Below are 55,698 nucleotides of genomic sequence, written 5' to 3'. Positions count from 1 at the left end.
TCGAACATCACACGGTATTCGTCTACGGCACCCTGCGTTATGCCCCAATTCGCTGGCTGGTCATGGGACGTGCCGGCACCGCGACACCCGCTACGCTTCCAGGTTATGTCCGTGATGAACTGGATATTTCTCCGGCGCCGAACAAGCAGGTCGACGGGTATACGCTTTCCATCACGAGCGATGAACTCAAACAACTGGACCGATACGAACACTTGGGAAAACGCTATCGACGCGTAAACGTCAAACTCGCCAGCAACCAAAGTGCTTGGGTCTACCAACGGCTATGAAAACTTTTGTATTTTATGTTTGGAGCTCATGGTAGATAACGGTATAAAAGCATGCATAGGCTTCAGCATTCCCGAGGCGGTTGCAGTAAGGAGGCCATGGGCTGCGTCAACACCTGCTGGCGGTGATCCTCGGCTTCCTGGAGTGCAGCATGCACGAGCGTCATTTCACTCATCGGCGCTTCATCACCAAGTGGCACCGGCCATGGCATGGCGCGCTGAAACTCCCAGAGTGTCAGGACGCCCAGGTCGCGCCCTAGCATCCAACGATCGTTATCGAGTTGAGTCGCTATCCCAATCTTCTGTAGGGGCGCCATCACGTCTGCGTACCGCAGCCCAAGACACATCGACAACTCTCGATCCGCAAGCGATCGCCCCTGCTGATGCGCTTCATAAAGACGCGACACTACGCCCAGGGCTTGCCAGAATGGTGGCCAGTAGCGCCATTCGACACGTCGCCGCTCACTCAGCCAGGCCGCGAGCTCTGCCCCCACCAATACGATCGCCCAGGACAGGAACACCCATATCAAAAACAAGGGCACGGCGGCGAAGGTGCCGTAGATCACTTGGTAGGAAGGAAAATAGGTGACATACAGCGAAAAAGCGCCCTTGGCAAGTTCCAGTGCCAGCGCCGCCACCCCGGCCCCGGCCATGGCATGCCGAAACCGCACGCGGCAGTTGGGAACTGCCATATAGATGAAGACGAAAGCAGTAAAACTCAGTGTCAGTGGCAACAGGCGCAGGAAGGCCGCTGGCCCGCCCAGTACGTCCGCAGCACCGCGCACCAATGTCAATGACGCCAGGTAGGAAGACAACAGAAACCCCGAGCCCACCAGCAGCGGGCCGAGTGTCAACACCGCCCAATACAGCAGAAAGCTGGACACCCCCCGCCGACTGCGCGAAACATGCCAGATCGTGTTGAACGCCCTTTCGACGGTGACCATCATCATAACCGCTGTCACCAGAAGGAAAATCAGCCCGATCAACGTCAGGCTACGCGCCTGGCGAGAGAAATCACGCAGGTGCTCGACCAGCGACGATCCCGTGGCAGGCACGAACTGGCTAAAGATCAGGCCCTGAAGCTGTTCGCTGATTCCCTGAAAGCTGGGAATGGCCGACAGCATCGCATAAACGACGGTCATGAAAGGAACCACGGCGAACAAGGTGGTATAAGTCAACGCCGAGGCGGTCTTGAGCCCATCGTGAGAATCGAAACGCTGTATCAGTTCACGCAGGCTGCGCAGGATGATAATGGGCCAGCGGCGGTCGAGGAGTTGTGGGCGTCGCATGTGGCGCTCTACAATGCATGGCTAATTATTTGATTCGTCACCCCAGTTGCCGGAGTTAAGGCATGACGACTTTGACACTTTACCACAACCCGCGCTGTTCCAAGTCACGAGAGGCCTTGGCCCTGCTCGAAGCCCATCACATTGATGTCAATGTGCATCGCTACCTCGACGACCCACTCGACATCACGCACCTTCGTGGACTCGCACAGCGGCTCGAGGATGGCGTACCGGCTCTGGTTCGCACCAATGAAGCCCAATGGAAAGCCTTGGCGCTCCAGGATCCCAGCGACGAAGAACGCTTGCAGGCCATTGCCGTCTATCCTCGACTCATGCAACGCCCGATACTCGACGATGGCACGTACGCCCGCATCGGTCGTCCCCCGGAAGCCCTTCTCGACATGATCGAATGACCGATGCTCCCCCGACATGAGGCCCCCATGACACGTTCCGCTTCTGAAACACCCTATGTACTCGTACTGTTCTATTCGAGGCACGGCGCCACGCGAGAAATGGCGGAGCAACTCGCCGCCGGCGTGGAAAGCATTTCCGGCATCGCAGCGCGGCTACGCACCGTGCCTCCCGTGTCCACAACATGCGAAGCGGTCGACCCAGAAATCCCCGCCGAAGGTGCCGTCTACGCGACTCTCGACGACCTCCGCCACTGCCATGGTCTGGCACTGGGTAGCCCTACACGGTTCGGCAACATGGCCTCGCCCCTCAAATATTTCCTGGATAACACCAGCGAGCTCTGGTTGAACGGCGTCCTCGCCGATAAACCCGCCACCGCGTTCACCTCTACGGCCAGCCTGCACGGCGGACAGGAAGCTACACTATTGACCATGCTAATCCCCCTGCTGCATCACGGCATGGTCTACGCAGGCGTGCCCTATCGCGAGACACGACTGCTGACGACGCAATCCGGCGGCACCCCCTATGGCACGAGCCATCTTGCCGGGGCACAAGCCGATCGCCCACTGGATGGCGACGAAACGGCACTGGCACGTGCACAGGGCGAGCGGCTGGGACGCCTTGCCTTGGCCATGCGTTCGCTGCATGAGGCGACATGATGCGTCAACAGCTCGATCAATTGGCGACACGCCACGGGTTAGCATATGTCACGACGCAGGCACGTCGAGGCGTCTGGGGCAGCTTGGCGGCGCTGGCTATCTTGCAACTTCTCGGCGGCTGGCAGCTATATGCCAGCGGTCAGATCGGCCTGATGCCGATCGCCGTCCGCCTCTTGCCGCTGGTGCTCTTTTTGCCCCCTATTATCACCCGGCGCCCGCGTGGACATGTCATGCTAGCGTTCGTCAGCCTGCTGTATATCTTGCAAGGGCTGATGATCGCCCAGCTACCGGGGCGGCTGGCCTGGGGGACGTTGGAAACACTCGCCGCCCTCGCCTTGTTCGTCAGCGCCGCAGCATATGCGCGCTGGCGCCGACAACAACTGACAGGCTGAGCAATGCCGTTACGTCCGTCGAGCTGCCTCATTCTCGCGATGCTCGTCGTCAGTATCGTCTGCTCATTGCTGCACCTGCCCCTATGGCCGGCCGCGATTCTTGGATGGGTAGCCACTCTACGCCTGAGTTTGCAACTGCCGCGAGCTTCCCGGCGACAAGCGATGTGGCTGGGTCTTGCCGGGATGATCATTTGGGCAATCGCTTTATGGCGCGAGACTCCGGCCTCGCTAATTGCCGGATTCAGTGTCAACCAGCCCTTGCTGATGATGTTCGCCGGTGTCAGTTTCCTCTCCATGGCCCGCCCCATTGACGGCAGCGATACATCCGGCGAACGGCGCGGCAGCTTCTGGGGCACGTTGCTGGGCGCTCACCTCTTCGGGGCGGTCATCAATATTTCCGTGCTGTTTCTGTTCGGAGACCGCATGCAGCGCCAGGGACGCCTGACACGCCAACAGGCCATTGTTCTCGGGCGCGCCTTTCCGGCAGCCGCAGCCTGGTCGCCGTTCTTCGTCGCCATGGGGGTCGCCTTGACCTATGCGCCCGGGATCGACTTCCTTGCATTGCTCCCATGGGGGCTTCTAGCGTCGTTGCTCCTGCTGGCCTTGGTGACAGTCGACGCATTGCGTCTGCCCGGTGAATTCATCGGCTACCCCCTTGGCAAGAGAAGCCTTATGTTACCCGGCGTACTGGCGCTGAGCGTGATAGTGACGCACTTCATCTGGCCGAACTTGTCCATTCCCTTGATCATCAGCATCGTATCGCCACTGTTCGCCACCCTGCTGATTCCCTCGCGTGAAAGGCGTGACCGTTTACGCAAACAACTCAATGAAGGGTTGCCGCGTCTCGGCCCGCAGTTTTCGCTATTTCTCGCCGCCGGGCTCATCTCGAGCGGTCTCGCCGCACTACTGGCCAGTGCACCGGAACGGCAACTCCTGCCACTTGATCATTTCGGGAGTTTCGCTGCCTGGATCACGCAAGGTATTCTCGTGGTATTGGCGTTCGTGGGTATCCATCCGCTTGTCGGCATCGCCACGATCGCGCCGCTGGTGCAACCTCTGGGACCGGACCCGACCTTACTGGGCATGCTATTTCTCATGAGCTGGGCGCTGGGAACCGGGTGCAGCCCCTTGTCGGGCAGCAATCTCGCGTTATGCGTTCGTTACGGTATCAAGTCGCGGGACATGCTGCGCTGGAACTTGCCCTATGCCGTCCTCGGCTGGCTGGCATGCGGGACGGTCTTTGCCTTGTACGCCTGGTGGCAGACACCTTGACCCCTCCGCGACGACATAAGGATGACGTTCATGTTTCGCGCGCTCATCATGGATGAAGTCTATGTCATCGACGCGATGACTTTCCGCGATCTCGACCGTCTGAAACGCTATCCTGATTGGCATGACCGCATCCGCTTTGATACGCCGTGGGGAGAGGCCTGGTGTTATGTCATGCGCATGCTACCCGATACGGGACCCCTTCCGCATGGCGACTGGCACCTACGCGAATGAGACGGAATGCCGCCGCCCAATGAAGATGAATGCACACTTAGGAGAGGAAGACCATGAATTACGATATCGCTGATCTGCGACGCGATTATGCCGGCGAAACACTCTCCGACGAGCACACGCCGGCATCACCCATAGACTTGTTTCAAGCCTGGTTTTCGGCAGCACGCGAGCATGAGCCTCAAGATCCCAACGCCATGACATTGGCCACCGTCGATAGTCAGGGGCTGCCCCATGCCCGCGTGGTGTTGCTCAAGCATTTCGACGAGGCAGGCTTCGTGTTTTTCACCAACTATCAGAGCCACAAGGGCAGCGAGTTGGCGAATGTTCCTCATGCCGCTCTAGTGTTCTGGTGGCCCACACTGCACCGGCAGGTACGTATCGAGGGGCGCGTGGAAAAAGCCGAGGCCAATATTTCGGATGAGTATTTCGCCAGTCGTCCTCGGGACAGCCAGCTAGGCGCATGGATTTCCCAGCAGAGCGTAGAAATTCCCGATCGCGAGTGGCTAGAGGAACGCAAGCAGCGTTTCGAACAGGTCTATGCCGATCAAAGCGTCGAGCGCCCACCTCATTGGGGAGGGTATCGCGTTCGGCCGCTTATTCTGGAGTTCTGGCAAGGTCAGTCCAACCGTCTCCACGACCGTATTCGCTACCGCCACCACGAACAGGACGCAGCCTGGAGCAAAACGCGCCTGGCGCCCTAATCTCACGACTACCTCATCCAGCGCGTTGGCCAGCCCACCATGAAAAACGCCCGATCCACGCAGGACCGGGCGTTCAACTTGAAAGGCTAGCGCCAAAAGGCGCCTACCTATCAGTATCAGCTATCGCCGTTTACCCACTCAGCGACGACATCGGGATGGTTTTCCACCCACTTCTTGGCATTTTCATACGGATCGGAGTCTTCTTTCTGATTCATGAGCATGACTTGGCCCATTTGCTCCGGTGTCCACTCGAAGTTATCGAGGATCGCATAGGCACCCGGCATATCTTCCTTGAGACCCTTGCGTGCGATCGTACTAATGTGCTCTGCGTCACCAAAGACGTTCTTGGGATCGTCCAGGTACTTGAGGTCCCAGCGCGAGAACATCCAGTGCGGCGTCCAACCGGTCACCACGATATCTCGATCATTCTGGATAGCATTGGACAATGCAGCTGTCATCGTAGCGCCACTGCCCGACTGGAGGTTGATCTCATCACCAAGATCATACTCTTTGATAACCTCTTCGGTGAGTCCCATCAACCCCGCACCAGGATCTATACCGATGATCTCACCATTGATCATATCCGCCTTGTCATCCAAGTTAGCGACGGATGAGATATCGGTATAATCAGGTACAACAAGGCCCAGTTTCGTACCCTGGAGGTTTGGACCAAGATTGACGACCTTGTCTTCCACCTTGTTGAGATACTGCTTATGCGTTGTAGGCAACCAAGCCGCCACCATGCCATCGGCATCACCATAGGCCACGGCTTGCCACATGGCAGCAGCGGAAAGTGACGACATCTCGACGTTGTACCCTTGTTGTTCGAGTACCGCGCGAACCACATTGGTGGAAGCGACTTCGGAAGCCCACTCGACATAAGCGAGCGTGATATCACCCTTGCTATCCTGCGCTTGCGCGATGCCCGCATTGAGCCCTGCACCGGCGGCCATCATGATGGCGCCATAGCGTACGGCTTTCGTCAATGAAGTGCGTGTCATCGTCTTTCTCCTTCTCTTATTGATGGGAGATCTTGCCGGAACGACCAATTGGCCGTTCCTTTTCGAGCCCATGCTCGATACATGGCGTTTTATTACGCCTTGCTTCTTAGCTAGCTTTCTTTTTCGGCTTGCGAAGGGCTTGCGTGATGCGATCCAGCAACATGGCAAGAATCACCACAGCAATACCGGCTTCGAAGCCATCGCCGGGCCGCAGGCGCTGAATGGCGCGCCACACCTCGCTACCCAGGCCATCGGCCCCGATCATCGCGGCGATTACCACCATCGACAGCGCTAGCATGATCGTTTGATTGATACCGGCCATGATCGTCGGCAAGGAAAGCGGAAACTGTATCTTGATCAGCTTCTGAGTACGCGTGGCACCGAACGCATCCGCCGCCTCTATCAAGTCATTGGGGACCTGTCGAATGCCCAGCGTCGTAAAGCGTATCGCCGGCGGCATCGAAAAGATCACCGTGGCGAAAATGGCCGACACCGAACCAATACCGAAAAACGGAATGGCCGGAATCAGATAAACGAACGCCGGCATGGTCTGCATGAAATCCAGAACCGGCATGATGACACTATAGAAGCGATCCGAAATGGCCGCGAACACCCCGAATGGCATGGCAATCACCACCGCGACCACGGTGGCGATCACCACCAGCGTCAAGGTCTCGATCATCGGATTCCAAAGGCCGAGATTCCAAATCAAGGACAGACCCAATACCGCCCCGATGCCTAGTCGCAGGCTGGCAACCCGCCAGCAGATCACCGCGATGATTGCCATCAGCGCCCACTCGGGCAACCACATGAGAGCATCGTTAAGCGCTGAGATACCCGTTTGGGTAACACTGGAAATTCCTCGTGTCACATTGGAATAATGCGACGTCAAAAAATCGAGACTACCCTCGATGGCATCGCCGAGGGGAATGCGTGGAATATCGATCGCCATCAGTGCTCTCCCGCTTCAGCCAGTTTTTCAAGTACCGCACCCTTCACGACCACACCCAATAGACGCTGGTTGTCGTCGACGATGGCAATCGGATAGCTTTTATCATTGAACATGGCAAAGAGGTTGTTCATCGGCTCATCCGGACCGGCCTTCGGGAAGTCGTTCTGGATCAACTCGCTGATCGTCTCCTTGCCCGCCTTGGCGGCGGCATCGACCTCGTCGACATTCACGATCCCCATCAGGGTACGATCACGACCGATGACGTAGATGGAATCCAGCCCATTGTCGCTCATCTTGCGTAACACGGTGCGCGGCCCATCGCTATCACGTGCCGTAGCACGCACGGGACGCATGGCACTGTTGGCCGTGAAGATGCGCGACATATCCACGCCTTCGACGAAGCGTGCCACGTAATCGTCAGCGGGCCGCGTCAGAATCTCTTCAGGTGTGCCACTCTGCACGATTTCGCCATCCTTGAGCAGGATGATGCGATCGCCGATGCTGATTGCCTCGTCGAGGTCATGGGTGATGAAGATGGTGGTCTTCTTCATGCGATGCTGCAGCTCGATCAACTCTTGCTGCATATCCTTGCGGATTAGCGGGTCAAGCGCCGAAAACGCCTCATCCATCAACATCACGGTTGAGTCGTTGGCCAGTGCACGGGCCAAACCGACACGTTGCTGCATGCCCCCCGACAGCTGACTCGGATAGGCATCTTCCCATCCATCGAGGCCCACCTGCTTGAGCGAGTTACGCGCGCTTTCCACGCGTGAGTTTTTCTCGACGCCGCGCACCTCAAGACCGTACTCAGCGTTTTCCTGCACGGTTTTATGCGGAAATAGTGCGAAATTCTGGAAAACCATCGAGAAATGACGCCGGCGACATTCCAGGAGCTCTTTCTCGCTGAGCTTGGGAATGTTCTGACCGTCGATCACGATATCACCCTCGGTGGGCTCGATGAGGCGATTGAGACAACGAATCAGCGTCGATTTCCCGGAACCCGACAGCCCCATGATGACGAGGAGCTCGCCCTCACGTACGTCGAAGTCAATATTTGAAAGACCCAAGGTCTGGCCGGTTTTTTCAAGAATCTCGGGGCGCTTTTTCCCCTGGTTACGCAGCTCGAGCGCTTTTTTAGGCTGGGAGCCAAACACCTTGCTCAGGCCGCGCACCTGAATCTTGATATTCGTTTCGTCCGTTTCAGTCATAGGCTTGCCTGCTTTGGTCAAGTCGTCGCCATGCTCTTGCTAAGCAAGAGCGCTCGGCAATGTCACGTTGTCACGTTGCGAGTACCTGGCGGGTCAGTCTCCTGGCTCTTGTTATGGTCATGGAGATGATGAGAGATGATCATGAAGATAAAATTTCGTTATGCTTCGTGTCGAATCATACCTACTTATTGATATCGCTTCAAATAAAAACAACTGATGATTGATCCATGGTTCAATAACCCAGGCCGCGTCATCACGCGTCTCGATCATACCCAATCGCTCGTCACGTCAAGCGACGAAGCCGACCTTCAGCAGCTTCGCCGCGACATCGGCAGACAGACAAGCCCGTCAGTCAGGCTGGCTTTCCAGACGGTGACGTTGCCAATCGTTGCTGGGCTCGTTGAGTCGCAAGGAAGCCTCGACCACCTGATCCTCCATGTTATAGCGGAAACTAAAGCCCAGGTGTTTCAATAACGCTCGCATGGGCTGATTGTCGAGCATCACGGTGCCGACCATCTCGAGGATGCCGAGGCCCTTGCAGTAGCGGATCATCTTTTCCATCAGCAGGCTGCCGAGGCCATGCCCGTGGAGATCATCGCGGATGATCACGGAAAATTCAGTGCGTATATTGTCAGGATCGTTCCACACTCGCACCACGCCCAACATTTCCTTACTGCCATCGGGTCGCGCATGCTCGGCGATAAATGCCATCTGGCGGTCGTAGTTGATCTGCGCCAGCACCGCCAGATCGCGCTGCGTCAGATCCGCCTTATGGTGGAAATAACGAAAGCGAATGCTTTCCTCGGAGAGCCGCTCGTGGAATAGCGTGATCAGCGGCGCGTCCTCTCCCCGAATCGGGCGCACTTCAACATCCATGCCATTGCCCAATACCCGCCATTCACGCAGCTCCTCGGGATACGGCATGATCGCATGACGCGCGGGCTGCCCTAGGTCCATGGCAAAGTCCACCGCCACGACACCATCACGGTTGAGCAATAATGGATTAAGCTCCAACCCTTGGAGTTCGGGCAAATCCGACGCCATCTGCGAGAGCTTGACCAGCAATTCGCAGAGGCGCTCGACGTCCTGTTCGGGATCGGAGGCGTGCTCACGTATCAGGCGGTACGCATGCGTACGCGATACCAGCTCGTTGGCCAGCGTCATGTTCAGAGGCGGCAAGGCCACCTGACGATCCGCCAGCACATTGATCTTGTAACCGCCGATACCGAAGACAATGACCGGCCCAAACACCGGGTCACGCGTGATGCCCGCGCAAAGCTGCATGGATGCCTTGCCGCGCTGCATGCGTTGCAGGCAATAGCTAAAAATCGGGCTTTCGGGGAATTTTTCGCGGACTTTGTCGCCCAGACGCCGTACGCCATCGGCCACCTGCTCCGGCGTTTCGAGGTCTTGCAGCAGGCCCGAGGAGAGCTTATGCGGATGCCTGCGGTAGCGAAACGGCACGCAGTTATGCGCATGCACGATTTTCAGTGCCATGGGGCCATTGATGTCCCGTGCCGCTTGAAGCGCTTCCTCGGGACCGAAGACATACTGGCTCGGCGCCGACGGTATGCCATAGGCGGCCAGGACCTCGGCGGTTTCCTGATGCGTCAGGCGATCACGCTCACGCTGCTTGGCCGAGGCGATCAAACGATGGCAGCGGGCGCGGATGTCAGGTTTTGTTGTGAAGGGCAGGCTTGGCGGCGTTTCCTGCAGGAGCGTCTGCACACGCTGATAATCGACCATGTGCATGAAAGCCTTGACCGCTTTTTCCGGGGAGATATAGGTCGGGATGCCCGCCAGATTGCACTCATGGCGTGCCTTGAGCGCTTCCTCGAGTCCCATCCAACTGGTCAGCAGGTTGCGCTTGAAGCGTTTGCGATTGGCGATCAGTGCTTCGGCCGTGATTTTGGAAGGCGCCATACGCGTAGGTGCGTGCACCACCAGTACGGCGTCCACGTTGGCATCGGCCGCCACGATCTCCAGCGCATCGACGAATCGCTCGGGCGAGGCGTTACCGCCCAAATCGACGGGATTACGTCCGGGCAAGCTGACATCGAATTCACCCTGCACCAGCGCATCGCGAGTAACATCGGTCAATTCCGCCAGCTTGCCGCCAGCGATCACCAGCTTGTCGATCGCCAAGAGCGCCGGCCCTAGCCCATTCGCCACGATGGCCAAGCGATCACCGCGCAGCGGCCGCATGCGCGTCAGTGTTTCCAATGCATCGAACAACTCATCGGAATCATCCACGCGCACGACCCCGGCGCGCGCCAGCGCTGCGTCGAATATCACGTCGCGATTATCGATCCCCGGCGTCTGCGGTTCATGCGTCAGTGTCGACTGCACCGAGCGTCCGCTTTTGATCGCCAGCACCAACCGGTGTCGCGAGGCATCGCGCAGCGCGGTCATGAAATGCTGCGCGTCGTGCACCCGCTCCAAGTGCAGAAGCAAGGCGCGTGTCGGCGAGTACTGGTTGATGTAATCCATGAGGTCGGACAACATCACATCGACGCTGTCACCCAGTGTCACCAGATGCGAAAAGCCGATGCCGCGCCCCGCAGCCCAGTCGATCATGGCATTGCCGAGCATACCCGATTGCCCCAGGTAGGCGACGCGCCCTGCCTTGATCGGCTGGCTGGCATAAGTGGCGTTGAGCTTGCTGCCCGGCACCACGATCCCCAGGCACTCCGGCCCCAACACGCGGATCCCCGAGCGCAGCGCCGCCTTGAGCATACGCTCTCGCAGCGAGCCGCCATCCTGGGTGCGATCATCGAGATAGGAGCCTCCGGAAAGCACCAAGGCCGCGCGTGCCCCCAGCTTGCCCAGCGCTTCGATGGTCGAAGGCACACCTTCCACTGGATTGCAGAGGATCGCCAGGTCCGGCACGGCAGGCAAATCCGCAATACGCTTCACACAGGCCGCCCCATACACCGTGTCATAACCGCGCGGGTTCACCGCCCACAGCGTGCCGGAAAACCCCGCTTCGAGCAGGTTACCCAGCACCATGCCGCCCATCGAATGCGGCTTTTCCGAAGCGCCGATCACCACCACGCTATGTGGCTCGAAGAAGTGACGCAGAAAACGCGTTCCCACAGCAATCTCTCCCGCTTGATCAGACCTTGCCGCTCACCATCGCGCGCGGACGGCCTAAACTCAACATGGGCCTCTCGTCACAGCCGCGATGACATGGCATCGTTCGACCTATGGGCACTGTTCTTACATCCTATCAGGCCTTAAAGTCCCACGCGGACAGCATGCGCCCATCGTCTCAGCCGATAGACGTCCTCTGGATGGAGCTCCCATGATCACTGCGTATATTACCCACCCCGATTGCATGCGGCATTTCATGGGGCCGAGCCATCCCGAGAGCCCCAAGCGACTGGAGGCCATATGCGCCCGCCTGGCCTTGAGTGGCGTGTTGACGCATACCATGCAATCCGAGGCGCAGCCAGTAAAAGCGCAGACGCTCGCCCTCGCGCATTGTCCGCAATATCTGGAGATGCTCGAGTCTCATGCCCCGCAGGAAGGCTTGAGCGAACTCGACGGCGAGACCCACATGAACCCGGACACGCTGGCCGCCGCAGGCGTCGCCGCGGGTGCGGTCGTGCGTGGCGTCGATCAGGTCTTTCGCCACCAGGCGGACAACGTCTTCTGTGCCGTACGCCCCCCAGGCCATCACGCCGAGCGCTGCTCGGCGATGGGCTTTTGCTTCTATAACAATGTCGCCATCGGGGTGGCCCACGCCCGCCAACGGTACGGCGTCGAGCGCATCGCCGTTCTGGATTTCGACGTCCACCAAGGCAACGGTACGGTCGATATCTTCAAGGACGACCCCGGCGTCCTGGTCTGCTCTAGCTTCCAATCGCCCTTCTACCCTTGGCGCTATCAGGAAGGCACATGGGCCAACATCATCAACACCCCTTTGTCAGCAGGGGCCGGTGGCAATGAATTTCGTCGCCGTGTGGAAACCCAGTGGTTCCCAGCGCTGCAAGCCTTCAAGCCACAGTTGATCATGCTCTCGGCAGGGTTCGATGCCCACCGCGACGACCCCATGGCCGAGCTCAACCTCGACGAGTCCGATTATTTCTGGATAACGCAACTCGCTCTGGATATCGCCCGTGTATACGCCGAAGGACGCCTGGTCTCGGTACTCGAGGGCGGTTACCACCTGGACGCTTTGGGTGCCAGTGTCGAGGCACATCTCAAGGCGCTGCTGGGCTTTCCTCTCGGCGACCCATGAGCGCCCCCGAACGACGCTCTGCTCCCCCCACGCCTATCGGGCTGTGGTATCCTAATGGAAACTTTATTTCCTATTGTGGAACCTCATGGCTACCCAAACCGATAGCGACGCCGCCCTGCGCATCGCCTCCGGACGCAAAGCGTTCGTCGAGCCGCTACGTCTGGGTGATCGCCTCAAGGAAATTCGCCTGTCCAACCACTGGACCTTGGAAGATGTCAGCCAACGTACCGGCTTGGCGCGTTCGACGCTGTCCAAGATCGAGAACGACCAGATATCTCCTACCTTTAGTGCCGTCCAGAAACTCATCGGCGGCCTCGGGATCGACCTGCCGCAACTGTTGACGCCGCCCAAACCGCAGTCGCACACACTCGGTCGCCGCGATCTAACGCGCGTCGGCGAAGGCCAACAGCACCCCACGCCGACCTATGAGCACGAGCTATTATCGTGGCAACTGGCACAGAAGCGGATGATCCCCTTCAAAACCATCGTTCGTGCCCGCAGCTTCGACGAATTCCAGGAGTGGGTACGTCATGACGGCGAGGAATTCCTGATGGTCCTCGACGGCGACATTCTGCTGTATACCGAATTCTACGAACCGCTACGCCTGGCCCATGGCGACAGCATCTACTTCGACAGCGACATGGGCCACGCCCTGGTGTCCGTCAGCGAATCAGACGCCGTGGTGCTCTCCGTATGCACACGCGGCGAGAACGCATGATACCTCTTGAATGACAGCGCCCGGCTCGAGGCCGGGCGCTTCTACTACTTCTTCATTCACGCTGGACATGTCGGGAGACATGCACCCATACCGATACCTTCAGTCGATATCCTTGACGGCACTGTCGCCGGAAAGCTCACGGGCCATCATGCGGTCACTATACGCCACGCCATAGCGCTTGCGCGCCCACAGGTACATCACCAGGCCGAGCAGCATCCACGCCCCGAAGACGACCCACTCGATCGGCAACAGTGCAGACGGACTGCCTGGCAGATAAAGACTCACCATGCCCAGCGACAACGCGACTGCAACGATGCCGACTAATTTGCCATAAGGCACCTTGAAGGGACGTGGCATATTGGCGTTCTTATAACGCATTACCACAAACGACAGCGCCACGAACAAATATGCGATGACGATGCCCAGCCCACCAGCATCGACCAACCAGACCAGCATCGGACGCCCGAAAAACGGCGCCAGGCAAGATACCGCACCGATCATGATGATCGCGTTGCTGGGGGTCTTGTAACGTGGATGAAGCTTGCCCAGAAACGCCGGCAGCATGCCCGCATGGGCCAGCGCATAGATGGCACGCGACCCCCCGATATAAAAGGCATTCCAGCTAGTGATGATGCCCGCAATGCCCGCCAGCACCATTAGCTTACCTGCCCAAGGCGCCGCGAATACGGCCTGCATGGCATCCGGTACCGCCAGATGTGAGGCACTCAGGGCTTGGGGATCGAGCATCAGCGACGTGCCGAGGATGATCAAGGCATACCAGAACACTGCCAGGATGACCGATATCATCAATACCTTGCCGATATCACGAAATGGCAGATTGATCTCCTCGGCCGCCTGCGGGATGACATCGAAGCCCACGAACATGAAAGGCACCATGATCATGACCATCATGATGCCGCCCACGAGGCCGTTATCGACATTGAATAGAGGCTCCATGTGGGCGGTCTCGCCGGTGAAGAGTGCCCCCGTGATGAACATCACGCCCACCACCAGAATCAGTACGGTGACCAGCTTCTGCACCAGTGCCGCCGTGCGAATGCCGATGTAGTTGATCGCCATCATGACTAGCGAACCGATGACGCCGACCGCTACCCAAGTGGCCTTGACGTCCCAGCCGGCAATCGTCCAGAGATCGCCGACGGCATAACCAGGAAACAAGTTCTCGAATACCGTAGGCAGTGCCACGGCCTCGAAGGACACCACGCTCATGTAACCCAGCACGATGGTCCAGGTGCAGAGAAACGAGGCGAAATGCCCCAAGGCGTGATAGCTGTATACGTGCTCGCCACCGACTTGAGGCATCGCCGAGGCCAGCTCGGCATACGTCAATCCCACCAATACGATGGCAATACCACCGATGACAAAGGCCAGGATGGCCCCTAGACTCCCTGCCGACTGGATCCAGTTGCCGGTCATGACGATCCAGCCCCAGCCGACCATGGCGCCGAACGCCAACGCGAGTACATCCTTGCGCGCCAGGACCCGCGTCAGTTCGCTTGCTTTATTGGAAGCGGTTGTTCGATTCATCGCGATACTCGTTTATGGAAAGCGGTATTGTTGAATGCACTTATCTTGCGTCCAGAAAGCGGCATTTGTTTCATATAATGCACGCCAGCCGAGGAAGATAATTGACCACGTGAATCGAGACAACCCGGGGTACGAGGCAATATCCGCTTTTTCCACGCCATGACGATAAGAATAATAGAGAGGCTAGGTATGCTGAACGTCGTCGCCCCGCCACAACAGTTTGCCGCATTCATCGAGTGTGTAACCGCCCAGTGACTGGACCAGGGTCAAGCCGGCGGCGCTGTGTAGATAATCGAACATCTGCTGCAGCAGCGACCGAAAATACACGTTGCGCGGCGTCACCAGGTCAAATGCCTCCTCGGTGATGGGGATGAAGCCCAGGCCGAATTCATTGGCCGCCGATAGCGTGCCCGGGCCGATATCGGCTTCGTGACGCGCGATGAGCGAGGCGACCTCACGCTCGCTATACGCGACGACCTGGGTATTGAGTTGATCGAGTCGCAACTGATGGCTCGCCAGCCACTCTTTGAGGAAGCGCTGCGACCCGGCTCCCTCCTGTCGGACGACCCAGCGCCGATTGGCACCAAAGAGACCCGAGGGGTCGTGCGGTTGGTGCCGATCCTCCGCACGGATGATCAACCCCTGACTGCGCCGGAACAGGCGCACCAGTACCCAATGACGATAACCGCTATGGCTTCTCACCAGGGCGGGATGGCGCAACTCGCTTTCTTCGGCGCGCCCCCAATGAATGGCGCATACATCGGCGCGCCCTTGCGAGAGCAGCGACAAGCCCAGTTGTGTTCCGGTCACGCTATAACCATAGAAAGCATGCCCCTGCTGCTGTTGATTGAGTCGCATGATCAGCGCCGAGAGCAACGGATCGTCGCTGCCGGTCACCATCAGCCGATCGGCCAACACGCCGTGGTGACAGGACTCCAGAATCCACTGCTCGACCAGGCGCCGAGGAAATAGCCATTTGCCGGTCACCTTGGTGGAGGGAATAGCGCCATCGCTGGCCAACTGATAGATCTTCTTCTCGTTGAGATGCAGCAGCTCGGCGACCTGATGCACGTTGAGAAACGGCGACGCGGAGGATGAATCGCTCATGAGGTGCCCTTGTGTCGAGACGCCGCCTTGTCCCCGGGGCGGGGCGCCGGCATGGCGTCCAGCACCAGGCGCGCGTGTTCGTCGACGACCTGGAAATGACGTCCCTTGGCACGCGCCACCAGCAGCACGCCGAAACGCTTCGCCAATTCCACGCCCTTCTGTGTCATGCCCGAGCGCGAGACCAGCACACTGATCCCCATCTGTGCGACCTTGAGCACCATTTCGGACGTCAACCGCCCCGTGGTGTAGAAAATATCCGCCGTGGCCAGCTCGGCGTCTTCCGACGTCCCTTCGCCTATGGCCGCCAGCCATTGGCGACCGGCAAGCGTATCCACCGCGTTATGACGTCCCACGTCTTCCACGAAGCCCAACACGCGATCCTGACGGCACAGCCCGCAACCGTGCACGGCACCGGCATTGCGATAGGTCTCGTTGAACTGCCCCAGATTGTCGAGCAGACGGTACAGCACCGCCTGGGATAGCGGCTCGCAGGGCAAGGGACGCAGGTCGGTGGCATCGAGCAAGCGCCCGAAGACCGTCCCCTGCCCACAGCCGGTGGTCACGGTTCGCTGAGCAAGGCGCGCATCGAGATCTTCTGGCAAGGCGCGCGTCACCACCGCAGCGGCCTCCACGTCCCAATCCACCTGCAGCGCCTCGACGTCCTCGGCGCGCACCAGAAGCCCCTGATTGCGCAGGTAGCCCAGCACCAGGGCTTCCGGCTCGGCCCCCAGCGTCATCAAGGTGACGATCTCCTGACGATTCAAGTACACCGTCAAGGCACGCTCGGCGGCGATCGCCTGTTGACGGCGCTGACCGTATTCGTCGGTCACCGCGATCTCGAGTGTTGTCGGCATCCGCGCCCGACTCAGCACTACATTGGACATGCTCACCTCCTTCTTGTGGCGACAGGATACCCAAAGCACGACATGCATGCCCAAGAGAAATGTACAGCGATGACGCATTTTCCAGGCCATCAGGCACGCGGCTTGCTATATGCTGCAGACACAGCGTGTCATATTTCATCTTACAGGGAGGCAACCACCATGGCGGCCGACGACAACCTGAAATATTTAAGCCTCGAGCTGGCGTTCCAGCGCCAGGAGGTCAAAGGCTTCACATCCCTGGCCTGGTACATTGCAGACACGGGATGCCATGAGCGCGGCCCCCACGTCCTGCCGCTGACGCTCTTTCTCACCGAACGTACCGCCTACCGTTTCAACTTGAACTCCCAACACCCTCGCTTATTCGTACGCTGCGAGGCGACCGACGACGGCCCTGCACCGCGCGAGCTGACCGCGAGCCAAGAAGTCGCGGCCAACTGGATGGATGGTGACACCCAGGTACTCGACACCCCCATGCCCTTGGCGATACAGGCTTGGATCGAGGCCTATCTCGCACGTCACGGCGAACGTGTCGAAGGTGGCCGCAAGAAGAAACGCGCAGGCGCCGGGCGCGCCAGTCAGGAGTGATGTCATGAGCTTCATGCAACGCTGGTCACAGCGCAAACGCGATCATGGCGATGAAGAAACGCCGTCGACGGCACCTGAACAAGCACAGGCGCCACCCTGGAGCGAAGGCGACGAAGCACCATCGCGCGCCGCCGCCTTGATCCCCGGTTACGACCCTCAGCGCCCACTGGATGAGCAACTCCCCGAACCGGAAAAGCTCGGCGCCGAGGACGATTTCCGAGCCTTCATGCTGCCCGGGGTCGGCGAACTCCTCAAACGCCGCGCCCTGCGCCGCATGTTCAAGGTTGGCAACTACAACGTGCGCGACGGGCTAGACGATTACGACGAGGATTATTCGCAATTGATGCGCATGATGCCCGAGGTCAGCGCCCGAATGCGCCAATGGCTACGCGAGGAACAAGAGCCCCAAGATTCGGAGCAGCATGATGATACGCAGACGCTGCAACCCGACATGGTCGCTGAAGAAGATAAAGACGCCACGTCTGAACCAGTGCAGACACACCAATCGACAGAGATAGATCAGTCGGAAGAAGAGGCGCCAAATGACCCATCTGGGCGCTCGGGTGCGTCAAGTTGACCCATAGGAAATACCAAGGCCGCCTGAATACTCCCGTATCTTGCCCGGCAAACCCTTCGTTTGCGACGAGAACGGGTATCTAACCTGCAGTCATAACATTATATAAAGCTCGGCAAAGACCGAGACGAGATGCCACACGATTGGCACGACAAAACTCAAAGCCCCGTGGCAAGACCGACAAGTTGATGAGGTGACATGCCCCAATTCATCGATACGCGCGCGCTAAATGGCGACGCTCGTAATGTAGCCGCCCGTGAGGCCGCCCTGCAGCAGGTGTCATGGCCGCAGAACCTAGCCCCACCCACCGTGAGCTACGTAAGCCACGGCCATGTCGCCATCGTAGGGCCGGCGGAAGACCTGCAACGTGCCGTTCAGGCACTCACGGACAGCGAACTCGCCAGCATCACACTGGTCACGACGCAATCCGCATTGCCCCACGACGCCGCACCGAATCTCACCAATGTGCGCAATATCGCCTGCGCCCATCCGCATCTAGAAGGCTATCTGGGCACGTTTCATCTGACCGCCCGTGACGGAGGCGAGTCTCTTTCACAGGCCAGCCTCGGGCGCGATCACTTCGATGCCGTTCTCGACCTCGGTACACCGGCGCTGTTGCAGTACGAATTGCCGCCGCCTGGGTACCACCGCGTCACACAAGCGACGCCCCTCGAGCAGGCCGTTCGGGATCTTCAAGCGTGCATCGGCGAGTTCGAAAAGCCGCGCTATTTTCAGATCGAAAGTGATTTATGCGCCCATGCCGGGCGTGGCCAAAGCGGCTGTACGCGCTGCCTCGATATTTGCCCCGCCGACGCCATCTCGAGCGTCAAGCAGGAAATCGTCATCGACCCGTTTCGTTGTCACGGCGCGGGCAGTTGCACCAGCGCGTGTCCCACCGGGGCCATTCGCTATGCCTTGCCCGCGCCGGAACGCCTCGACGATTACATCGCGCGCCTTATTGCCACCTATCACAGCGAAGGCGGCGATACCGCCGTGGTGCGTTTTCTCGATCAAGAGACACAAGCCAGCGAAACCACTGCGGCGGCGGGCCATGTACTCGATGTTCCGCTGGAGGAGCTCGGCGCTGCGGGGCTCGATCACTGGCTTGGCGCCCTTGCCCGCGGCGCTGCCGAAGTACGCATCGTCATGCATGGTGCTCTGCCGCCTTCCTTGGCGCAGCTGGTACACGATCAATATGCACAGGCCATTACCATGCTCGAATCGCTGGGCCACGATCCCCGGCGCCTGAGCCTGATCGATGCAGGCGATATCGCCATACGCGACGCACTGCCGATCGTGCCGCCCCTCGACGAACGGTTGGAGACGACGCGCCCACACGGTAAGCGCGAGGCCCTCAACACCATCCTCGACTTCCTCGCGGCACGTGGCACGCCCAGCGAAAAACGCGTGGCCATGCCCACAGGCGCACCATTCGGCACGCTGGATATCGATACCGACCACTGCACGTTGTGCATGGCCTGCGTCGCGGTATGCCCCACTCAGGCGCTAAGCAGTCCCGGCCAATCACCAGCACTGCAGTTTCAGGAAAGCGCCTGTGTCCAGTGCGGGCTGTGCGAAACCGCATGCCCCGAACAGGTCATTGCACTGCACCCCGGATTCATGGCCGCCCCGGAGACCCGCAACCACGTCGCGACGGTCAAGGAAGAAGCGCCGTTCGAATGCATCAGCTGCGGCAAGCCTTTTGCCACCGCCAGCACCATTGCCTCGATCAAGCAGAAACTCGCCGATCACCCCTATTTCGCCGGCGACGCCATCAAACGCCTAGAAATGTGCGAAGACTGCCGCGTCAAGGATATCTGGCACGACATGGCGCGTGACCCCAACGCTCAGCTCAAGGTATGACGATGACGACGCCCGAGCATAGCGATACCCATCACTCACCAGCGTCCCTGACGGCGGCGCTCGAGGAACGTAACGCCCTGCGCGCCGATGTCTATCTATTGCTGGCTCGCCTGGTGCGCGAGTCGCCCAACGCGGAGTTGCTCGACTTTCTCGCCACGCTCGAACCCGACGACGAGAACTCGGCACTCAAGCGACATTGGGCCTCGCTGTCACTGGCCGCACGCCACGGACACCCCGGAACGCTGCATGACGTGCATTTTGGCTTGCTCGTGGGCGTAATCCAGGGCCAGCTCGTGCCATATGCTTCCTGGTATTTGACCGGCTCACTGATGGAAATGCCGTTAGTGGCACTGCGCCATGACCTCAAGCATCTGGGCTTCGAGCGCGCCGCGCACGTCAAGGAGCCCGAAGATCATTTCTCGGCGATGTGCGAAGTCATGGCCATGCTCATCGAGTCGCAGGCCGAGGCACAGGCGGCTTTCTTCAAGCGCCATCTGAGCCCTTGGGCGCTACGTTTCATGCGTGACCTGGCCGAGGTCGACGACCCGTTCTATGCCAGCGTCGGCGCTCTGGGTGATGCTTTCCTCTCCCGCGAGGATAACCAGCTGCAAAGCGATCCCGACGCGCAAGTCGTCACGTTTTCGCCAACCCCCACTACGCTTAGCGAAGGGGACACCCACTCATGACCTGCACCAATGACGCTGCCTGACGGCGATATCACGGTGCTCAGTGACCACAGGAGTCGCCTCATGAAAGAGTCGAACAATAAAACGTCGAACAACCCCGCCCGGCGTCACTTCTTGCGCAACATCGGCCTGGGCACGATCGCTGCGGGTGCGGCCGTGACCGTCGGCCATGTCACTCTGGCGCAGGCACAGTCGGATGAAGGAACAGATGCTACCGATGCGGGCGAAACGACGTATCGCGAAACCGATCACGTCAAGGCGTTCTACGCCACCTTGCGCGACTAAACGGTCGAGAGAACCGGAACTGAGGACATAACCATGCGATTGACTCGAAAATCCTCCCAACCCACCCGTCAGGGTGGGCTGGGCATCAGCCGCCGGCAATTTCTGCAGCGCAGTGGCGTGGCGACGGGCGGCCTCGCCGCTGCCGGCTTCATGGGCCAGGGCATGATGCAGGCCGCCAACGCCAAGGAAAAAACGGCGTATTCCGATGCTCCCGTCGAAACCAAACGCACCATTTGCTCCCACTGCTCGGTGGGCTGCGGCGTCTACGCTGAGGTGCAAGAAGGGGTCTGGACCAAGCAGGAGCCCGCGTTCGACCACCCGATCAATCGGGGTGCGCATTGCGCCAAGGGCGCCTCGCTGCGCGAGCACGGCCATTCCACGCGCCGTTTGAAGTACCCGATGAAGCTGGTCAACGGCAAGTGGCAGCGTCTCGAGTGGGATCAGGCCATCGAGGAAATCGGAGACAAGGTACTGGCACTGCGTGAAAAGCACGGCCCGGACAGCGTCTACTGGCTCGGCTCGGCCAAGTTCAATAACGAACAAGCCTACCTGATGCGTAAGCTGGCCGCCTTGTGGGGGACCAACAACACCGATCACCAGGCACGTATCTGCCACTCCACCACCGTCGCCGGCGTCGCCAATACCTGGGGCTATGGCGCGATGACCAATTCGCTCAACGATATACAAAACAGCAAGTCGATTCTGTTCATCGGCTCAAACCCCAGTGAAGCGCACCCCGTTGCCATGCAGCACATTCTGCTGGCCAAAGAGCGCAACAACGCTCAGATCATCGTGGTCGATCCGCGCTTTACACGCACCGCCGCCAAGTCCGACAAGTATGTGCGTCTGCGCCCGGGCTCCGACGTCGCTTACATCTGGGGCCTGCTGTGGCATATCTTCGAAAACGGCTGGGAAGACACGCAGTTCATCGAACAGCGTGTCTATGGCATGGACAAGGTGCGTAGCGAAGTCGCCAACTTCCCGCCCGACGTGGTCGAATCGATCACCGGTGTCGGCGAGGCCGACATGTACGATGTCGCCAAGCGCCTCAGTGAAAATCGTCCGGGGTGCGTGGTGTGGTGCATGGGGGGTACCCAACACACTACCGGTAATAATAACACCCGCGCGTATTGCATCCTGGAGCTGGCATTGGGCAACCTCGGCGTCTCTGGTGGCGGCGCCAACATCTTCCGTGGCCATGACAACGTGCAAGGCGCCACCGATCTTGGCCTGATGTCACATTCCCTGCCCGGCTATTACGGTCTCAGTGAAGGGGCATGGAAGCACTGGAGCAAGATCTGGAACGTCGATTACGACTGGATCAAGAATCGCTTCGATCAGAGCGAGTACAACGGCTCCCTGCCCATGAACTCCAATGGGATTACCGTCTCGCGCTGGATCGATGGCGTACTCGAAGAAGACGCAGACATTGCCCAACGCTCAAGCCTGAAAGGCATGTTCTACTGGGGGCACGCGGTCAACTCGCAAACCCGTGGTCCGGAAATGAAAAAGGCCATGAGTCAGCTCGAGCTGATGGTCGTGGTCGACCCCTACCCCACCGTGGCCGCCGTAATGAACGACCGTACGGACGGGGTTTATCTACTGCCTGCTGCCACACAGTTCGAGACCACGGGGAGCGTAACCGCCACCAATCGCGCGCTGCAGTGGCGCGATCAGGTCATCGAACCGATGTTCGACTCCAAGCCCGACCATGAAATCATGTATCTCATGGCGCAGAAGCTTGGATTCGGCGATGAATTCACGCGTAACTTCGCCATCGAGAACGGCCGCCCCGTCATTGAGGACGTGCTGCGTGAAATCAATGCCGGTATGTGGACGGTCGGCTATACCGGTCAAAGTCCCGAGCGCCTCAAAGCCCACCAGAAGAACTGGCATACCTTCGATTTCCATTCCATGCAGGCGTTGGGTGGCCCCATCGACGGCGACTATTACGGCCTCCCCTGGCCTTGCTGGGGCACCGCCGAATTCGGTCACCCCGGTACGCCGCTACTTTACGACATGAGCAAGCCCGTCAAGGAGGGTGGTCTCACTTTCCGGGCGCGTTTCGGCGTCGAGCACGATGGCGTCAACCTGCTGGCCGACGGTGTGGCAAGCGTCGGCTCCGAGATTCAGGACGGTTACCCGGAATTCACCGCCGACATGCTCAAGCAACTGGGCTGGTGGGACGATCTCACCGCCGCAGAGAAACAAGCCGCCGACGGCAAGAACTGGAAAACCGACCTTTCGGGCGGCATTCAGCGTGTGGCCATCGAGCACGGTTGTGCGCCCTTCGGCAACGCCAAGGCGCGCTGTGAAGTATGGACCTTCCCGGATCCGATTCCCAAGCATCGTGAACCGCTTTACACCAGCCGGCGCGACCTGGTGGAAAAGTACCCGACCTGGGACGACGTGGCATCGCTGTATCGCTTGCCGACCCTGTATCGCTCGATTCAGGAAAACGACTTCAGCCAGGAGTTCCCGATCATCCTGACCTCGGGACGCCTGGTCGAGTACGAAGGCGGCGGCGAAGAAACCCGGTCCATGTCATGGCTCGCCGAACTGCAGCAGGAAATGTTCGTCGAGATCAATCCGGCACAGGCCAACGACCTGGGCATCAAGAACGACGACATGGTCTGGGTTCACGGACCCGAGGGCGGCAAGGTCAAGGTCAAGGCCATGGTGACGCCGCGCGTGGCACGCGACGTGGCGTTCATGCCCTTCCATTTCGGCGGCATCTTCCAAGGCGAAAGCCTGGCGGACAAGTACCCCGAAGGTGCACGGCCCTATGTGCTCGGCGAGGCCGCCAACACAGCGACTACTTACGGCTACGACATAGTGACACAGATGCAAGAAACCAAATGCACGCTATGCCGGATCGAGAAAGCCTCCGCCTGACCGACGACGCTTTAAACGCCGGTGAGGTCGCGTACCTCGCCGGCCAGAGGAGAACACCATGGCTCAAATGAAATTTCTCTGCGACGCCGAACGCTGCATCGAATGCAACGGCTGCGTTACGGCCTGCAAGAACGCTAACGAAACCGACTGGGGTATCCAGCGCCGCCGCGTCGTCACCCTGGACGACGGCATGCCCTCGGAAGTCTCGATTTCCGTGGCCTGCATGCACTGCGACGACGCCCCCTGCATGGCGGTGTGCCCGACCGACTGTTTCTACAAGACCGATGACGGCATCGTTTTGCACGACAAGGACATCTGCATCGGCTGTGGTTACTGCCTCTACGCTTGCCCATTCGGCGCACCGCAGTTCCCCACGCAGGAGGCCTTCGGCGAGCGCGGCAAGATGGACAAGTGTACTTTCTGCGCCGGCGGCCCTGCCGAGACCAAGGAAGAAGAATACGAAAAGTACGGCGCCAACCGTATCGCCGAAGGCAAGCTGCCGTTATGTGCCGAGATGTGCTCCACCAAGGCATTGCTCGCCGGTGATGCGCAGACCATTTCCGATATCTTCCGTCAGCGTGTGGTCTATCGCGGCCATAAAGACGGCGGTTGGTCGTCCGTCGAAAAGGCCCAGCTGTCGGGCCCGGACGTCTCGGCCAATCTCGACGAGATGGCCTACGACGCCACTCGCGCCACACGTGAAGGGTGAGGAGAACGCTCATGCACACACTCATGCAATGCCTGTGGCGGCTGCGTATGATCGGTGCGGTGCTGTTGCTGGCGGTATTGGCCGCCAGCCTGACCCCACCCACGCAAGCCGCCGAACCCAACGAGGAGCTCGGTCAGGCCGTCGGCACGGTAGACGCTGACACTTGGCGAGAGGTCAAGAGCGGCGAGAACTTCATTGATTCGCGCTACGAATCCACTTATAGCTTGATCAATACCAGTGGCGAGACTTGGCGCCAGATCCGTAACGAGTGGATTTCGCCTGCCGGCCTGATTGCCATCGGCGGCATGCTGGCAATCTTGATCATCTTCTACCTTATCGTCGGACGCAACGACCTCGATCACGAGCGCACGGGTCGCAAAATCCTGCGCTGGACCGCTGTCGAGCGTTCATTGCACTGGACCGTGGCGACGCTGTTCATCGCACTGGCGCTGACCGGTTTGAATCTGCTGTATGGCAAGTTCGTGTTCCGGCACATCTTCGGCGATGTCTTCTGGGCCAACATGATCATGGGCTCCAAGTTGATCCACAACTACGCGGGGCCGGTGTTCGGCATTTTGCTGATCGTCATCCTCGCCAAGTGGCTCAAGGTCAACCTGCCCAAGAAGCACGACTGGGAGTGGTTCAAGCAAGGCGGCGGCATGGTCGGCGACAAACACCCCGATGCCGGGTTCGCCAATGCCGGCGAAAAGGTCTGGTTCTGGCTGCTCGCCAGCGTCGGCCTGCTGGTGGTGATCAGTGGCCTGGTGCTCGACTTCCCTATCTTCGGGCAGACCCGCGATAACATGCAGTGGGCCAACATGTTCCACGGCGTGACGTCGTTGATCCTGATGACCGTGGCGCTGGGCCACATCTACATCGGCACCTTGGGTACCGAGGGCGCGTTCGAAGGCATGGCGACCGGCTATGTCGACGAAACCTGGGCCAAGCAGCACCACAACCTGTGGTACGAGGAGGTCAAGGACAGCGCCGGCCAGCCCCAACAAAGCGACCCGCCCGTTGATGACGACACGGCGACGGCACAACGCCCTAACTAGTCCACGCATTCGAGACGACACCGCCCCCGGGCGGTGTCGCTCTTTGATATGCTGGCCCCTTCCCATGATGACATGCCAAGCGAAGAGGCTTTCCCATGCAACACATCGATGTTGATACGCGCACCGAACTCGAGGCAGCCGCTTTCCGCCAGTTGCTCGACCACCTTGACGCCAACAAGGACGTACAGAATATCGACCTGATGATCCTGGCCGATTTTTGTCGCAACTGCCTGTCCAAATGGCTGGTGAACGCTGCCAGCGAACGGGGTATCGAACTCGACTACGAGACGGCCCGCGAATACGTCTACGGCATGCCCTATAGCGAATGGAAAGAGCTCTATCAGGCACCGGCCACCCCCGAACAACTCGAGGCGCTGGATGCCCGCCAGCAGCGCAAGAAGGACACGCACGCATGAGCGATGCCGCGTTCGTTCCCCTCAAGATCGCCGTGCTGACCGTCTCCGATACCCGCACGGAGGAAACCGACCGCTCAGGCAACGCGCTGGTGGAACGCCTGAAGCGCGATGGGCACGAACTCGCCGACAAACGCATCGTCGTCGATGACGTCTATCGTATCCGCGCGCTCGTCGCTCAGTGGATCGCCGATGAGGACGTGCAGGTCATCGTCACCACCGGCGGTACCGGTTTCACCGGGCGTGACTCCACCCCCCAGGCGATCGAGGTGCTGCTCGACAAGCACATCGAAGGCTTCGGTGAGTTGTTTCGTCACCTGTCGTGGCAAGAAATCGGCAGTTCCACCGTGCAGAGCCGCTGCCTCGGCGGCCTGGCCAACGCGACCGTGGTGTTCTGCTTGCCGGGTTCCACCGGCGCCTGCCGCACTGCTTGGGACGGCATCCTTCATGAACAACTCGACAGCCGCCATCAACCGTGCAACTTCGCCAACCTCGTCATTCCCGGGAGAGGTCAGCATGGCTGAGCTGCAAAGCGTCGAGCGCGCGCTGGAGGCGCTGCTACAGGATGTAAAGGCGGGAGATGTCGAACGGATCGATTGCGAGGCTGCGGCGGGCCGTGTGCTGGCCGAACCGGTCACCGCACGTCTCGACGTACCGCCCGCCGATAACAGCGCCATGGATGGCTATGCGCTGCGTCATGCCGATGCCGGTCAGTGGTTGCCCATCAGCCAGCGTATCGCGGCCGGCTACGCACCTGAGCCGCTGACACCGGGCACCTGTGTACGCATCTTCACCGGTGGTGAGATTCCTCCGGGCGCCGACACGGTCGTGATGCAGGAACGCGTTGAGACGCAAGATGCCCAGGCTCATATCCCCGGGGACATCACGCTGGGCGATAACGTGCGTCGCCGTGGGCGCGACGTGGGGGCCGGCACTCCGCTTCTGGAAGAAGGCACCCAGCTCGAGGCGGCCGCCCTGGGACATCTGGCCGGCCAGGGCATCACGCGGGTCGACGTGTACCGTCGCCCACGCGTGGCGTTGCTATCCACCGGCGATGAAATCGTCGACCCCGGTCAACCGCTCGCACCGGGGCAGATTCATAACTCCAATCGGCCCATGCTCTCGCGCCTGCTCGAACGCTTCGGCGCCGAGCTGGTCATGCGCGAACACGTGCGCGATGACTTCGCGACCACCCAGCGTCTTCTGCGCGAGGCCGCCGAACAAGCCGATGTCATCGTCACCACCGGCGGCGTCAGCGTCGGCGAAGAAGACCACGTCAAGCACGCACTCGAATCACTGGGTCAGTTGGATCTCTGGCAGCTGGCCATGCGCCCCGGCAAGCCACTGGCGCTGGGACGCATCGGCCAGGCACGACTGGTGGGCCTGCCCGGCAATCCCGTGTCCTGCTTCGTCGGCGCCTGGGTATATCTTCGCCCCCTGATGGGCGCCCTGCTGGATTGCCCACGCATGGCCACGCTACCCTGCCTGTGGGCGCGCGCAGCCTTCACCACGCACACCCAAGCGCGTCGCCACTACATGCGCGTGGGCCTTGAGTTCACCGCCGATGGCATCGTCGCCCACGCCTTCGCCGATCAGAACTCCGCCGTGCTGTCCTCGTGTATCGATGCCGATGCCCTCGCGGTCGTACCCGAACACACCACCCTCCACGAGGGCGAGCGCGTGGAGTGCCTGTGGCTGACGGACTGATGCCATGGAGGCTAGTCGGCGCTCAACGCCTGATTGAGCGCCGGCCAGAGTCGATGGAAGTCGTGCTCTAGTGCGGGGTAGTCGGCGCGCAACCAAGGCACCAACTCGGCCAGGCGATTGGGGCCACTCAAACGGCGTCCCAGGCCCGCGATCGCCTGGCAAGTAAAGTCGAAATCGGCGTAACGACTCAGCCAGTCGTCTTCGATCAGGGTGGGAATCATGGGGGCCAAGCGGTTAGGGGCTCGCCCCTGAGCCTGGAGCACCCGGTAACAACGCGCAATCAAAGCGACATCGGCATGATCGCGCGCCACGAAATGGTCCCACACCAGATCCAGGGCGATGCCCACCACACGCCGCTGGGGACGCGGTGCGCGTTCACGCACGCCTCGGATCACGGCATGAGTGTCGACCCAGGCATCCACACGGCGATGATGGCGAATACCGCGCACGATCTCCGCCGCCCAATCGCCATCGGGCTCGCCCTTGACGCCATCGGCGATCAAGTTGCCGTACAGGAAGGCGTCATTGCCGCCACGTACCAGCCAGGCATGCGCAAGAAAGTTCATGGAAGACCTAAAGACAGTTCTTAAAGACAGTTGGTTGGCTTGGGCAATCCCGCCAGACGCGCGCCCACCTTTGCGGGACTGTCGGGAAACAGCCGCATCAAGTGCAAGGAGCGCCCTTTATCGGGCCCCAGCGCCTGGCCGACGGCCTTGACCAAGGGCCGCATCGCCGGGGCGTTCTCATAACGCGCGTAGAAGGCTCGCAGAACCTCGAGAACCTCCCAGTGCTCGGGCGTCAGTTCCCGGCCTTCTTCGGCGGCCAGTGCCTCGGCCACGGCCGGCGTCCAGGTTGTCAGGTCGACCACGAATCCTTCAGGATCGAGCCCGATGTCGCGGCCTTCTACCGTGATATAGCGTGTCGCTTGCGTAGTCGCCATCAGAACCAGCTCACCGTGCGTTGCGCTTCCTCGGTCAGCGCCACGAAACCATCCATGTCGACAATGATCACGCGGGCATCGCAGCGCCCCGCCAAGCCACGCGACTCCAGATCCTCGCGCAGGGCGAACAAGCGACCTTCCAGACCGGGAAGATGTTGTACCTGTGCACTCACCGCGCCAAACACGCCATCTTCGATCAGAATCAACTCATCTTCCTCCCCCATCGCGCGCAACACGTCCTGATGAACGGAGCTCGAACTCGGGGCACGATTGAGCAAGTGCAACAACATTCGCAGGTGTCTCCTAATAGCGCTTCCCCGCTAGCGTTCAGTACGGGCAGCGTTTAGAAATTGAAGATTTGACGGTGACCGGCAAGCACGGTCGACAGTTCCGGCGTCGACACTTCAATCACCGGTAAAAGCAGATCATCGCGGGTCAGCCCGCGCGCCTCGAGCGAGTCGGCATCGACATACAAGCGCTCGATATCGTACATCTCCAGCATCTCGAAGGTGCTTTGGGAGCCCTTCTGTCCCAGTGGACCCGGGCCTTGGCCCTGGAGCAATGCCCAGACGCCATCCCCCATCAGCAACAACGAGACGGACTGACCGAAGGCCGCGCCGACCAATGCCACATCGAGAGCCTCGCGTAGCCATAAACCGCCGTGCGGCGCATGACGTAACATCACCAGAAGATCACCGTGCGTCGCCTCGGGTATCTCGGACATGACGGTTTCCCATGTACATGAATGAGTGACGCCTTATTCAGGGCGCAAAGGTAATCAGCCGCTCGTGCGTCTGGCCGATGTCGAGCAACTGACCCAGCCCCGTCAACTCGAAGGGAGGCTCGAGGCTCGCCCCGCTCTTGCCATGACGCTCAGCCTCACGGGCATCCAGCAAGCCACGGCGCAATGCCGCCGCCACGCAGACCTGCAAGGCGGTTCCCTGCGTGCGCTGCAAATCGCGCCAGGCATCAACGAGGTGAGGTTCATCCTGCGGCGGCGCCGCGAAGTGCGCAGCGTTATAAATCCCATCGTGATAGAAGAAAACCGTATCGATACGATGCCCCCGTGCAATGGCGGCATGCGCGAAACGCAACGCGGAGTGCGCTGCCTGATGGCTATACGGGCCTCCTAGCACGAGTAGGGCGTAACGCATCGAAGAATCTCCCGTCACGGACGCGGTGAATGGCGCTATTGTCCTCGACGTAGCGAAGTCAGGCAAATCATGGTTCCGCCACGGGCCATGGCATCAAACGATCATTGACGCCAAGCACGTTAGCGAGTATATTTTTAACAAGCTAACGTATAGCATTCCTTTAGCTAGCGATACTGATCTGTTGATATCCCCAACCTTGGCCGCCTTTCTAGGCGGCTTTTTTTATGCCGTACCGCAACAGAAGCGACTAATATGAGCGCCGTCACGGTTTGTGCGAATCCTCTTTTGCCGTTACGAAATCCGGCTAAATTGAAAGAGTCTGTGTCGTAATGTATCGACACACCTGATGATTCGTGGAGGTTACGCTCATGACCGTTGCCCTGCTTTCCCCGACCAAACGCCCGCCAGCGTCGCTGAAGCCGGCCGACACGGCCCTTTCAACCACACTGTCTATCACTCATAGCGATAGAGCGGCCCTCATGGGCCCTAGACCCAAGTGCGAGATAGGCTGTCTGGCGCTCCTTCGTCATGACCTACACCTTAGGCATGACATATATGACACCGAGGATATCGCCAATACTCGTCGCCGCGCGATGTTCTATACTCGCTGGCACGGGTTCGCCGAGCCTCTGCTCCAACTTTGGCGTGGATAAACGCTCGCGACGCAAAAGGCCCGCACCTCTCGAGGTGCGGGCCTTCGCCAAACAGGCGGCGTAGCGCCCTATGCCGAATCAATCGTCGGACATGAAGCCGAGGATAGACAGCAGACTGACAAAAATATTGTAAATCGAGACGAACAAGGTGATGGTCGCCAAGATGTAGTTGGTTTCACCGGCGCGATGGATGATCTCGCTGGTCTGATACAGGATCGCAGCTGAAGAGAACAGCACAAAACCAGCTGATACGGCCAGCGCGAGTGCAGTGATGTTGAAGATCATCGCCGCGACCATGGCCAGCACCAGCACGATCGCTCCGGCGATCATGAAGTTACCCAAGAAGCTGAAATCTTTGCGGGTAATCAAGGCCACGGCCGACAGCCCGATGAACGTCGCGCCCGTCATCCCCAGCGCGGTCATCACCAACTGCGCCCCATTGGGAAGTGACAGGTAGAGGTTCAGCATCGGTCCCAGCGTGAAGCCCATGAAACCGGTGAAGGCAAAGATCGACAGGATGCCCGCCGCCGAATTCGCGGTCTTGTGAACCAGGAACATCAAACCATACGCGCCGATCAGGAAGATGAAGATGTTCATCTGCCCGACCCCCATCGCCATCGATGTGCCCGCCGTCACTGCGGAGAACAACAGCGTCATGGCCAGGAGCATATAGGTGTTACGCAACACCTTGTTGGTACTTATTGCCGATTGCGTCTGCTGACCGGCAACCTGAGAAGTACGATATGCCATGGGATTTCTCTCCTCGGTGGCGCTGAAAACATTTGTAAGACCTAGGATGCCCCGCTTGAGTTCCCACTGCAAGGTGGATATTCAACGCCCCACCATTGTTTTAACTCATTGAAAGCACAAAAAGTCTTGACGACTCGTTGAATGCTGGTAGTATACACCGCCGTAAGCCGGAGGGATGGCAGAGCGGTTGAATGCACCGGTCTTGAAAACCGGCGAAGGTTTGCGCCTTCCCAGGGTTCGAATCCCTGTCCCTCCGCCATTACATCTTAACGCCCTGAGATTTCAGTAACTTACTGGTCTCGGGGCGTTTTCGTTTTGGATGTTACATCGCATGGTTACAGCCGCGACGATTCGATACCGCTCAGCAGAGTGCGGGCTTCGATGAGCGTTAGCCTCCCCGTCGTGAAGGCGCCGGTATCGATGTAGTGGACGTTCCCCAGCCACATGGGGCGCTCCACGATGGTGTGCCCCACCACCACGGCATCGATGCCGCTGACTGGCGTCCCGTCGCCACGCCGAATGCGCATCCTTCCCCAAAGAAGATCCTGCGAAGGCGTTGCGACATCATTCCAGTCCGAGGGTGGTTCGGCGTGAACGATCCCGAGACGCTTGCCCGCGACTAATACTTCGCGCGCATAGGGCATGCATGGCAAGGCCTGCTGGAGCATCGTCTGCGCCTCGCCCAACCCCGCCTCCAGAGCCCAGGTTCCGCCGTTGATCATCCAAGCGTCGCGGGCTTTCAGACTGCCTCTTTCCTCGCCCAGCAACGCGTCATACGCCAGCATTTCGTGATTGCCACGCACCGCGTAGAACCAAGGTTCGAGGGCGAGGGACAAACACCCGAGGCTATCGGCGCCACGATCGATCAGGTCCCCGACACTGAACAGCCTATCTCGTCGGCGATCGAAACCGACCGCGTTCAACCTGTCATGTAACAACGCCAGTTGGCCGTGTATATCACCGACGATGAAATCGCGGCCGCGCTCATTGGGACCGTGCCGTTGAATCATGCAAACGGCTCCTTATCAACCAACGGAAACACCACACGAATCGCTTAAATATCACGAAAGGTTGGCTTTGCAGAACGCCGAGCAACGTCACGCGCCCCCCCGCCTTCCAGCTCCAGCGCCTTCGCCAGCAACTCATCGACGCTAGCACGCGGATGCGCACCGGCCATTTCGACGCTCTCGAAATCACTCGCCTCGCATTCCGGGCACTTTGCTTCCAGCGGCCGCCGTGTTGCCTTGATGAATACTTCGACCTGACAAGCGCGACAGCGATAGAGGCGCCTATGGGGCATGGACATGACAAACTCCGCAGGACAAAACAATCTACCTAGCATAGAACAGGATATCGCGCTGTGCGCTATTGCATTCAAGTGCCTGACTCAGTGATAAAGCCGCAACCCGACTCGCGTCACCCGATTACCTTCCACCGCATTGACGACCCAGTGAAAGCCGTGCCAATCGACATCGTCCCCCACCACAGGATGACCACCGACGCGCAGCGAGACGAACTCACCCAAGGTCATGTGCTGCTCACCGGCACTCAATGTCAGGCCATAGGCATCCGCCACATCGCTCATGACGGCTTCCCCGTCCAACGTGAAGGTGCCGAAGAAAGCACGCTCACGCTTGAGCGTGGCATCTCCGTTGAACAAGCGATTGAGTGCTGGCAGGTCCTCGCTACGCCCGATGACGCAAATGACATCACCCAGCTTCAACCGCGTACTGCCCTTGGCATGCAGCATGGTGTGCTTGCGAAACAGGCCGGAAATCAAGGCGCCCGACGGGAAGCGCAGCAAGCGAATGGGCACGTCCTCGAGCGCTTCGTTCTCGACCTTATAGACGAACATTTCATAATCGTTTTCCGGCAACACTCCTAGCGGACCGCGGCGATTGGGCGTCGTGCCGGCCGGCACCTCGACCCGCATCCAGCGCGCCACCCGCGCCAGGGAGGCCCCCTGCATCAACAATGACATCAGCACGACGAAGAAGGCGACGTTGAAATACAGCGTCGCATTCTCGACCCCGGCGATCACCGGAAAGATGGCCAGTACGATGGGCACCGCCCCACGCAGCCCCACCCAGGAAATGAAACCGAGCTCCCGCCAACGGAAGTTGAAGAATGGCTTGAGCGAAACCAGAACGGCCAACGGGCGCGCCACGAAAATCAGGCCCAACGCCAAGGCGGCACCCGGTATGGCGTAATCGATCATTTCGCTGGGCGTCACCAACAGCCCCAGCACCAAGAAAAGCCCGATCTGACTCAGCCACGCCAAGCCATCGTGGACCGGCAGAATATGCGTGAGATGCCGCCCAGGCTGGTTGCCGATCATCAAGCCCGCTAGATAAATCGCCAAGAAGCCACTGCCACCGGCCGCGCTGGTCAAGCCGAAGATGAAAAAGCCCGACGCCAGCGCCAGCAGCGAATAGAGCCCCGACGCCAGGTCTAGCCAGCGCAGCAACTTGGCAGCCAGCCAGCCACCCCCGACCCCGAACAGCAAGCCCAACCCGAACTGCGAGACGAACGTTACCAGGGTGTGCACGACACCGCTGGCACCGTTTACCAGCACTTCGGCCAGAGTGATAGTCAAGAAGATCGCCATCGGATCGTTAGTGCCCGACTCGATCTCCAGCGTCGCCCCCACCCGCTCGTTGAGCGTCACGCCCTGCCCGCTGAGCATCGAAAATACTGCAGCGGCATCCGTCGACCCGACAATGGCACCCACCAGCAAGCCTTCCACCAAGGAAAGGTTGAATATCCAGGTCGCCAACAGGCCAACGAGCCCGCTGGTCACGAAGACTCCCAGTGTCGCCAGGCACAGCGCCGGCTTGAGACCCACGCGGAACGTCTTGAGCCGCGTGCGCAAGCCACCATCGAGGAGGATCATCGCCAGCGCCAGGTGTCCAATCAGGTAGGCCAGCGAATAGTCATCGAACTCGATGCCCAGCACACCTTCCTCGCCGGCCATCATGCCCAACCCCAGGAACAACACCAGCAGCGGCACGCCGATGCGTGACGAAACACGGCTCGCCACGATACTCAGCGCGATTAGAAATCCCGAAAACAAAAAAAGGCTGTTGATGGTATCCACGACTAACGACTATCTCCCTGAATTCAAGGACCTAGTATGCCATGTCCCGGTGCATCATGCTGTCACCTACATCAACCAATGTGGATGCGATTGCACGACACGCCAATCTATATCGCCCTGCAATCGCATGGCCCAGATCAGCGCCCGCATCCCCTGGCGATATGTGCCCAGCGCGACATCCGGCGACTGTCGCCGGTAGCCGGTGACGAAGGCATCCCGTTCGGCAGGCTCCGTGATCAACAGCTCGGCCACACACAAATCAAACTCGAGCGGCGCCCACACCAGTGCCTCCCAGTCACTCCATAACCATCCGGTAGCGCCATACAGGAATTGATCGGCACGCAAATCGGGCAGACACCACACGGCGCGCGACGGGATGGGGAAATCAGGCAGTGCCTGCCAATCGGCACAGCCAGGATGGTGTTTTAAAAAATCGCGCGCGCGTCGCGGCCATTGCGATAGCGGCCAGACCGTTTCCAGAGGATGCCCCCAGCCCGAGACGGTTTCGCGATGCAGGTAGCCCAACTGGCTACCCAACAGTTCGGCGAAGACTTCTCCCATTCGCGCCGACACGCCCTCGCTCCAGGGCAAACTCCAGAGCGGCGTCTGATGCAATGCGCCCAGATACGTCAAGGGTAATGGCGGCAACGGCAAATACGTCGGCAAGGCCCCCACCAGTCGCGTTATTGCCTCAGGGCAACGCCAGCGATCGAAACCGAAGAGCCGATTGACCCCCTGCCAGAACGGATCCTGGGCGGGATGCGTTCGCGCCAGCTTGAGCAGTTGCGGCGCCTCATCGCGCGTTCGCCACAACCAGTTGGCGCTGTCATCCCAGGCCAATGGCAACGGGGCAAGAGCATGACCGGTAAAGACCTCGACGCGATGCGTCAGTGCGGGATCGGGATACATGCGTGCTCCTGGCTGCCCAAGCGATAGCGAGGCGACCACCCAGCACGTCTGGGCAGTCGCCGTCGCATCAGGATACAATAACCCTCTCTGGATAGGGGTGCCCATCAAGGAATGGGCTGAGAGCGCCACACGCAACCCTGGAACCTGATCCGGTTAACACCGGCGGAGGAAAGACCAGAGCGTGCCGTCGGCACGTCCTTCGCCCCATTCATGGAGCCTTGATGACGTCCCTCGGTTTTTCGCTGTCCCAGGCGAGGCTCGCCTTTTCGGGGCAATGGCTGTTCGATGGCCTTGCAGCCGACTTTACCCCTGGTAGCTGGACGGGGCTGCTCGGCCGCAGCGGCAGCGGCAAGAGCTCCTTGCTGCGCATGATCGCTGCCCTCCCGATCCCCGACACCCATGACTTGACCCTCACCACCACCGATAAGCGCCCATTGGCCGGCCGCTTGGCATGGATGGCTCAGCAAGACCAGTTACTTCCCTGGCGCAAGGTCATCGACAACGTCCTGCTCGGCCCCGCGCTGCGCGGTCGCCCCACGGCGGCGCAACATCAACGCGCCCAGGACCTGCTCGGCGACGTCGGTCTCGGCGACAAAGCCGAGCAGTGGCCCAAGACGTTATCCGGGGGGGAGCGTCAACGCGTCGCGCTGGCCCGCACGCTCTTCGAAGACGCCCCCGTAGTCTTGATGGACGAACCGTTTTCTGCCGTCGACGCGATCACTCGCCTGGAACTTCATGAGCTAGCCGCGCGCCTGCTGGCCGGTCGCACCGTATTATTGGTCACGCACGACCCGCTCGAAGCCCTGCGCCTGAGCGATCGCATCCTGATACTCAGCGGTCAGCCGGCATCGTTGAGCGACTTCGACGTCCCCGGCGGACAACGCCCCCGTGCCCTCGAGGCGCCCGATGTCCAGCGCATGCAATCGCAGTTGGTGAATCGTCTCCACGCGCCGCATGGCAATATCGGTGAGGGTGTCGTATGAGTATACTCAAGCGTTTCTGGCCCGCCCTATTGGGGATCATCACCCTACTCGGCCTCTGGCAGTTACTCGTCATCGTCACTGGCGTTCCCGACTATATCCTTCCCGCGCCGCTGACCGTCGTGCAAGCGTTCGCGGCGCACCAGCAACTGTTATGGCATCATGCCGGTATCACGGTCATCGAAATCGTCGCGGGGCTGCTCATCGGATTCATGAGCGGGCTCGGCACGGCCCTGGCCTTGGCTCGTTTTCATGGCTTGCGGCGCACTTTGCTACCAATCTTGTTGATCAGCCAAGCCGTGCCCTTGTTCGCCCTGGCCCCTATTCTCATGCTATGGCTGGGGTATGGCATGACTGCGAAAATCGTCATGGCCACGCTGATCATTTATTTCCCGGTCGCCTCGACATGCTACGACGGCCTGCGCCAGACGCCACAAGGGTGGCTGGACCTGGCCCAGACACTGGGGGCCAACCGTCGACGGCAATTGTTGCGCATTCAGTTGCCCGCCGCCTTGCCATCACTGGCCTCCGGCATGCGCATGGCCGCCAGTGCCGCCCCCATCGGGGCGGTGATCGGCGAATGGGTCGGCTCCAGCCAAGGCCTAGGCTACTTGATGCTCAATGCCAACGCGCGCATGCAGGTCGATCTGATGTTTGCCGCCCTGCTGATCCTCATCACCTTCGGGGTGGCGCTCTACTTTACTACCGATGCGGTGATGCGGCGCCTCATGCCTTGGCATGACGACCGCACCGGCACCACCAACTGACAACGATCATCCGGGGTAGCACCCGCCATCGCATGGCAATGCCCCACACACCGCCTTTTACGGCGATAACGATAACGCCCGCCACACTCAATGGGCGGAGATCCGCAGGAGAACATCACATGCTACGTTTGACTCGACGCCTCATGGGAGCTTGCCTTGCGCTGATGTTGATCATACCCGGCTCGACTTGGGCCGCAGATGACGACAGCACTTCGGAGACGACTTCCCTGAAGGTCATGCTCGACTGGTACACCAACCCGACGCACGCCCCCCTGGTCATCGCCCAGCAACGCGGCTTCTTCGAGCGACATGGGCTCGATGTGGAGCTAATCTCGCCGGCCGACCCTAGTGTCCCCCCCAAGCTGGTCGCCGCCGGCAAGGTGGACTTGGCACTCAGCTACCAGCCTCAGTTGCATCTACAGGTAGACCAAGGCTTGCCGTTGGTACGCGTGGGCACGCTGATCGCGACACCGCTCAATGTCACGCTGGTACGTGCCGACAGCGATATCGAGAGCATGAAAGACCTGGCCGGCAAGACCATTGGCTACTCGGTGGGCGGCGTCGAGAAAGTACTGCTCAATACCATGCTCGAGCACAATGGCGTTGACCCTGAAAGTGTCGAGATGGTCAACGTCAACTTCGCGCTGACACCGGCATTGATCAGCGGCAAGGTCGATGCCATCACCGGCGCATTTCGCAACTTCGAACTGGCACAAATGGCCCAGGAAGGCGTCAAAGGGCGAGCATTCTATATTGAGGAAGAAGGCGTCCCCACCTACGACGAACTGATCTTCATCGCCAATCGCGAGACTCTCGACACACACCGCGATGCCTATGCCCGTTTCATGGCTGCCATCGAAGACGCCACAGCTTGGATCATCAATCACCCCGACGAGGGCTGGAAAGCTTTCAAGGCCTCTGATCCGGCATTGGATACACCGGTCAACAAGAAAGCCTGGTATAACTCCATTCCACGCTTCGCCCTGCGACCCGCCGCCCTTGATGTGCGCCGCTACAAGGCATTCGAGGCGTTTCTCCTCGAGCGCGGCCAGATCAAAGCCAAAAGCCCGGTCTCACGCCTCGCCGTCGACGTGAATCGTCTCTAGAGCGTCTTATCGCCAACGACCTGGAGACCTACCTAGCACTCCAGGTCGTTTTATCTCATTCGCTGGCCAAAAAGTTCGCCACAGCCGTTTGAAATGCTTCAGGGTGTTCGGCGTGCAACCAATGCCCGGCATCAGGCACGGTCTCGACACGTGCCTCCGGTAACACCGCCTCGACCGCCGGCAAAGCGTCATCCTCAACGTAGTCGGAACGCTCGCCACGCAGCACGAGCGTCGGCCCCGTATAGGTGCCTTCCCCATCCGGCACCGCGACGATATGGGCGTAATCATCCTCAATCTCATCGAGTCCCACACGCCACACCAGCGTAGCGTTCTCGCTGCGGACCAGGTTGGTCGCCAGAAACTGCCGTATCGCCGGAGTCTCGACGAAATTCGCCATGATCCGGTCGGCTTCCTTGCGGTCCGAAGGCGGTTGCCGTTCGACCGCGCGCATGGCCTTGAAAATCGCCTCATGGCCGTGCTGGTAAGCAATCGGCGCGATATCAGCCACGATCAAGCGCGCGACACGCTGAGGCGCCTGGCGCGCCAAGGTGATGGCGACCTTGCCTCCCATCGAGTGGCCCAGCAGGTCGCAACTGTCGACAGAAAGACGATCCAGCAGGACTTCGACATCCGCCGCCTGGGCGGCATAGCTCATGCCTGCCACATGCGGAGATTTTCCATGGTTACGCAGATCGACGGCGATTACGCGGCGGCTTTCCTGCCAACGCTTGATATGCGAGCGCCAGTTATCGGCGCTTCCGAATAGGCCGTGCAACACCACCAGCGGGCGCCCGGCGCCGCCAGTATCGACATGATGTAATTCCACAATGTGCCTCGTCAGCCATTCAAATCATGTCGGCATGATACCAGAGGCATCTCAGGCATTGCGTCCCGACACCCGTTCAGAGGCATCGGCGACATGCGCCAGATGACGCGTCAACGCCCCCAACAGCACACCATACAACGGCAGGAAGAAGGCCAAGCTGACGCTCAGCTTGATGGCATAATCGACCCAGGCGATTTCGACCCAGTGCGCGCTCATGAACGCATCGGGCCCATTCCAGAAGGCGATAGCAAAAAACGCAAAGGTATCGGCCAGATTGCCCAATAGCGTCGAGAACGCCGGCGCCACCCACCAGGCGCGCAGCCGCCGCATCCGATCAAAGACATGAATGTCCAGCAACTGCCCCAACACATAAGCCATGAAACTCGCCAGGGCGATACGCCCCACGAACAGGTTCCAGTCCCCCAGCGCCGTGATGCCCTGGAAAGTGCCGTTTTGAAACAGCACCGAGACCACGTAGGAAATCAGCAGAGCGGGTAGCATGACACGCGTGATGGTCGTTCGTGCCCGGCGTTTCCCGAACAACCGCACGGTCAGATCCGTGGCAAGAAAGATGAACGGAAAGCTGAACGCTCCCCAGGTGGTGTGTACACCGAACATCGTAAACGGTAATTGCACCAAGTAATTGCTGGCCGCAATGACGATAATGTGGAAGCTCACGAGCCACCCCATCAAGCGGCGCGCCTGGCGAGAATCGAGGACGAACATGCAGCACCTTTTTAGTTGCCGAAAGAGGCCGAGGGGTAAGGGAACCCTCAAGGCGGGACAGCGTGGAAGACGCCGAGTGAAAGCGGCGCGATTGTAAAGGATTTCGCTGATATCAACCAGCGCAACACATCACCACCCTGTTCCAGGGTATGAATAAAAACGACGCCGAAAGCCAGAGACCAAGAGGAACTATCCACGTAACATCAATGCCTTACGGGACGACAAGAGCGATTACAATGTCCGACTATCCGACCTGTCGACCACGCTGCGACCGCAACCGATGAAATACCGTTGAAGACTACCTTGGACAAGGCTGGCGAAGTTATTGATGATTCGCTAAATCAAAAATGAGTAACAGGGAATGACCGCTTGTCCAATAGGGGTAAGGATACGCCGGACATCGACGGTCATTCGGCACACGAGCATCCCTTTGCCGCTGGGCGTTTCATCCCTCGCCCTTCGGCATTCCATCGCCAATCCCAACGTAGGAGAGACAATATGCGCCCGCTCCAGCCTGCCTCCGCCCTGATCGACGCCGGTCATGGCGCCATCGACAAAGGCACGACGCTACTCAAGGCCATGGCCAACGAAAACCGCTTGCGTATCCTGTGCCTGCTCGACGACGCAGAGCTTTCGGTCACCGAACTGAATCGCAAGCTCAACCTCAGTCAGTCGGCGCTCTCGCAGCACCTGGCCATCCTGCGCCGCGAGAACCTCGTGCTGACTCGCCGCGCCTCGCAGACCATCTACTATTCCCTGGCGGGCGATGAAGCCCGCACGGTGGTCGACTCATTGGTCGCGCTCTACGGCAAATCACGCTAAACCGGCCCCGGCAGCGGCTCAACGCCGCTGCCAACTGCTGGCTTCCAAGCGTTCCATGGCGCGATCCCCGAGACGCTCAATCCCCATCGAAGCCCCCACTCCGACACGCTGCAACAGCGAATGGCGCGGCTCTAGCGTCACATGCAGGATCTGCGCTTCCTTCATGCGTGCCGCAAGATAACCGTCGCTGGTGGCGATCTCATCGATCAAGCCATCCTCGAGGGCCTGACGGCCATACCAGATTTCGCCGGTCGCCACCTTGTCGACTTCCAGCGCCGGACGCCGCTCGCCGACGTAGCGCTTGAAGAGATCATGGGTTTCCTGCAAATCATCGAGAAACTTGGCGCGCCCCTCGTCGGTATTTTCCCCCAGGACGGTCAAGGTCCGCTTGTACCGCCCCGCCGTCAGCAGTTCGACATCGATATCGTGCTTCTTGAGCAGGCGATGCACGTTGGGCACCTGCGCGACCACGCCAATCGACCCGATGACGGCAAACGGTGCCGCGATCAGGCGATGCGCGCAGCAGGCCATCATGTAGCCCCCACTAGCGGCCACCTTGTCGACGCACACGGTCAGCTGTGCCCCAGCGTCACGCAGCCGGTCGAGCTGGGCGGCTGCGAGCCCATAGGCATGCACCAGACCACCGCCCGAGGTGAGACGCACGACCACTTCATCCTCGGCCTGCAGCTCCCCCAGCAACAGCGAGACCTGCTCCGCCAGTTGCGGGGTGCGTGATGCCTTGAGATCGCCATCGAAATCGAGCACCCAGACGCGCGGCGGTTCTTCGTCAGGGGTATCCCCCTTTCCTTTGCGGCGTGCCTTTTCCTGCTTGCGCAACGTCTTTTGTGCGCGCCGTCGCCGCGCGGGCGACATCCCGGCCAGACGCAACGACTCACGCCTACGCCGCTGACGCTCGTTCAGCCCCACCACGCGCAGACGATTATCCTCGCCCTGCCCACTGGCGCGCTGCTTGAGGGACACCACCAGCACGATCAGTACGCCCAGGCCGATTATCAGTGTCGCCAGCTTGGCGGCGAACAAGGCGTATTCCGCTATCCATTCAATCACGTCGCTCCCTCACAGTCGGATGAATCAATACAGTTCTTGTATGAAACATTTGTTTGAAATAGGCTGGGGCTTCCATCAACACCACAGAGTGACCGATCATGGCCGACGCCAGTACCGTCATCGAAAAACTTCAGTCGCGCTTCGATCCTGCCGCCGCCCGGGGCATGAATGATATTTTCCAGTTCCATATCACCGATGCCGATAACTATTACCTTCATGTTCAGGACGGCACCCTGGACGTTCAGCAAGGCGAGCACGACGACCCTTCCGTCAGCCTGACCACCGACACCGAAACACTGAAAGGCGTGATGAGCGGTGAGCTCAACGGCATGCAAGCCTTCATGAGCGGCAAGCTCAAGGCCGCCGGCAACGTCATGCTGGCCAGCAAGCTCACCAGCCTGTTCCCCAGCGGCTGACTCGCTCTTTTCTTACGTTGTCACATCTCAGCGCATCGCCACCGCGCTGAGGTGCGTCTCGATCAACTGACGCGAAATCGAATGGCTAGGGGGCAACTCCGGCAGATGACGCGGCGTGAACCAGGCGGCATCAGCGATCTCGACGCCATCGATGCGGATGCGTCGGCTGGCCGCCTCGGCGAAGAATCCCAGCATCAGCGAATGCGGAAACGGCCATGATTGGCTGCGAAAGAAACTGACGCGCCCTACCTCGACCCCGACTTCCTCGTGAACTTCACGGCGCACGGCATCCTCGGCGGTTTCCCCCGGCTCGATGAACCCCGCCAAGGTGGAGTAACGCCGAGCGGGAAAACGCGCGTTGCGCGCCAGCAGCAGATCCCGCCCATGAGTCACCAGAGTGATGATGCACGGCGAGATGCGCGGATAGCTGCGATGACCGCACGCCTTGCACTGCATGGCAAACTCGTGCGAAAGACGCTGCATCGGCGTTCCGCAGCGTCCACAAAAACGGTGATCGCGCGCCCAGGCGGAGACTTGCAGTGCCGTGGCCAGTAGATCGGCCTGGGCGGCGGGCAAGCACGCCAACCAGTCACGCGCCGGAGGCCAGCTTGCCTCGCCGCTCTCGTGCGCCATCGCGACTGGCAAGCCTTGCCACATCCCTAGCGGCATGGCTTGCTCAGGCCAGGCGCCGGGCGACTGGAGAATGCCCGTCTCCTCACCGGGAGCGATACCCGTTTCGCCGAAACGAATCCAATACCCCCAACGCGGCGTCTCCGCGCCGGGCAGCTCTCTCACGAATGCCGGTGTCGACGTGGTCGTCATGTGGGCCCCTGCGACGCTTCATCCAACGCGTCCCAATGACACTCGCCTGCCGCCTGGCGAATACTGTCGAGCTTAGCCCGGTGCGCGCTCAATTCCGCCTCGTTGGGCTGCGTCACCGCCAGCGTCAGACCTTCTCGTGCCACCCGGCGAATGCCGCTGACGCTATTGGCCCCCTCAGCGGCACCGCCGGCAGCCTCTTCGATGCCCGCCAACGATAGCGCCGTCTGCCCCCCGGTCATCGCCAGGTAGACATCGGAAAGAATCTCGGCATCCAGCAAGGCGCCGTGGAGTACTCGGCGGCCGTTGTCGATGGCGTAACGCTTGCACAGCGCGTCCAGACTATTGCGCTGCCCCGGATGCAACTTACGCGCCATGGCCAGCGTATCCAGAACGCCGCAATACTCCGCGACCGGGCCCAACCGCGGCCCGCCCCGCTTGTTCTGCAGCAGGCCGAATTCGTGATCGATGAAGCCCACGTCGAACGCCGCGTTGTGAATCACCAGTTCGGCGCCGTAAATGTACTCCCAGAAGGCATCGGCGACATCGGCAAACACCGGCTCGTCGGCGACCCGTTCGTTGGTGATGCCATGAATTTCCACGGCCTCGGGATCGATATCACGTTCGGGATTGATGTATTGATGAAAGTTATTGCCGGTAAGTCGGCGATTAACCACCTCCACCGCCCCGATTTCGATCAGGCGATGGCCTTCCTTAGGGTCGATACCGGTCGTTTCAGTATCCAGTACGATCTGACGCATTGCTTACTCTTCTCCTGCCATGGCCCGGCGCTGAGTCGCCTGCACGTCGTCGGTGGCGGCGTTAGCCAACGTATCGGCCAGTTCGTTACCTTCGTGTCCACTATGTCCCTTTACCCAGTGCCACTCGATGCGATGGCGCTGGGTTTCCTCAAGTAATTCACGCCACAATTCGGCGTTCTTGACCGGCTTCTTGGCAGCGGTCTTCCAGCCGCGCTTGATCCAGCCATGGACCCACTGGGTAATCCCTTTGCGCAGGTACTCGGAATCCGTCCATAGCGCCACATCGCAGGGACGCGACAGGATCCGCAGCGCTTGAATCGCGGCCATCAGCTCCATACGGTTATTGGTGGTCTCGGCCTCACCGCCGTTGAGAGTTTTTTCGTGCTGGCCATAACGCAGCACCGCTCCCCAACCGCCGGGGCCTGGGTTACCACGGCAAGCGCCGTCTGTATAAATGGTTACACGGGGCATATCGCCCACGGTGGGAGTGTCAGTCAACCTCGGCTATCCTATCGTCGTGGGCTTGGGCGCGCCCCGTGCGTTCGTCGCGATGAAGCGCTGCGGGACCGAGCCAGGAATTGCTCGTGATCGTATCCCGGCGCAGCAACGTCCGCACCGGTCGTACAGGGATCTGCTTGCGCTGGGCCACGATCAGGTAACATCCACCGAAGGGGAGGTTATAGCGACGCCCCAGCGTTTCGAGCCCCCGGTTGTGTATATGCCCACCGGGCAGGCGAAAACCGCAGTAGTCTACGCGGTCGATCTCGAAATCGACAAACGCCAACCATTCCCGCAACCGGCCGCTGCGCCGCCAATGCCCCTTGCAGGGCCAGCGGCGTCGACTGGCGGGCGATAAATGTCCCAGGACATCGGCGCCGAAGGGATTCCAGCCCATCATCACCAGCATGCCATCGTCACGCGTGACCCGCGCCGCCTCACGCACCAAGTGGTGCGCGTCTGGCATCACTTCCAGCAAATGATGCACCAGCACGAGATCGAGACTTTCATCGGGCAGCGGCAAGGCGCTGGGGTCACACACCAAGGTCGCGTCATCCTGAGCCAAGGCGCGTGTCGGCGCCCAACTCATCGCATGGTGGATAGGACACATATCGGTCAGCCGCGAGGCCATGCCGAGTTGCAGGCTGTGAGCCCCGAAGCGCGACTCGCAGAGTGGTCCCAAGCACGCACGCTGTGCCTGCCATAACGCCACACCGTCTTCGGAGCCCCAGAAGCGGCGCCCCTCGCGGACGGCTTGCGCCAACGTCATCGTCATCTGCGAATTTGACACGACGGCCCGTTCCCCCCAAGGTTGTCGCATTTTACGCTGCCGTCCGCCATCGTGCATGGCGTGACGATAGGCGTGTTTCCGACGTTTGCCGAGGTCTAGCGTACTATGTTGACCGTGATTCCAATTCCCGCGTTCCAGGACAACTATATCTGGCTGCTCCGTCAGGATGCCAGCGATAAGGTAGCGATCGTCGACCCCGGCGACGCGCAACCCGTCATCGAATATCTCGAACGTGAAAACCTGAACCTGGTGGCGATTCTGGTGACTCACCACCATCACGATCACACGGGCGGCATCGAAACGCTGGTCAAACGGTACGGACCACGCGTGATAGGCCCCGACAATTCGGCCATCCCCGCCGTTGAAGAAGTCGTGGGCGACGGCGACGATTTCCGCGTGCAGGGCCGGCGCTTCGAAGTCTTCGCGGTGCCCGGCCACACGCTCGATCATATCGCGTTCTATGCCCCCGGAACGCCGGGACTACTGTTTTGCGGCGACGTGATGTTCTCGGCCGGTTGCGGGCGCTTGTTCGAAGGCTCTCCCGCGCAGATGCAGCGTTCACTCGAGCGCCTCGCGGCGTTGCCCGACGACACCATGGTGTTCGCGGGCCACGAATACACGCTGGCCAACCTGCGCTTCTCTCAGGCTGCCGAGCCCGACAACCCCACGCGGGACGCCTACCTCGAGGAGTGCGAAAAAGCACGCCGGTTGGAGCGCCCCACGCTGCCCACCAACATCGGCTCCGAGCGCCAGATCAACCCCTTCTTGCGTATCGACCAACCCGGCCTGCTCAGCACAGTGGCCGAACAAGGCAATGCCGACGACGCCAGCAGCGCCTTCGCCACGTTGCGCGAATGGAAAGACCGTTTCTAGCAACACCGCCCAGCTGACGTCATAGTCCTCGAGAGGTTCGCTTCCCATGCACGTTCGATCGATCCGCCGCCAAGCTCTGGGCTTGGCGGGAGGTCTTTTCCTGACCACCTTATCGCTGCCCGCACTAGCAGCGAGCGGTTTACCGACCGACGATTCAGCGACATCGACGACGCCTCATGCCACCTTCTGGCAAGCGCTGGAGCTTAAAAGCACCACGCCAGCCGATGTCTGGACGCGCCTTGAAAGCGGCTTCGGGTTGCCCCACAACATCAGCAATCCACGCGTCAAGGAATGGCTCGACTACTTCGCTGCGCACCCCCAATACGTCTCGGCCGTATCCCGAAACGCGCGCCCGTGGCTACGCTGGGTGACCCGCCAGCTCGAAGCACGTGATATGCCCACCGAGCTGGCCCTGCTACCCTTCATCGAAAGCGCCTATGACCCTGCCGCCAAGCACCCCGGCGGCGCGTCGGGACTCTGGCAGTTCATGCCACGCACTGGCGAAGCCATGGGACTCAACGACACTTGGTGGTATGCCGGGCGTCGGGATGTCATGGCCTCGACCAAAGCCGCACTCGATTATCTACAGACGCTCGCCGACCAATGGTACGACGGCGATCTCGAACTGGCCCTGGCGGCTTACAATGCCGGTGCGGGCACGGTCAATCGCGCGCAAGAGCGAGCCGCCGCCCAAGGCAAACCCATCGATTACTGGCATCTCTCACTGCCCAGGCAAACCATGGATTATGTCCCCAAGCTGCTAGCCTTGGCCGAAGTGATTTCCGACCCGCAGCGCTACGGCGTCACTCTACCCGACATTCCCGACCGCCCGGCCATCGCCCAGGTAACGACCCAGGGCCAGCTCTCGCTGAACGATGCTGCACGACTCGCCGGGGTCAGCGAGCAACGCCTGCGCGAACTCAACCCCGCCTTGCGGCGCGAGGCCACCCGGCCGACCCAGAGCGCCAAACTGGTCATTCCAGCCGCCAGCCGCCAACGTTTTCTCGCCAATCTCGACACACTTGCCCCCGAAAAGCGTCGTACCAAGGCGCATTACGTGGTCAAGCGCGGCGACACGCTCTCCGGCATCGCCGCACGGCACGACATTCCAATCAGCGTGCTACGTCAACAGAATGGCCTCGACGGCAACTTGCTGCGTATTGGTCAATCACTGATCGTCCCTTCCACAGGCCAGTCCACCCGCTTGGCCAGCCATGACGCCACGCGCGAAGTGACCGTCAAGCCAGGCGACAGCCTGTCACGCATCGCCGCGCGCCACGATGTCAGCGTCGACGAACTGGCCCGCTGGAATCGGCTCGATCGTAGCGATTATCTACACCCGGGACAGCGCCTGACACTGCGCCAGACCCCGCGCTGATCACAATGGATAACACCTCTACTCAGCACGCCACTGCTGGGATAGGCTAGCGTGCAGGGTCGGCATCTTCACCGACCTTCATGCATCCTGCTTCAAGGAATCGTTTGATGCTCTCGTTCGTTCGCACCTTGCTGTTGGGGTTTTCCCTGTGGGCGGTCAGCCTCACAGCGTTGGCCGTGTCGGCCGAGCAGGTACCCACTGTCGGGGCGATTTCACTCTACGACACGCCTGCGCTGCCCGAGGACTTCACGCATCTGCCCTACACCAATCCGGATGCCCCCAAGGGCGGCGAAATGCGGCGCGCCGCGCAAGGTAGCTTCGATTCGACCAACCCCTTCATCATTCAGGGCAATCCGGCCGACGGCCTGAATCACATCTACGACACCTTGATGGAAGCCAGTGCTGACGAGCCCTTCACCATGTATGGGCTACTGGCAGGCGGCATCCGCCTCGATCCCGATCGCCACTGGATGGAAATCGATCTACGTCCGAAAGCGCGCTTCCACGATGACCATCCCGTCACAGCGGAAGACGTCGTGTTCAGCTTTCGACTGCTGCGCGACGAAGGGCAGCCGTTCTATCGCGCCTACTACGCCGATGTCGACAAGATCGAAGCGCTGGATAGCGACACCGTGCGCTTCGAATTCAGCGACAACAATTCACGCGAGTTGCCATTGATCCTCGGTCAGCTTCCGGTGCTGCCCAAGCACTACTGGGCCTCGCGCGACTTCGCCTCTCCGACGCTGGACAAGCCGCTGGGGTCGGGTCCTTATGAGGTCGAGAGCCTCTCGCCGGGGCGGCGTATCGTGTATCGTCGCGTCGAGGATTACTGGGGGCGTGATCTGCCCATCAACCGCGGGCGGCACAATATCGGTCGTCTGGTCTACGAGTACTACCGGGATCAGACCGTGGCGCTGGAGGCCTTCAAGGCCGGCAATCTCGATCTACGCCGTGAAAGTAGCGCCAAGAACTGGGCCACCGCCTACGACACCCCCGCTCGTGAGGAAGGCTTCATCAAGCGCATGGTCGTTCCAGATGCACAGCCCGCGGGCATGCAAGCCTTCGTCATGAACCTGCGGCGTGAGAAATTCCAGGACCGCCGCGTTCGCGAAGCGTTGACGCTGGCCACCGATTTCGATTGGCTCAACACACATCTCTTCTACGGCGCCTACGAGGAAACCGACAGTTACTTCGAAAGCTCGGACATGGAAGCCAGCGGCCTACCCAGCGAAGCTGAACGCAAGCTGCTCGCGCCCTATCGCGATATTCTGCCCCCCGAGGTATTCAACCAGCCGTTACCGATCTCGCGACCCGACGCCTTACGGGCACGCCTGAAGAAAGCACTGGGACTTCTTCGCGAGGCCGGCTATGAAATCCGTGACGGCACGCTGATCAACCGCGAGACACAGCAGCCGCTGCGCCTCGAATTTCTGCTCTACGACACCCAGTTCGAACGCGTGACCTTGCCGCTGATTCAAAATCTCGAACGCCTCGGCATTCAGGCCAGCCTACGCGTGGTCGACGTTAACCAATTTCTGACACGCCAGCGCCACTTCGACTTCGACCTGATCCTCGGCAGCTTCCCGCAGTCCGCCAATCCGGGCAATGAACAGCGTGAATTCTGGACCAGCGACTACGCCGACGCGCCGCGCAGCCGCAACTTGATCGGCCTGCAGAACCCCGCCATCGATGGTTTGGTCGACACCTTGATCGGCGCCGATAGCCGACGTGAACTAGACACCGCCGCGCGCGCGCTCGACCGCGTCCTGCGCTGGGGCTTCTACGTCATTCCCCAATGGCACCTCGACGGCACCCGCGTCGCGCTGTGGGACAAGTTCGGCTATCCCCAGCCCTTCCCCGAATACACGTTCGATCTATCGAGCTGGTGGGTCGACCCACAGCGCGCGCGTCGCGTGGAAGAACGTCAACACAGTGACCGCTAGGGGAATATCGTGGCTAACTACATCCTACGCCGCCTGCTGCTGATGATTCCCACCTTGCTGGGTATATTGCTGCTCAATTTCATTATCGTGCAGGTGGCACCGGGCGGCCCTATCGACCAGATGCTGGCCCGCTTCGAAGGAATGGACAGCAACGCCAGCACGCGCCTGGAAAGCGGCGGCGAGACATCCAGCGGCGATACCCGTAACGTACGCGGTATCGACCCGCGCCTAGAAGCGGCACTAGAGAAGCAGTTCGGTTTCGACAAGCCCCCCGTGGAGCGGTTCTTCGGCATGCTCGCCGATTACGCCACCTTCGATCTGGGTGAGAGCTTTTTCCGCGGGCGGCCGGTGATCGACCTGATCGTCGAACGCCTACCGGTATCGATCTCACTGGGACTCTGGACCACGCTACTGGTGTATTCGATCTCGATACCGCTGGGCATACGCAAGGCCCTGCGCCACGGCTCACGCTTTGATGTCTGGACGTCGGGGCTGATCATTGTGGGATACGCCGTGCCGGGATTCTTGTTCGCCATCTTTTTGATCGTGGTGTTCGCCGGCGGCAGCTACCTGGACTGGTTTCCGCTACGCGGGCTGACCTCGCCGGACTTCGCCGATCTTTCCTGGTGGGGCAAGATCCAGGATTATTTCTGGCACATCGCGCTGCCCGTGCTGGCCTCGGCCATCGGCAGCTTCGCCACGCTCACCATGCTGACCAAGAACAGCTTCCTCGACGAGATCCACAAGCAATACGTCCTCACCGCACGCGCCAAGGGCGCTGGCGAGAACCGCGTACTCTACGGCCACGTGTTCCGCAACGCGATGCTGATCATCATCGCGGGACTCCCCTCGGCACTGATCGGCATCTTCTTCACCGGGTCGCTGTTGATCGAGGTCATCTTCTCGCTCGACGGCCTTGGATTACTCGGCTTCGAAGCCGTCATGCAGCGCGATTACCCGGTCATCTTCGGCACCCTGTATCTCTACACCTTGATCGGCTTGGTGCTCAAGCTGATCTCGGATCTCACCTATGTATGGGTCGACCCACGCATCGACTTCGCGACACGGGGGGCATGATGACACTTCGCATGCGCGCGCAACCGTCTCCCATCGCCCGCCGTCGCTGGCAGATCTTTCGCGGCAACCGTCGCGCCTGGTGGTCGCTGTGGGCCTTCGCCCTGCTGCTGATCGCCAGCCTGGGCGCCGAGTTGATCGCCAATGACAAGCCTCTCGTCATGTATTATCAAGGTCAGTGGTACGCGCCGGTGGTATTCGATTATCCCGAAACCGAATTCGGGGGCTTCCTCCCTACCACGGCCGACTATCGCGATCCCGTGGTCCGGGAAAACATAACATCGCAGGGCTGGATGCTATGGCCGATCGTGCCCTTCTCCTACGACACGCTGGATCGTCAGTTAGAGGGACCTGCGCCTTCACCGCCCTCAGCGCGCCACTGGCTGGGAACCGATGACCACGGCCGCGACGTCTTCGCCCGCGTGCTCTACGGTTTTCGCCTGTCGGTGGTCTTCGCTGTGATACTGACGCTGGGCTCCATGGTGCTCGGGGTCCTGTTTGGCGGCATACAAGGCTATTTCGGCGGCAAGGTCGACCTGATCGGCCAGCGCATCATCGAAATCTGGTCGGGCATCCCGGTACTGTTCCTGCTGATCATCCTCGCCAGCCTGGTGCAACCCAACCTGTGGTGGCTGCTGGGCATCATGCTGCTGTTTTCCTGGCTGGGGCTGGTCGACATCGTGCGTGCCGAATTTCTGCGCGCACGCAATCTCGAGTACGTGCGCGCGGCACGCGCCATGGGGCTGCCCTCGCGCCTGATCATGTGGCGCCACGTACTACCCAACGCCATGGTCGCCACCTTGACCTTCATCCCGTTTTTGTTCACCGGCGCGATCACCACCCTCACCGCGCTGGATTTCCTGGGCTTCGGACTGCCGCCCGGCTCGCCCTCACTGGGTGAACTCGTCGCCCAAGGCAAGAACAACCTGCAAGCGCCCTGGCTTGGCATCACGGCCTTCCTGAGTCTCGGGATCATGCTCTCGCTGTTGGTGTTCATCGGTGAAGGACTGCGTGACGCCTTCGACCCGCGCCACGTGCCCAGCACCACCCCGTCAACCTCCGCCGATACCGACGATCTACCCGGGAGAACCGCGCATGGCCAATGACGACGTCGTATTCGAACTCGATGCGCTAAGCATTGCCTTCGGCGACATGCGCGTCGTCGAAGACCTGTCACTTACCATACGACGTGGTGAAACCGCGGCGCTGGTCGGTGAATCCGGCTCCGGCAAGTCGGTCTCCGCCCTCGGCGCCCTCGATCTGCTGCCGCCTGGCGCGCGAGTCGAGGGCGGACGCCGGCTCTGCGGAGAATCTCTCGAGGGTTTATCACCGCGGCGCTGGAATACGCTGCGCGGCGGTCAAGTCGGCTTCGTGTTCCAGGAACCCACGACCTCGCTCAACCCCTTGCACCCGGTCGGCAAGCAGCTCAGCGAAGCACTGCGTCTTCACCAAGGCTTGCGCGGCCGTGCCGCCCGCCAGCGCGCCCGGGAACTGCTCGTGGAAGTACAGTTGCCACGCCCCGATGAACTCCTCGACGCGCACCCCCATCAACTCTCGGGCGGGCAACGCCAGCGCGTGGTGATCGCCATGGCCATCGCCAACGCGCCACGACTGCTCATCGCCGATGAGCCGACCACGGCGCTCGATGTCACCGTACAGCAGGAAATTTTGGCCTTGCTGGCACGATTACGCGACGCCAATGGCATGGCCATGCTGTTCATCACTCATGATCTCAACCTGGTGCGCCGGCATGCCGACAACGTGCATGTCATGCAGCACGGTCGACTCGTCGAAAGCGGCAGCGTCACACGCGTCTTCGATACCCCCCGCGCGACCTATACCCAACACCTGCTCGACGCCAACCCCGATGGCCATGCCGCGCCGTTGCCGGCGGCACGCCAGATGCTGCTCGCGGGACACCACCTCGGCGTCTCCTTCGCGCGCAGCAAGTCCTGGTTCGGGCGCCGCCCCGCCCCCTTCGTGGCCGTCCAGCCGTTGGATATCACCCTGGCGCGCGGCGAAACACTGGGCCTGGTCGGGGAATCCGGCTCCGGCAAGACCACCCTGGCATTGGCGCTTCTATGCCTGACCGCCGCCGACGGCGAGATCCTCTTCGATGGCGAACGCCTGGATACATTACGCGGCAACGCGCTACGCCGCCGTCGGCGGCGCTTTCAAGTCGTCTTCCAGGATCCCTACGGCTCGCTCTCGCCACGCATGCCGGTCATGGATATCGTCAGTGAAGGGCTGCGCTTCCATCACCCGACTCTCAGCGACGCAGAGGTCGAGCAGCGGGTCGCCACCACCCTCGAGGAAGTCGGTCTGCCGGCGAATTGCGCGGCGCGCTATCCGCATGAATTTTCGGGAGGCCAGCGCCAGCGTATCGCCGTGGCACGCGCCATCATCCTCGAGCCCGACCTCGTGGTACTCGACGAACCGACTTCCGCACTCGACCGCAGCGTTCAGAAGCAGCTTATCGGCTTGCTCCGCGGCCTGCAGGCACGACGCGGGCTTAGCTACCTGTTCATCAGCCACGACCTCGCCGTGGTGCGCGCGATGGCGCACCGAATCGTGGTGCTCAAGGACGGCGAGATCATCGAGCAAGGCGACTGCGAAACGCTACTCAGGCAGCCCCGAGAACCCTATACCAAGCGCCTTCTCGAGGCCTCTGGGCTGCACCTCGATACCTGACGAGCTTCCCCGGCAGTCTGATTACGCCGCCGTCAGGTTAAGAACCGATAAGTGCTTATGCTAGATAACGGTATAAACTAGATGGAAGCGATCTCCGCTTCGCTAAGCTCCCGCCACTCGCCCGTCGCGAGCGCTGGATCGAGAACGATGTCGCCGACTTGCTCACGGTGCAACGCCACCACCTCGTTATCCAGCGCCGCGAACATACGCTTGATCTGATGGTAGCGGCCTTCCTGAATGACCAGCCGCGCTTGAACCCCCTCATCTTCGCCCGACGTCGGCAGACGCTCAAGGCGCGCGGGCAATGTCGGCTTGTCTTCCTTTTCCAGCATTAGCCCCGCTGCCAGGAGATCTTCCGCCCCTTCCATCAGTGGCTGGGCCAGCGTCACGAGATAGTGCTTGTCGCAGCGCCGCTTGGGAGATGTCAGTCGATGCGACCACTGGCCATCCTCGGTAATCAATACGAGTCCGGTGGTGTCCACATCCAGGCGCCCCGCGATGTGCAGGCGCTCGCGCTTGGTGACATCCAGCAGCTCGACCACTGAGGGATAGCGCCCCGGACGTGTCGTGCACTCGTAGCCCGTGGGCTTGTTGAGCATCAGATAGCGCACACCGACCAGGGCCAGAGGCGCGCCCATCCAACGCACGTCCTGTTTGTCACCGAGTTTGAAGGCAGAATTCTTGATCACTTCGCCATCCACCTCGACTTCGCCGCGGTGCAGGGCTCTCTTGGCCAGCGAGCGCGTCAGCTCGGTACTTTCACTTAAAAAACGGTCGAGACGCATGCAGTCAATTCACTCCTCGACCTGGAAGCGATCGGCGTCCATCCAGGCCGGAAATTTGTCACGGAACGCACTCAGCGCCTGGCGATCCAGGCGACCGGTACGCATGAAGGGCGCGTCGCGTGGCTCGTCGATCAAAGGCTCGCCCTTGAAGTCGACCAGCATCGAGTCGCCCGCGTACGCCAGCCCCTTGGCGTCTTCCCCAACGCGATTGACGCCGATCACATAGCAGAGGTTTTCGACGGCACGTGCCTGTAGCAGGGTCCGCCACGGCTGACGACGGGGCGCGGGCCAGTTGGCGACGCACAGCAGCGCATCATACTCGAAATGCTCGCCGGGCGCGGGCTGCTGGCGCAGCCATACGGGAAATCGCAGGTCATAGCAGACACTCAACAGAATTCGAAACCCCTTGAGCTCGACGATGACACGCTCGTTGCCCATGCCATAGCGCTCATGCTCGCCGGCCATGCGGAACAGGTGACGCTTGTCGTAATGCGTGATATCGCCATCCGGGCGCGCCCAGATAAGACGATTGAAATACTCGCCGTCCTCGACCACGGCCACGCTGCCGGTCACTACGCAGCCACGCTGGCGGGCTTGTTCGACCATCCAGGCAACGGTGGCACTTTGCGCCATGGGCTCGGCCATCTCGCGGGAATTCATGGTGAACCCCGTAGCGAACATTTCCGGCAGCACGATCAGGTCCGTATCGTCCGCCGAGAGCGTGCCCAGGCGTTCCTCGAGCAAGCGGCAATTGGCTTGGGGATCTTCCCAGCGCAGGTCAGCCTGCACCAGAGTCGTACGCAATTCGCTCATCACACACCTCCCGGATTGATGATTCAGTCTGAAGGCCAGCTCAGGGCAGCGGCAAGCCCCTTTCGTCCATGTTAGATTAGCGCTCGCCTATTCGGTTTCGTCGCCCCATGCTGAGGTCCCCATGGCTCTAGAGAGTGCCAAAGAGAGCGTTAAAGAGAATACTAAAGAGAGTGCTCCGCAAGACACGTCTTCCGCACCGACGACTGCCGCGGACAAGGACGTCGCCAAGGGCGTTACGTTCGGCGTGACCGCCTATACACTGTGGGGCTGTTTTCCGCTTTTTTTCGCACTTTTCGAGGGCGTACCCGCCTGGGAAATTCTCACTCACCGCATCCTCTGGGCGTGCCTGTTCCTGGCCTTGGTAGTCACCCTCATGGGGCGCTGGCAACCCGTCAGGGCCGCCTTGCGCGCGCCGCGCTTGCTGGGACGCGTCCTGGGTTGCGCCCTGCTCATCGGTTTCAACTGGGGGCTCTACATCTACGCCGTGGAAACCCACCACGTCCTCCAGGCCAGCCTCGGCTATTTCATGACACCACTGGTCAATGTGGCCCTGGGCATGCTGGTGCTGCGTGAGCGCATGTCGCGCCTACAGGGCGCCGCAGTGGCCATCGCCATCGTCGCCATCGGCGTTCAACTGGTGGGGCTCGGCGGCCTGCCGTGGATCAGTATCTGCCTCGCGCTCAGCTTCGGCACCTATGGCCTGTTGCGCAAGCAAGTCACGCTGGATGGACTCTCGGGGCTGTTCGTCGAAACGTTGATATTGCTGCCCCTTGGGCTGATCGCCGTGACCTGGTTCGAGGTCGCCGGGCTCTCTCATTTCGGCGATGGCGTACACAACACCACGCTACTGATCGCGAGTGGCGCCCTGACGGCTCTGCCATTACTGGCCTTCGCCGGGGCCGCACGACGGCTGCGCCTGTCGACAGTAGGGTTCTTGATGTACATCAACCCCACCCTGCAATTCTTGATCGCACTGCTGATCTTTCGCGAGCCATTAGGCACCCTGCAACTCATCACCTTCGTGCTTATCTGGCTCGGGCTGGCGATGTATTCGCTTTCCGCCTGGCAAGGCCGGCACGCCGGCGCCAAGTAAGAGATGCGTCACGGCACCAACATAGCCTAGAGTGAATGCATGGTCGCCGCGATATGTCTCGCGACAACCGCCTGGCCCGAGGAAACACGCCTTCATGACGACGCACCTGGTGCTGGTGGGTGCCGGTCACGCGCACCTCCACTTGCTGAAACATGCGACCGCGTTACGTCGCGCCGGCTATCGCATCACACTCGTGGCTCCCACGCGTTTCTGGTATTCGGGCAGGGCCGCACGACTGCTTGGCGGCGCACCGCGAGACGCCTGCAGCCTCGACATTGCCGCCCTCGCCGCACGTCA

General features: G+C 60.5%; 60 protein-coding genes, 1 tRNA gene and 1 riboswitch (2 of these 62 only partly in view). Of the genes, 34 read left to right on the top strand and 27 right to left on the bottom strand.

All coding sequences use genetic code 11. The features are described from left to right. Positions 1-287: the 3' portion of a gamma-glutamylcyclotransferase family protein gene (locus RVY79_RS09375; RefSeq protein WP_317463858.1), read on the top strand. 133 nt of this gene lie to the left of the window's left edge; the window shows 287 of its 420 coding nt (coding positions 134-420); its start codon lies off the left edge, out of view; its stop codon occupies positions 285-287. Positions 288-349: 62 nt separating this feature from the next. Here the strand turns inward: RVY79_RS09375 and RVY79_RS09370 are convergent, their stop codons facing one another. Beyond that, positions 350-1,573: a YihY family inner membrane protein gene (locus tag RVY79_RS09370; RefSeq protein WP_317463857.1), complete on the bottom strand. Its 1,224-nt coding sequence runs from the start codon at positions 1,571-1,573 to the stop codon at positions 350-352. 62 nt (positions 1,574-1,635) lie between these two features. Here RVY79_RS09370 and RVY79_RS09365 point away from each other — a divergent pair, with 62 nt between their 5' ends. Genes RVY79_RS09365 through pdxH form a run of 6 tightly spaced genes read left to right on the top strand, consistent with a single transcriptional unit; the run spans position 1,636 to position 5,236 of the window. Then, positions 1,636-1,983, top strand: coding sequence for an arsenate reductase family protein (locus RVY79_RS09365; protein ID WP_317463856.1), 348 nt, complete (start codon positions 1,636-1,638; stop codon positions 1,981-1,983). Positions 1,984-2,010: 27 nt separating this feature from the next. Continuing rightward, positions 2,011-2,640 carry an NAD(P)H:quinone oxidoreductase gene (gene wrbA, locus RVY79_RS09360; RefSeq protein ID WP_317463855.1) on the top strand — a complete coding sequence of 210 codons (630 nt, stop codon included), beginning with the start codon at positions 2,011-2,013 and terminating at the stop codon, positions 2,638-2,640. After that, on the top strand, positions 2,637-3,032 hold the full coding sequence (locus tag RVY79_RS09355) for a DUF2069 domain-containing protein (RefSeq protein WP_317463854.1): 396 nt from the start codon (positions 2,637-2,639) through the stop codon (positions 3,030-3,032). The genes wrbA and RVY79_RS09355 overlap by 4 nt, the downstream gene beginning before the upstream one ends. Positions 3,033-3,035: 3 nt before the next feature. Further along, a complete protein-coding gene (locus RVY79_RS09350; RefSeq protein WP_317463853.1) occupies positions 3,036-4,304 on the top strand; it encodes a hypothetical protein in 1,269 nt (422 codons plus the stop codon). 30 nt (positions 4,305-4,334) lie between these two features. After that, the gene (locus tag RVY79_RS09345; protein WP_317463852.1) at positions 4,335-4,535 is read left to right on the top strand and encodes a gamma-glutamylcyclotransferase; all 201 of its coding nucleotides are present in this window, start codon (positions 4,335-4,337) and stop codon (positions 4,533-4,535) included. Between the two features lie 53 nt (positions 4,536-4,588). Beyond that, positions 4,589-5,236, top strand: coding sequence for a pyridoxamine 5'-phosphate oxidase (pdxH, locus tag RVY79_RS09340; RefSeq protein ID WP_317463851.1), 648 nt, complete (start codon positions 4,589-4,591; stop codon positions 5,234-5,236). Positions 5,237-5,352: 116 nt separating this feature from the next. On the opposite strand, the gene RVY79_RS09335 is transcribed toward pdxH, so the two are convergent. The 4 genes from RVY79_RS09335 to RVY79_RS09320 all read right to left on the bottom strand — a co-directional run bounded on the left by RVY79_RS09335 (position 5,353) and on the right by RVY79_RS09320 (position 11,493). Continuing rightward, positions 5,353-6,237: a glycine betaine ABC transporter substrate-binding protein gene (locus RVY79_RS09335; protein WP_317463850.1), complete on the bottom strand. Its 885-nt coding sequence runs from the start codon at positions 6,235-6,237 to the stop codon at positions 5,353-5,355. Between the two features lie 106 nt (positions 6,238-6,343). Further along, entirely contained in the window at positions 6,344-7,189 is an 846-nt protein-coding gene (locus tag RVY79_RS09330) for a proline/glycine betaine ABC transporter permease (protein WP_317463849.1), read from the bottom strand. Beyond that, positions 7,189-8,397, bottom strand: coding sequence for a glycine betaine/L-proline ABC transporter ATP-binding protein (locus RVY79_RS09325; RefSeq protein ID WP_317463848.1), 1,209 nt, complete (start codon positions 8,395-8,397; stop codon positions 7,189-7,191). The genes RVY79_RS09330 and RVY79_RS09325 overlap by 1 nt, the downstream gene beginning before the upstream one ends. A 348-nt stretch (positions 8,398-8,745) precedes the next feature. Then, positions 8,746-11,493 carry a bifunctional acetate--CoA ligase family protein/GNAT family N-acetyltransferase gene (locus RVY79_RS09320; protein WP_317463847.1) on the bottom strand — a complete coding sequence of 916 codons (2,748 nt, stop codon included), beginning with the start codon at positions 11,491-11,493 and terminating at the stop codon, positions 8,746-8,748. 208 nt (positions 11,494-11,701) lie between these two features. On the opposite strand from RVY79_RS09320, the gene RVY79_RS09315 reads away from it, so the two are divergent. Together RVY79_RS09315 and RVY79_RS09310 are read left to right on the top strand one after the other, a co-directional pair. Beyond that, complete coding sequence (locus RVY79_RS09315) at positions 11,702-12,640, top strand: histone deacetylase family protein (protein ID WP_317463846.1); 939 nt, start codon at positions 11,702-11,704, stop codon at positions 12,638-12,640. Positions 12,641-12,725: 85 nt separating this feature from the next. Continuing rightward, on the top strand, positions 12,726-13,358 hold the full coding sequence (locus tag RVY79_RS09310; protein ID WP_317463845.1) for an XRE family transcriptional regulator: 633 nt from the start codon (positions 12,726-12,728) through the stop codon (positions 13,356-13,358). Positions 13,359-13,457: 99 nt separating this feature from the next. Here the strand turns inward: RVY79_RS09310 and RVY79_RS09305 are convergent, their stop codons facing one another. The 3 genes from RVY79_RS09305 to RVY79_RS09295 form a co-directional block, all read right to left on the bottom strand. Continuing rightward, on the bottom strand, positions 13,458-14,906 hold the full coding sequence (locus RVY79_RS09305) for an APC family permease (protein ID WP_317463844.1): 1,449 nt from the start codon (positions 14,904-14,906) through the stop codon (positions 13,458-13,460). Between the two features lie 183 nt (positions 14,907-15,089). Next, positions 15,090-16,013 carry a helix-turn-helix transcriptional regulator gene (locus RVY79_RS09300; protein ID WP_317463843.1) on the bottom strand — a complete coding sequence of 308 codons (924 nt, stop codon included), beginning with the start codon at positions 16,011-16,013 and terminating at the stop codon, positions 15,090-15,092. Beyond that, positions 16,010-16,897 carry a formate dehydrogenase accessory sulfurtransferase FdhD gene (locus RVY79_RS09295; protein ID WP_317463842.1) on the bottom strand — a complete coding sequence of 296 codons (888 nt, stop codon included), beginning with the start codon at positions 16,895-16,897 and terminating at the stop codon, positions 16,010-16,012. The genes RVY79_RS09300 and RVY79_RS09295 overlap by 4 nt, the downstream gene beginning before the upstream one ends. A gap of 159 nt (positions 16,898-17,056) precedes the next feature. Between RVY79_RS09295 and RVY79_RS09290 the strand changes: the two genes are divergently transcribed. From RVY79_RS09290 to glp, 11 genes are all read left to right on the top strand, one after another. Next, positions 17,057-17,482 (top strand): DUF3305 domain-containing protein, encoded by a 426-nt coding sequence (locus RVY79_RS09290; RefSeq protein ID WP_317463841.1) that lies wholly within the window; start codon positions 17,057-17,059, stop codon positions 17,480-17,482. A 4-nt stretch (positions 17,483-17,486) separates the two neighbouring features. Further along, on the top strand, positions 17,487-18,059 hold the full coding sequence (locus RVY79_RS09285) for a DUF3306 domain-containing protein (protein ID WP_317463840.1): 573 nt from the start codon (positions 17,487-17,489) through the stop codon (positions 18,057-18,059). Positions 18,060-18,254: 195 nt separating this feature from the next. After that, entirely contained in the window at positions 18,255-19,919 is a 1,665-nt protein-coding gene (locus RVY79_RS09280; protein WP_317463839.1) for a 4Fe-4S binding protein, read from the top strand. Between the two features lie 2 nt (positions 19,920-19,921). Continuing rightward, on the top strand, positions 19,922-20,605 hold the full coding sequence (locus RVY79_RS09275; RefSeq protein ID WP_317463838.1) for a molecular chaperone: 684 nt from the start codon (positions 19,922-19,924) through the stop codon (positions 20,603-20,605). Positions 20,606-20,668: 63 nt separating this feature from the next. Then, the gene (locus tag RVY79_RS09270; protein ID WP_317463837.1) at positions 20,669-20,890 is read left to right on the top strand and encodes a twin-arginine translocation pathway signal; all 222 of its coding nucleotides are present in this window, start codon (positions 20,669-20,671) and stop codon (positions 20,888-20,890) included. A 33-nt stretch (positions 20,891-20,923) separates the two neighbouring features. Then, positions 20,924-23,785: a formate dehydrogenase subunit alpha gene (locus tag RVY79_RS09265; RefSeq protein ID WP_317463836.1), complete on the top strand. Its 2,862-nt coding sequence runs from the start codon at positions 20,924-20,926 to the stop codon at positions 23,783-23,785. 58 nt (positions 23,786-23,843) lie between these two features. Continuing rightward, positions 23,844-24,494 carry a formate dehydrogenase FDH3 subunit beta gene (gene fdh3B, locus RVY79_RS09260; RefSeq protein ID WP_317463835.1) on the top strand — a complete coding sequence of 217 codons (651 nt, stop codon included), beginning with the start codon at positions 23,844-23,846 and terminating at the stop codon, positions 24,492-24,494. Between the two features lie 11 nt (positions 24,495-24,505). Continuing rightward, complete coding sequence (locus tag RVY79_RS09255; RefSeq protein ID WP_317463834.1) at positions 24,506-25,549, top strand: formate dehydrogenase subunit gamma; 1,044 nt, start codon at positions 24,506-24,508, stop codon at positions 25,547-25,549. A 95-nt stretch (positions 25,550-25,644) separates the two neighbouring features. Next, positions 25,645-25,965, top strand: a complete 321-nt coding sequence (locus tag RVY79_RS09250; RefSeq protein ID WP_317463833.1) for a DUF1244 domain-containing protein — start codon at positions 25,645-25,647, stop codon at positions 25,963-25,965. After that, on the top strand, positions 25,962-26,486 hold the full coding sequence (gene moaB / locus RVY79_RS09245; RefSeq protein WP_317463832.1) for a molybdenum cofactor biosynthesis protein B: 525 nt from the start codon (positions 25,962-25,964) through the stop codon (positions 26,484-26,486). Before RVY79_RS09250 ends, moaB begins: the two co-directional genes overlap by 4 nt. Beyond that, positions 26,479-27,669 (top strand): gephyrin-like molybdotransferase Glp, encoded by a 1,191-nt coding sequence (gene glp / locus RVY79_RS09240; protein WP_317463831.1) that lies wholly within the window; start codon positions 26,479-26,481, stop codon positions 27,667-27,669. Before moaB ends, glp begins: the two co-directional genes overlap by 8 nt. Positions 27,670-27,680: 11 nt before the next feature. On the opposite strand, the gene RVY79_RS09235 is transcribed toward glp, so the two are convergent. The 6 genes from RVY79_RS09235 to RVY79_RS09210 all read right to left on the bottom strand — a co-directional run bounded on the left by RVY79_RS09235 (position 27,681) and on the right by RVY79_RS09210 (position 31,166). Next, entirely contained in the window at positions 27,681-28,235 is a 555-nt protein-coding gene (locus RVY79_RS09235; RefSeq protein ID WP_317463830.1) for an ACP phosphodiesterase, read from the bottom strand. Between the two features lie 20 nt (positions 28,236-28,255). Further along, positions 28,256-28,609 carry a TusE/DsrC/DsvC family sulfur relay protein gene (locus tag RVY79_RS09230; protein WP_317463829.1) on the bottom strand — a complete coding sequence of 118 codons (354 nt, stop codon included), beginning with the start codon at positions 28,607-28,609 and terminating at the stop codon, positions 28,256-28,258. Further along, complete coding sequence (gene tusB, locus RVY79_RS09225) at positions 28,609-28,899, bottom strand: sulfurtransferase complex subunit TusB (protein WP_317463828.1); 291 nt, start codon at positions 28,897-28,899, stop codon at positions 28,609-28,611. Before tusB ends, RVY79_RS09230 begins: the two co-directional genes overlap by 1 nt. Before the next feature lie 53 nt (positions 28,900-28,952). Further along, on the bottom strand, positions 28,953-29,333 hold the full coding sequence (gene tusC / locus RVY79_RS09220) for a sulfurtransferase complex subunit TusC (protein WP_317463827.1): 381 nt from the start codon (positions 29,331-29,333) through the stop codon (positions 28,953-28,955). A gap of 37 nt (positions 29,334-29,370) precedes the next feature. Then, a complete protein-coding gene (tusD, locus tag RVY79_RS09215; RefSeq protein WP_317463826.1) occupies positions 29,371-29,763 on the bottom strand; it encodes a sulfurtransferase complex subunit TusD in 393 nt (130 codons plus the stop codon). 731 nt (positions 29,764-30,494) lie between these two features. After that, positions 30,495-31,166: a Bax inhibitor-1/YccA family protein gene (locus RVY79_RS09210; RefSeq protein ID WP_317463825.1), complete on the bottom strand. Its 672-nt coding sequence runs from the start codon at positions 31,164-31,166 to the stop codon at positions 30,495-30,497. A 169-nt stretch (positions 31,167-31,335) separates the two neighbouring features. Between RVY79_RS09210 and RVY79_RS09205 the strand changes: the two genes are divergently transcribed. Next, a tRNA-Ser gene (locus RVY79_RS09205) sits at positions 31,336-31,425 on the top strand. A 76-nt stretch (positions 31,426-31,501) separates the two neighbouring features. On the opposite strand, the gene RVY79_RS09200 is transcribed toward RVY79_RS09205, so the two are convergent. From RVY79_RS09200 to RVY79_RS09185, 4 genes are all read right to left on the bottom strand, one after another. Beyond that, positions 31,502-32,176, bottom strand: a complete 675-nt coding sequence (locus RVY79_RS09200) for a metallophosphoesterase (protein WP_317463824.1) — start codon at positions 32,174-32,176, stop codon at positions 31,502-31,504. A 44-nt stretch (positions 32,177-32,220) separates the two neighbouring features. After that, positions 32,221-32,472, bottom strand: coding sequence for a hypothetical protein (locus RVY79_RS09195; protein WP_317463823.1), 252 nt, complete (start codon positions 32,470-32,472; stop codon positions 32,221-32,223). 81 nt (positions 32,473-32,553) lie between these two features. Then, on the bottom strand, positions 32,554-34,263 hold the full coding sequence (locus RVY79_RS09190) for a potassium/proton antiporter (RefSeq protein ID WP_317463822.1): 1,710 nt from the start codon (positions 34,261-34,263) through the stop codon (positions 32,554-32,556). Positions 34,264-34,329: 66 nt separating this feature from the next. After that, positions 34,330-35,172 carry a hypothetical protein gene (locus tag RVY79_RS09185; protein WP_317463821.1) on the bottom strand — a complete coding sequence of 281 codons (843 nt, stop codon included), beginning with the start codon at positions 35,170-35,172 and terminating at the stop codon, positions 34,330-34,332. An 83-nt stretch (positions 35,173-35,255) separates the two neighbouring features. Further along, positions 35,256-35,360: riboswitch (TPP riboswitch) on the top strand. Positions 35,361-35,393: 33 nt separating this feature from the next. Between RVY79_RS09185 and RVY79_RS09180 the strand changes: the two genes are divergently transcribed. From RVY79_RS09180 to RVY79_RS09170, 3 genes are all read left to right on the top strand, one after another. Next, on the top strand, positions 35,394-36,155 hold the full coding sequence (locus tag RVY79_RS09180) for an ABC transporter ATP-binding protein (RefSeq protein ID WP_317463820.1): 762 nt from the start codon (positions 35,394-35,396) through the stop codon (positions 36,153-36,155). Continuing rightward, the gene (locus RVY79_RS09175; RefSeq protein WP_317463819.1) at positions 36,152-36,919 is read left to right on the top strand and encodes an ABC transporter permease; all 768 of its coding nucleotides are present in this window, start codon (positions 36,152-36,154) and stop codon (positions 36,917-36,919) included. Before RVY79_RS09180 ends, RVY79_RS09175 begins: the two co-directional genes overlap by 4 nt. 119 nt (positions 36,920-37,038) lie before the next feature. Continuing rightward, on the top strand, positions 37,039-38,025 hold the full coding sequence (locus RVY79_RS09170) for an ABC transporter substrate-binding protein (protein WP_317463818.1): 987 nt from the start codon (positions 37,039-37,041) through the stop codon (positions 38,023-38,025). A gap of 55 nt (positions 38,026-38,080) precedes the next feature. Here the strand turns inward: RVY79_RS09170 and RVY79_RS09165 are convergent, their stop codons facing one another. After that, positions 38,081-38,851, bottom strand: coding sequence for an alpha/beta fold hydrolase (locus tag RVY79_RS09165; RefSeq protein ID WP_317463817.1), 771 nt, complete (start codon positions 38,849-38,851; stop codon positions 38,081-38,083). 51 nt (positions 38,852-38,902) lie between these two features. Continuing rightward, complete coding sequence (locus RVY79_RS09160; protein ID WP_317463816.1) at positions 38,903-39,577, bottom strand: 7-cyano-7-deazaguanine/7-aminomethyl-7-deazaguanine transporter; 675 nt, start codon at positions 39,575-39,577, stop codon at positions 38,903-38,905. Positions 39,578-40,075: 498 nt separating this feature from the next. Between RVY79_RS09160 and RVY79_RS09155 the strand changes: the two genes are divergently transcribed. Further along, positions 40,076-40,399, top strand: a complete 324-nt coding sequence (locus RVY79_RS09155; RefSeq protein ID WP_317463815.1) for a metalloregulator ArsR/SmtB family transcription factor — start codon at positions 40,076-40,078, stop codon at positions 40,397-40,399. Positions 40,400-40,417: 18 nt separating this feature from the next. Here the strand turns inward: RVY79_RS09155 and sohB are convergent, their stop codons facing one another. Beyond that, positions 40,418-41,467 carry a protease SohB gene (gene sohB / locus RVY79_RS09150; protein ID WP_317463814.1) on the bottom strand — a complete coding sequence of 350 codons (1,050 nt, stop codon included), beginning with the start codon at positions 41,465-41,467 and terminating at the stop codon, positions 40,418-40,420. Positions 41,468-41,565: 98 nt separating this feature from the next. Between sohB and RVY79_RS09145 the strand changes: the two genes are divergently transcribed. Then, positions 41,566-41,883, top strand: coding sequence for an SCP2 sterol-binding domain-containing protein (locus RVY79_RS09145; RefSeq protein ID WP_317463813.1), 318 nt, complete (start codon positions 41,566-41,568; stop codon positions 41,881-41,883). Positions 41,884-41,910: 27 nt separating this feature from the next. On the opposite strand, the gene nudC is transcribed toward RVY79_RS09145, so the two are convergent. Genes nudC through RVY79_RS09125 form a run of 4 tightly spaced genes read right to left on the bottom strand, consistent with a single transcriptional unit; the run spans position 41,911 to position 44,751 of the window. Next, positions 41,911-42,705: an NAD(+) diphosphatase gene (gene nudC, locus RVY79_RS09140; RefSeq protein WP_317463812.1), complete on the bottom strand. Its 795-nt coding sequence runs from the start codon at positions 42,703-42,705 to the stop codon at positions 41,911-41,913. Then, positions 42,702-43,463, bottom strand: coding sequence for a DNA polymerase III subunit epsilon (gene dnaQ / locus RVY79_RS09135; protein WP_317463811.1), 762 nt, complete (start codon positions 43,461-43,463; stop codon positions 42,702-42,704). Before dnaQ ends, nudC begins: the two co-directional genes overlap by 4 nt. A gap of 3 nt (positions 43,464-43,466) precedes the next feature. Beyond that, the gene (gene rnhA / locus RVY79_RS09130) at positions 43,467-43,934 is read right to left on the bottom strand and encodes a ribonuclease HI (RefSeq protein ID WP_317463917.1); all 468 of its coding nucleotides are present in this window, start codon (positions 43,932-43,934) and stop codon (positions 43,467-43,469) included. Between the two features lie 19 nt (positions 43,935-43,953). Continuing rightward, entirely contained in the window at positions 43,954-44,751 is a 798-nt protein-coding gene (locus RVY79_RS09125) for a methyltransferase domain-containing protein (protein ID WP_317463810.1), read from the bottom strand. Positions 44,752-44,856: 105 nt separating this feature from the next. On the opposite strand from RVY79_RS09125, the gene gloB reads away from it, so the two are divergent. The 6 genes from gloB to RVY79_RS09095 all read left to right on the top strand — a co-directional run bounded on the left by gloB (position 44,857) and on the right by RVY79_RS09095 (position 52,710). Beyond that, complete coding sequence (gloB, locus tag RVY79_RS09120) at positions 44,857-45,624, top strand: hydroxyacylglutathione hydrolase (RefSeq protein WP_317463809.1); 768 nt, start codon at positions 44,857-44,859, stop codon at positions 45,622-45,624. Between the two features lie 46 nt (positions 45,625-45,670). Continuing rightward, positions 45,671-47,002, top strand: a complete 1,332-nt coding sequence (locus RVY79_RS09115) for a LysM peptidoglycan-binding domain-containing protein (protein ID WP_317463808.1) — start codon at positions 45,671-45,673, stop codon at positions 47,000-47,002. Between the two features lie 107 nt (positions 47,003-47,109). Then, a complete protein-coding gene (locus RVY79_RS09110) occupies positions 47,110-48,945 on the top strand; it encodes an extracellular solute-binding protein (protein ID WP_317463807.1) in 1,836 nt (611 codons plus the stop codon). A 9-nt stretch (positions 48,946-48,954) separates the two neighbouring features. After that, complete coding sequence (locus RVY79_RS09105) at positions 48,955-50,022, top strand: microcin C ABC transporter permease YejB (RefSeq protein ID WP_317463806.1); 1,068 nt, start codon at positions 48,955-48,957, stop codon at positions 50,020-50,022. An 11-nt stretch (positions 50,023-50,033) separates the two neighbouring features. Beyond that, complete coding sequence (locus RVY79_RS09100; protein WP_317463805.1) at positions 50,034-51,125, top strand: ABC transporter permease; 1,092 nt, start codon at positions 50,034-50,036, stop codon at positions 51,123-51,125. Next, entirely contained in the window at positions 51,115-52,710 is a 1,596-nt protein-coding gene (locus tag RVY79_RS09095; protein ID WP_317463804.1) for a dipeptide ABC transporter ATP-binding protein, read from the top strand. The genes RVY79_RS09100 and RVY79_RS09095 overlap by 11 nt, the downstream gene beginning before the upstream one ends. A gap of 77 nt (positions 52,711-52,787) precedes the next feature. Here RVY79_RS09095 and rsuA read toward each other — a convergent pair whose 3' ends face one another. After that, positions 52,788-53,495, bottom strand: a complete 708-nt coding sequence (rsuA, locus tag RVY79_RS09090) for a 16S rRNA pseudouridine(516) synthase RsuA (protein WP_317463803.1) — start codon at positions 53,493-53,495, stop codon at positions 52,788-52,790. Between the two features lie 9 nt (positions 53,496-53,504). Further along, positions 53,505-54,308, bottom strand: a complete 804-nt coding sequence (locus tag RVY79_RS09085; RefSeq protein WP_317463802.1) for an amidohydrolase — start codon at positions 54,306-54,308, stop codon at positions 53,505-53,507. A 121-nt stretch (positions 54,309-54,429) separates the two neighbouring features. Between RVY79_RS09085 and rarD the strand changes: the two genes are divergently transcribed. Both rarD and RVY79_RS09075 read left to right on the top strand, forming a co-directional pair. After that, a complete protein-coding gene (gene rarD, locus RVY79_RS09080) occupies positions 54,430-55,401 on the top strand; it encodes an EamA family transporter RarD (RefSeq protein WP_317463801.1) in 972 nt (323 codons plus the stop codon). 94 nt (positions 55,402-55,495) lie between these two features. Continuing rightward, positions 55,496-55,698 carry the 5' portion of an NAD(P)/FAD-dependent oxidoreductase gene (locus RVY79_RS09075; RefSeq protein ID WP_317463800.1) on the top strand. The gene runs 898 nt beyond the window's last position, so the window shows 203 of its 1,101 coding nt (coding positions 1-203); it begins with the start codon at positions 55,496-55,498; its stop codon lies off the right edge, out of view.

Source organism: Chromohalobacter sp. HP20-39, assembly GCF_033052815.1.
Lineage (GTDB): Bacteria > Pseudomonadota > Gammaproteobacteria > Pseudomonadales > Halomonadaceae > Chromohalobacter.
Note: the sequence above shows the minus strand (reverse complement) of the source record. Positions and strands in the feature narration are given on the sequence as shown.

Bases quoted from the DNA above. Each gene is read 5' to 3' on its own strand.
- RVY79_RS09370 (WP_317463857.1), bottom strand. From the start codon at position 1,573: ATGCGACGCCCACAACTCCTCGACCGCCGCTGGCCCATTATCATCCTG.
- RVY79_RS09365 (WP_317463856.1), top strand. From the start codon at position 1,636: ATGACGACTTTGACACTTTACCACAACCCGCGCTGTTCCAAGTCACGA.
- wrbA (WP_317463855.1), top strand. From the start codon at position 2,011: ATGACACGTTCCGCTTCTGAAACACCCTATGTACTCGTACTGTTCTAT.
- RVY79_RS09355 (WP_317463854.1), top strand. From the start codon at position 2,637: ATGATGCGTCAACAGCTCGATCAATTGGCGACACGCCACGGGTTAGCA.
- RVY79_RS09350 (WP_317463853.1), top strand. From the start codon at position 3,036: ATGCCGTTACGTCCGTCGAGCTGCCTCATTCTCGCGATGCTCGTCGTC.
- RVY79_RS09345 (WP_317463852.1), top strand. From the start codon at position 4,335: ATGTTTCGCGCGCTCATCATGGATGAAGTCTATGTCATCGACGCGATG.
- pdxH (WP_317463851.1), top strand. From the start codon at position 4,589: ATGAATTACGATATCGCTGATCTGCGACGCGATTATGCCGGCGAAACA.
- RVY79_RS09335 (WP_317463850.1), bottom strand. From the start codon at position 6,237: ATGACACGCACTTCATTGACGAAAGCCGTACGCTATGGCGCCATCATG.
- RVY79_RS09330 (WP_317463849.1), bottom strand. From the start codon at position 7,189: ATGGCGATCGATATTCCACGCATTCCCCTCGGCGATGCCATCGAGGGT.
- RVY79_RS09325 (WP_317463848.1), bottom strand. From the start codon at position 8,397: ATGACTGAAACGGACGAAACGAATATCAAGATTCAGGTGCGCGGCCTG.
- RVY79_RS09315 (WP_317463846.1), top strand. From the start codon at position 11,702: ATGATCACTGCGTATATTACCCACCCCGATTGCATGCGGCATTTCATG.
- RVY79_RS09310 (WP_317463845.1), top strand. From the start codon at position 12,726: ATGGCTACCCAAACCGATAGCGACGCCGCCCTGCGCATCGCCTCCGGA.
- RVY79_RS09305 (WP_317463844.1), bottom strand. From the start codon at position 14,906: ATGAATCGAACAACCGCTTCCAATAAAGCAAGCGAACTGACGCGGGTC.
- RVY79_RS09300 (WP_317463843.1), bottom strand. From the start codon at position 16,013: ATGAGCGATTCATCCTCCGCGTCGCCGTTTCTCAACGTGCATCAGGTC.
- RVY79_RS09295 (WP_317463842.1), bottom strand. From the start codon at position 16,897: ATGTCCAATGTAGTGCTGAGTCGGGCGCGGATGCCGACAACACTCGAG.
- RVY79_RS09290 (WP_317463841.1), top strand. From the start codon at position 17,057: ATGGCGGCCGACGACAACCTGAAATATTTAAGCCTCGAGCTGGCGTTC.
- RVY79_RS09285 (WP_317463840.1), top strand. From the start codon at position 17,487: ATGAGCTTCATGCAACGCTGGTCACAGCGCAAACGCGATCATGGCGAT.
- RVY79_RS09280 (WP_317463839.1), top strand. From the start codon at position 18,255: ATGCCCCAATTCATCGATACGCGCGCGCTAAATGGCGACGCTCGTAAT.
- RVY79_RS09275 (WP_317463838.1), top strand. From the start codon at position 19,922: ATGACGACGCCCGAGCATAGCGATACCCATCACTCACCAGCGTCCCTG.
- RVY79_RS09270 (WP_317463837.1), top strand. From the start codon at position 20,669: ATGAAAGAGTCGAACAATAAAACGTCGAACAACCCCGCCCGGCGTCAC.
- RVY79_RS09265 (WP_317463836.1), top strand. From the start codon at position 20,924: ATGCGATTGACTCGAAAATCCTCCCAACCCACCCGTCAGGGTGGGCTG.
- fdh3B (WP_317463835.1), top strand. From the start codon at position 23,844: ATGGCTCAAATGAAATTTCTCTGCGACGCCGAACGCTGCATCGAATGC.
- RVY79_RS09255 (WP_317463834.1), top strand. From the start codon at position 24,506: ATGCACACACTCATGCAATGCCTGTGGCGGCTGCGTATGATCGGTGCG.
- RVY79_RS09250 (WP_317463833.1), top strand. From the start codon at position 25,645: ATGCAACACATCGATGTTGATACGCGCACCGAACTCGAGGCAGCCGCT.
- moaB (WP_317463832.1), top strand. From the start codon at position 25,962: ATGAGCGATGCCGCGTTCGTTCCCCTCAAGATCGCCGTGCTGACCGTC.
- glp (WP_317463831.1), top strand. From the start codon at position 26,479: ATGGCTGAGCTGCAAAGCGTCGAGCGCGCGCTGGAGGCGCTGCTACAG.
- RVY79_RS09235 (WP_317463830.1), bottom strand. From the start codon at position 28,235: ATGAACTTTCTTGCGCATGCCTGGCTGGTACGTGGCGGCAATGACGCC.
- RVY79_RS09230 (WP_317463829.1), bottom strand. From the start codon at position 28,609: ATGGCGACTACGCAAGCGACACGCTATATCACGGTAGAAGGCCGCGAC.
- tusB (WP_317463828.1), bottom strand. From the start codon at position 28,899: ATGTTGTTGCACTTGCTCAATCGTGCCCCGAGTTCGAGCTCCGTTCAT.
- tusC (WP_317463827.1), bottom strand. From the start codon at position 29,333: ATGTCCGAGATACCCGAGGCGACGCACGGTGATCTTCTGGTGATGTTA.
- tusD (WP_317463826.1), bottom strand. From the start codon at position 29,763: ATGCGTTACGCCCTACTCGTGCTAGGAGGCCCGTATAGCCATCAGGCA.
- RVY79_RS09210 (WP_317463825.1), bottom strand. From the start codon at position 31,166: ATGGCATATCGTACTTCTCAGGTTGCCGGTCAGCAGACGCAATCGGCA.
- RVY79_RS09200 (WP_317463824.1), bottom strand. From the start codon at position 32,176: ATGATTCAACGGCACGGTCCCAATGAGCGCGGCCGCGATTTCATCGTC.
- RVY79_RS09195 (WP_317463823.1), bottom strand. From the start codon at position 32,472: ATGTCCATGCCCCATAGGCGCCTCTATCGCTGTCGCGCTTGTCAGGTC.
- RVY79_RS09185 (WP_317463821.1), bottom strand. From the start codon at position 35,172: ATGTATCCCGATCCCGCACTGACGCATCGCGTCGAGGTCTTTACCGGT.
- RVY79_RS09180 (WP_317463820.1), top strand. From the start codon at position 35,394: ATGACGTCCCTCGGTTTTTCGCTGTCCCAGGCGAGGCTCGCCTTTTCG.
- RVY79_RS09175 (WP_317463819.1), top strand. From the start codon at position 36,152: ATGAGTATACTCAAGCGTTTCTGGCCCGCCCTATTGGGGATCATCACC.
- RVY79_RS09170 (WP_317463818.1), top strand. From the start codon at position 37,039: ATGCTACGTTTGACTCGACGCCTCATGGGAGCTTGCCTTGCGCTGATG.
- RVY79_RS09160 (WP_317463816.1), bottom strand. From the start codon at position 39,577: ATGTTCGTCCTCGATTCTCGCCAGGCGCGCCGCTTGATGGGGTGGCTC.
- RVY79_RS09155 (WP_317463815.1), top strand. From the start codon at position 40,076: ATGCGCCCGCTCCAGCCTGCCTCCGCCCTGATCGACGCCGGTCATGGC.
- RVY79_RS09145 (WP_317463813.1), top strand. From the start codon at position 41,566: ATGGCCGACGCCAGTACCGTCATCGAAAAACTTCAGTCGCGCTTCGAT.
- nudC (WP_317463812.1), bottom strand. From the start codon at position 42,705: ATGACGACCACGTCGACACCGGCATTCGTGAGAGAGCTGCCCGGCGCG.
- dnaQ (WP_317463811.1), bottom strand. From the start codon at position 43,463: ATGCGTCAGATCGTACTGGATACTGAAACGACCGGTATCGACCCTAAG.
- rnhA (WP_317463917.1), bottom strand. From the start codon at position 43,934: ATGCCCCGTGTAACCATTTATACAGACGGCGCTTGCCGTGGTAACCCA.
- gloB (WP_317463809.1), top strand. From the start codon at position 44,857: ATGTTGACCGTGATTCCAATTCCCGCGTTCCAGGACAACTATATCTGG.
- RVY79_RS09115 (WP_317463808.1), top strand. From the start codon at position 45,671: ATGCACGTTCGATCGATCCGCCGCCAAGCTCTGGGCTTGGCGGGAGGT.
- RVY79_RS09110 (WP_317463807.1), top strand. From the start codon at position 47,110: ATGCTCTCGTTCGTTCGCACCTTGCTGTTGGGGTTTTCCCTGTGGGCG.
- RVY79_RS09100 (WP_317463805.1), top strand. From the start codon at position 50,034: ATGCGCGCGCAACCGTCTCCCATCGCCCGCCGTCGCTGGCAGATCTTT.
- RVY79_RS09095 (WP_317463804.1), top strand. From the start codon at position 51,115: ATGGCCAATGACGACGTCGTATTCGAACTCGATGCGCTAAGCATTGCC.
- rsuA (WP_317463803.1), bottom strand. From the start codon at position 53,495: ATGCGTCTCGACCGTTTTTTAAGTGAAAGTACCGAGCTGACGCGCTCG.
- RVY79_RS09085 (WP_317463802.1), bottom strand. From the start codon at position 54,308: ATGAGCGAATTGCGTACGACTCTGGTGCAGGCTGACCTGCGCTGGGAA.
- rarD (WP_317463801.1), top strand. From the start codon at position 54,430: ATGGCTCTAGAGAGTGCCAAAGAGAGCGTTAAAGAGAATACTAAAGAG.